53 protein-coding genes and 1 pseudogene (1 of these 54 only partly in view) are annotated in these 54,551 nt (G+C 74.2%); 32 read left to right on the forward strand and 22 right to left on the reverse strand.

Features of this window, described 5'->3' with window-relative positions:
- Positions 1–54: 54 nt before the first annotated feature.
- From ectA to thpD, 4 genes are all read left to right on the forward strand, one after another.
- Positions 55–573, forward strand: coding sequence for a diaminobutyrate acetyltransferase (ectA, locus tag ABTZ91_RS22515; RefSeq protein ID WP_352078987.1), 519 nt, complete (start codon positions 55–57; stop codon positions 571–573).
- A gap of 96 nt (positions 574–669) precedes the next feature.
- Positions 670–1,956 (forward strand): diaminobutyrate--2-oxoglutarate transaminase, encoded by a 1,287-nt coding sequence (gene ectB, locus ABTZ91_RS22520; RefSeq protein ID WP_352078988.1) that lies wholly within the window; start codon positions 670–672, stop codon positions 1,954–1,956.
- A 75-nt stretch (positions 1,957–2,031) separates the two neighbouring features.
- Complete coding sequence (locus tag ABTZ91_RS22525) at positions 2,032–2,436, forward strand: ectoine synthase (protein ID WP_352078989.1); 405 nt, start codon at positions 2,032–2,034, stop codon at positions 2,434–2,436.
- A gap of 75 nt (positions 2,437–2,511) precedes the next feature.
- Positions 2,512–3,411 carry an ectoine hydroxylase gene (thpD, locus tag ABTZ91_RS22530; RefSeq protein ID WP_352078990.1) on the forward strand — a complete coding sequence of 300 codons (900 nt, stop codon included), beginning with the start codon at positions 2,512–2,514 and terminating at the stop codon, positions 3,409–3,411.
- A 294-nt stretch (positions 3,412–3,705) separates the two neighbouring features.
- On the opposite strand, the gene ABTZ91_RS22535 is transcribed toward thpD, so the two are convergent.
- Positions 3,706–4,557: an RNA polymerase sigma factor SigF gene (locus ABTZ91_RS22535; RefSeq protein ID WP_352079114.1), complete on the reverse strand. Its 852-nt coding sequence runs from the start codon at positions 4,555–4,557 to the stop codon at positions 3,706–3,708.
- A gap of 248 nt (positions 4,558–4,805) precedes the next feature.
- Here ABTZ91_RS22535 and ABTZ91_RS22540 point away from each other — a divergent pair, with 248 nt between their 5' ends.
- Positions 4,806–5,237, forward strand: coding sequence for an ATP-binding protein (locus ABTZ91_RS22540; RefSeq protein ID WP_352079115.1), 432 nt, complete (start codon positions 4,806–4,808; stop codon positions 5,235–5,237).
- 158 nt (positions 5,238–5,395) lie between these two features.
- Here the strand turns inward: ABTZ91_RS22540 and ABTZ91_RS22545 are convergent, their stop codons facing one another.
- Positions 5,396–5,620 (reverse strand): DUF6458 family protein, encoded by a 225-nt coding sequence (locus tag ABTZ91_RS22545; RefSeq protein ID WP_352078991.1) that lies wholly within the window; start codon positions 5,618–5,620, stop codon positions 5,396–5,398.
- A 161-nt stretch (positions 5,621–5,781) separates the two neighbouring features.
- Here ABTZ91_RS22545 and ABTZ91_RS22550 point away from each other — a divergent pair, with 161 nt between their 5' ends.
- On the forward strand, positions 5,782–6,885 hold the full coding sequence (locus ABTZ91_RS22550) for a mechanosensitive ion channel domain-containing protein (RefSeq protein WP_352079116.1): 1,104 nt from the start codon (positions 5,782–5,784) through the stop codon (positions 6,883–6,885).
- Positions 6,886–6,958: 73 nt separating this feature from the next.
- Entirely contained in the window at positions 6,959–7,633 is a 675-nt protein-coding gene (locus ABTZ91_RS22555) for a beta-glucanase (protein WP_352078992.1), read from the forward strand.
- Between the two features lie 167 nt (positions 7,634–7,800).
- On the opposite strand, the gene ABTZ91_RS22560 is transcribed toward ABTZ91_RS22555, so the two are convergent.
- A complete protein-coding gene (locus ABTZ91_RS22560; protein WP_352078993.1) occupies positions 7,801–8,331 on the reverse strand; it encodes an HPP family protein in 531 nt (176 codons plus the stop codon).
- 325 nt (positions 8,332–8,656) lie between these two features.
- Here ABTZ91_RS22560 and ABTZ91_RS22565 point away from each other — a divergent pair, with 325 nt between their 5' ends.
- From ABTZ91_RS22565 to ABTZ91_RS22590, 6 genes are all read left to right on the forward strand, one after another.
- Complete coding sequence (locus ABTZ91_RS22565) at positions 8,657–9,577, forward strand: aldo/keto reductase family oxidoreductase (protein ID WP_407078011.1); 921 nt, start codon at positions 8,657–8,659, stop codon at positions 9,575–9,577.
- Positions 9,578–9,796: 219 nt separating this feature from the next.
- Positions 9,797–10,621 carry an N-formylglutamate amidohydrolase gene (locus ABTZ91_RS22570; protein ID WP_352078995.1) on the forward strand — a complete coding sequence of 275 codons (825 nt, stop codon included), beginning with the start codon at positions 9,797–9,799 and terminating at the stop codon, positions 10,619–10,621.
- A 10-nt stretch (positions 10,622–10,631) separates the two neighbouring features.
- A complete protein-coding gene (locus ABTZ91_RS22575) occupies positions 10,632–11,012 on the forward strand; it encodes a DUF6296 family protein (protein WP_352078996.1) in 381 nt (126 codons plus the stop codon).
- Positions 11,013–11,021: 9 nt separating this feature from the next.
- Positions 11,022–11,351, forward strand: a complete 330-nt coding sequence (locus ABTZ91_RS22580) for a hypothetical protein (RefSeq protein ID WP_352078997.1) — start codon at positions 11,022–11,024, stop codon at positions 11,349–11,351.
- A 164-nt stretch (positions 11,352–11,515) separates the two neighbouring features.
- Entirely contained in the window at positions 11,516–13,747 is a 2,232-nt protein-coding gene (locus ABTZ91_RS22585) for a protein kinase domain-containing protein (protein ID WP_352078998.1), read from the forward strand.
- 415 nt (positions 13,748–14,162) lie between these two features.
- A complete protein-coding gene (locus ABTZ91_RS22590) occupies positions 14,163–14,990 on the forward strand; it encodes a hypothetical protein (protein ID WP_352078999.1) in 828 nt (275 codons plus the stop codon).
- A gap of 174 nt (positions 14,991–15,164) precedes the next feature.
- On the opposite strand, the gene ABTZ91_RS22595 is transcribed toward ABTZ91_RS22590, so the two are convergent.
- Both ABTZ91_RS22595 and ABTZ91_RS22600 read right to left on the reverse strand, forming a co-directional pair.
- Positions 15,165–16,541: a carbohydrate-binding protein gene (locus tag ABTZ91_RS22595; protein ID WP_352079000.1), complete on the reverse strand. Its 1,377-nt coding sequence runs from the start codon at positions 16,539–16,541 to the stop codon at positions 15,165–15,167.
- 450 nt (positions 16,542–16,991) lie between these two features.
- Positions 16,992–17,927, reverse strand: a complete 936-nt coding sequence (locus ABTZ91_RS22600; RefSeq protein WP_352079001.1) for a LysR family transcriptional regulator — start codon at positions 17,925–17,927, stop codon at positions 16,992–16,994.
- Between the two features lie 116 nt (positions 17,928–18,043).
- Between ABTZ91_RS22600 and ABTZ91_RS22605 the strand changes: the two genes are divergently transcribed.
- Positions 18,044–18,949 carry an arginase family protein gene (locus tag ABTZ91_RS22605; protein WP_352079002.1) on the forward strand — a complete coding sequence of 302 codons (906 nt, stop codon included), beginning with the start codon at positions 18,044–18,046 and terminating at the stop codon, positions 18,947–18,949.
- A 105-nt stretch (positions 18,950–19,054) separates the two neighbouring features.
- Here ABTZ91_RS22605 and ABTZ91_RS22610 read toward each other — a convergent pair.
- Positions 19,055–19,738 (reverse strand): annotated as a pseudogene (locus tag ABTZ91_RS22610) (aminoglycoside adenylyltransferase family protein); the annotation flags it as partial.
- A 129-nt stretch (positions 19,739–19,867) separates the two neighbouring features.
- Complete coding sequence (gene rpmG, locus ABTZ91_RS22615) at positions 19,868–20,032, reverse strand: 50S ribosomal protein L33 (protein ID WP_352079003.1); 165 nt, start codon at positions 20,030–20,032, stop codon at positions 19,868–19,870.
- Positions 20,033–20,292: 260 nt separating this feature from the next.
- Between rpmG and ABTZ91_RS22620 the strand changes: the two genes are divergently transcribed.
- The 3 genes from ABTZ91_RS22620 (at position 20,293) to ABTZ91_RS22630 (ending at position 23,243) form a co-directional block, all read left to right on the forward strand.
- Complete coding sequence (locus tag ABTZ91_RS22620; protein ID WP_352079004.1) at positions 20,293–20,682, forward strand: hypothetical protein; 390 nt, start codon at positions 20,293–20,295, stop codon at positions 20,680–20,682.
- A 70-nt stretch (positions 20,683–20,752) separates the two neighbouring features.
- Positions 20,753–22,654, forward strand: a complete 1,902-nt coding sequence (locus ABTZ91_RS22625) for a serine/threonine-protein kinase (protein ID WP_352079005.1) — start codon at positions 20,753–20,755, stop codon at positions 22,652–22,654.
- A 220-nt stretch (positions 22,655–22,874) separates the two neighbouring features.
- On the forward strand, positions 22,875–23,243 hold the full coding sequence (locus ABTZ91_RS22630) for a DUF4180 domain-containing protein (protein ID WP_352079006.1): 369 nt from the start codon (positions 22,875–22,877) through the stop codon (positions 23,241–23,243).
- Positions 23,244–23,355: 112 nt separating this feature from the next.
- On the opposite strand, the gene ABTZ91_RS22635 is transcribed toward ABTZ91_RS22630, so the two are convergent.
- Positions 23,356–23,799: a DUF4440 domain-containing protein gene (locus tag ABTZ91_RS22635; RefSeq protein WP_352079007.1), complete on the reverse strand. Its 444-nt coding sequence runs from the start codon at positions 23,797–23,799 to the stop codon at positions 23,356–23,358.
- Between the two features lie 157 nt (positions 23,800–23,956).
- Between ABTZ91_RS22635 and ABTZ91_RS22640 the strand changes: the two genes are divergently transcribed.
- The 4 genes from ABTZ91_RS22640 to ABTZ91_RS22655 all read left to right on the forward strand — a co-directional run bounded on the left by ABTZ91_RS22640 (position 23,957) and on the right by ABTZ91_RS22655 (position 28,310).
- Positions 23,957–24,871, forward strand: a complete 915-nt coding sequence (locus ABTZ91_RS22640; RefSeq protein WP_352079008.1) for a diiron oxygenase — start codon at positions 23,957–23,959, stop codon at positions 24,869–24,871.
- A gap of 54 nt (positions 24,872–24,925) precedes the next feature.
- Positions 24,926–26,572: an FAD-dependent oxidoreductase gene (locus tag ABTZ91_RS22645; RefSeq protein WP_352079009.1), complete on the forward strand. Its 1,647-nt coding sequence runs from the start codon at positions 24,926–24,928 to the stop codon at positions 26,570–26,572.
- A 190-nt stretch (positions 26,573–26,762) separates the two neighbouring features.
- Entirely contained in the window at positions 26,763–27,725 is a 963-nt protein-coding gene (locus tag ABTZ91_RS22650; RefSeq protein WP_352079010.1) for a universal stress protein, read from the forward strand.
- 177 nt (positions 27,726–27,902) lie between these two features.
- A complete protein-coding gene (locus ABTZ91_RS22655; protein ID WP_352079011.1) occupies positions 27,903–28,310 on the forward strand; it encodes an STAS domain-containing protein in 408 nt (135 codons plus the stop codon).
- A gap of 38 nt (positions 28,311–28,348) precedes the next feature.
- Here ABTZ91_RS22655 and ABTZ91_RS22660 read toward each other — a convergent pair whose 3' ends face one another.
- From ABTZ91_RS22660 to ABTZ91_RS22685, 6 genes are all read right to left on the reverse strand, one after another.
- Entirely contained in the window at positions 28,349–29,098 is a 750-nt protein-coding gene (locus ABTZ91_RS22660) for a GNAT family N-acetyltransferase (protein WP_352079012.1), read from the reverse strand.
- A 257-nt stretch (positions 29,099–29,355) separates the two neighbouring features.
- Positions 29,356–30,057 (reverse strand): ribonuclease H, encoded by a 702-nt coding sequence (locus ABTZ91_RS22665; RefSeq protein WP_352079013.1) that lies wholly within the window; start codon positions 30,055–30,057, stop codon positions 29,356–29,358.
- A complete protein-coding gene (locus ABTZ91_RS22670; RefSeq protein WP_352079014.1) occupies positions 30,054–31,094 on the reverse strand; it encodes a PfkB family carbohydrate kinase in 1,041 nt (346 codons plus the stop codon). Before ABTZ91_RS22670 ends, ABTZ91_RS22665 begins: the two co-directional genes overlap by 4 nt.
- A gap of 77 nt (positions 31,095–31,171) precedes the next feature.
- Positions 31,172–32,518: a radical SAM protein gene (locus ABTZ91_RS22675; protein ID WP_352079015.1), complete on the reverse strand. Its 1,347-nt coding sequence runs from the start codon at positions 32,516–32,518 to the stop codon at positions 31,172–31,174.
- Between the two features lie 216 nt (positions 32,519–32,734).
- Complete coding sequence (locus ABTZ91_RS22680) at positions 32,735–33,646, reverse strand: AAA family ATPase (RefSeq protein WP_352079016.1); 912 nt, start codon at positions 33,644–33,646, stop codon at positions 32,735–32,737.
- Between the two features lie 2 nt (positions 33,647–33,648).
- Positions 33,649–34,866, reverse strand: a complete 1,218-nt coding sequence (locus ABTZ91_RS22685; protein ID WP_352079017.1) for an RNA ligase — start codon at positions 34,864–34,866, stop codon at positions 33,649–33,651.
- A gap of 311 nt (positions 34,867–35,177) precedes the next feature.
- Between ABTZ91_RS22685 and ABTZ91_RS22690 the strand changes: the two genes are divergently transcribed.
- Together ABTZ91_RS22690 and ABTZ91_RS22695 are read left to right on the forward strand one after the other, a co-directional pair.
- Entirely contained in the window at positions 35,178–35,345 is a 168-nt protein-coding gene (locus ABTZ91_RS22690; protein ID WP_345483793.1) for a hypothetical protein, read from the forward strand.
- Between the two features lie 16 nt (positions 35,346–35,361).
- Positions 35,362–36,012, forward strand: a complete 651-nt coding sequence (locus ABTZ91_RS22695) for a class I SAM-dependent methyltransferase (protein ID WP_352079018.1) — start codon at positions 35,362–35,364, stop codon at positions 36,010–36,012.
- Between the two features lie 99 nt (positions 36,013–36,111).
- Here the strand turns inward: ABTZ91_RS22695 and ABTZ91_RS22700 are convergent, their stop codons facing one another.
- Entirely contained in the window at positions 36,112–38,184 is a 2,073-nt protein-coding gene (locus ABTZ91_RS22700) for a prolyl oligopeptidase family serine peptidase (protein ID WP_352079019.1), read from the reverse strand.
- A gap of 155 nt (positions 38,185–38,339) precedes the next feature.
- On the opposite strand from ABTZ91_RS22700, the gene ABTZ91_RS22705 reads away from it, so the two are divergent.
- The 3 genes from ABTZ91_RS22705 (at position 38,340) to ABTZ91_RS22715 (ending at position 42,052) form a co-directional block, all read left to right on the forward strand.
- Positions 38,340–39,227, forward strand: a complete 888-nt coding sequence (locus tag ABTZ91_RS22705) for a PRC and DUF2382 domain-containing protein (protein WP_352079020.1) — start codon at positions 38,340–38,342, stop codon at positions 39,225–39,227.
- Positions 39,228–39,491: 264 nt separating this feature from the next.
- Positions 39,492–40,499 carry an SGNH/GDSL hydrolase family protein gene (locus ABTZ91_RS22710; RefSeq protein WP_352079021.1) on the forward strand — a complete coding sequence of 336 codons (1,008 nt, stop codon included), beginning with the start codon at positions 39,492–39,494 and terminating at the stop codon, positions 40,497–40,499.
- Between the two features lie 185 nt (positions 40,500–40,684).
- On the forward strand, positions 40,685–42,052 hold the full coding sequence (locus ABTZ91_RS22715; protein ID WP_352079022.1) for an NAD(P)/FAD-dependent oxidoreductase: 1,368 nt from the start codon (positions 40,685–40,687) through the stop codon (positions 42,050–42,052).
- Here ABTZ91_RS22715 and ABTZ91_RS22720 read toward each other — a convergent pair.
- Positions 42,029–43,333, reverse strand: coding sequence for an MFS transporter (locus ABTZ91_RS22720; protein WP_352079023.1), 1,305 nt, complete (start codon positions 43,331–43,333; stop codon positions 42,029–42,031). The genes ABTZ91_RS22715 and ABTZ91_RS22720 overlap by 24 nt on opposite strands.
- Before the next feature lie 56 nt (positions 43,334–43,389).
- Here ABTZ91_RS22720 and ABTZ91_RS22725 point away from each other — a divergent pair, with 56 nt between their 5' ends.
- Positions 43,390–43,986 (forward strand): CGNR zinc finger domain-containing protein, encoded by a 597-nt coding sequence (locus ABTZ91_RS22725; protein WP_352079024.1) that lies wholly within the window; start codon positions 43,390–43,392, stop codon positions 43,984–43,986.
- Here ABTZ91_RS22725 and ABTZ91_RS22730 read toward each other — a convergent pair.
- From ABTZ91_RS22730 to ABTZ91_RS22740, 3 genes are all read right to left on the reverse strand, one after another.
- Positions 43,965–44,435, reverse strand: a complete 471-nt coding sequence (locus tag ABTZ91_RS22730; protein ID WP_352079025.1) for a hypothetical protein — start codon at positions 44,433–44,435, stop codon at positions 43,965–43,967. The two genes, ABTZ91_RS22725 and ABTZ91_RS22730, sit on opposite strands and share 22 nt — an antisense overlap.
- Before the next feature lie 168 nt (positions 44,436–44,603).
- On the reverse strand, positions 44,604–45,281 hold the full coding sequence (locus ABTZ91_RS22735; RefSeq protein WP_352079026.1) for a helix-turn-helix domain-containing protein: 678 nt from the start codon (positions 45,279–45,281) through the stop codon (positions 44,604–44,606).
- A 187-nt stretch (positions 45,282–45,468) separates the two neighbouring features.
- A complete protein-coding gene (locus ABTZ91_RS22740) occupies positions 45,469–46,239 on the reverse strand; it encodes a hypothetical protein (protein WP_352079117.1) in 771 nt (256 codons plus the stop codon).
- 251 nt (positions 46,240–46,490) lie between these two features.
- On the opposite strand from ABTZ91_RS22740, the gene ABTZ91_RS22745 reads away from it, so the two are divergent.
- The 4 genes from ABTZ91_RS22745 (at position 46,491) to ABTZ91_RS22760 (ending at position 50,550) form a co-directional block, all read left to right on the forward strand.
- Positions 46,491–46,967 carry a GNAT family N-acetyltransferase gene (locus ABTZ91_RS22745; protein ID WP_352079118.1) on the forward strand — a complete coding sequence of 159 codons (477 nt, stop codon included), beginning with the start codon at positions 46,491–46,493 and terminating at the stop codon, positions 46,965–46,967.
- Positions 46,968–47,047: 80 nt separating this feature from the next.
- The gene (locus tag ABTZ91_RS22750; RefSeq protein ID WP_352079027.1) at positions 47,048–48,859 is read left to right on the forward strand and encodes a hypothetical protein; all 1,812 of its coding nucleotides are present in this window, start codon (positions 47,048–47,050) and stop codon (positions 48,857–48,859) included.
- A 135-nt stretch (positions 48,860–48,994) separates the two neighbouring features.
- The gene (locus tag ABTZ91_RS22755) at positions 48,995–50,074 is read left to right on the forward strand and encodes a dihydrodipicolinate reductase (RefSeq protein ID WP_352079028.1); all 1,080 of its coding nucleotides are present in this window, start codon (positions 48,995–48,997) and stop codon (positions 50,072–50,074) included.
- Entirely contained in the window at positions 50,071–50,550 is a 480-nt protein-coding gene (locus ABTZ91_RS22760; protein WP_352079029.1) for a carboxymuconolactone decarboxylase family protein, read from the forward strand. Before ABTZ91_RS22755 ends, ABTZ91_RS22760 begins: the two co-directional genes overlap by 4 nt.
- Before the next feature lie 115 nt (positions 50,551–50,665).
- On the opposite strand, the gene ABTZ91_RS22765 is transcribed toward ABTZ91_RS22760, so the two are convergent.
- From ABTZ91_RS22765 to ABTZ91_RS22775, 3 genes are all read right to left on the reverse strand, one after another.
- Positions 50,666–52,327, reverse strand: a complete 1,662-nt coding sequence (locus ABTZ91_RS22765; RefSeq protein WP_352079030.1) for a GMC oxidoreductase — start codon at positions 52,325–52,327, stop codon at positions 50,666–50,668.
- A 177-nt stretch (positions 52,328–52,504) separates the two neighbouring features.
- Positions 52,505–52,753, reverse strand: coding sequence for a hypothetical protein (locus ABTZ91_RS22770; RefSeq protein WP_352079031.1), 249 nt, complete (start codon positions 52,751–52,753; stop codon positions 52,505–52,507).
- Between the two features lie 169 nt (positions 52,754–52,922).
- Positions 52,923–53,687, reverse strand: coding sequence for an alpha/beta hydrolase (locus ABTZ91_RS22775; RefSeq protein WP_352079032.1), 765 nt, complete (start codon positions 53,685–53,687; stop codon positions 52,923–52,925).
- 173 nt (positions 53,688–53,860) lie between these two features.
- On the opposite strand from ABTZ91_RS22775, the gene ABTZ91_RS22780 reads away from it, so the two are divergent.
- A protein-coding gene (locus tag ABTZ91_RS22780) for a SpoIIE family protein phosphatase (protein ID WP_407078008.1) crosses the window boundary here: on the forward strand, positions 53,861–54,551 show its beginning. Its footprint extends 1,850 nt past the window's final position; the window shows 691 of its 2,541 coding nt (coding positions 1–691); it begins with the start codon at positions 53,861–53,863; its stop codon lies off the right edge, out of view.

Consider the following 54,551-nt stretch of genomic DNA (forward strand, 5'->3'; position numbering starts at 1 on the left):
TCACCGGATCGCTCGGTAGCTTCGGCGCCCATGACCACAGCGCACGTTGCACAAGTGACAACCCGCGGTGCCGGTGTCGAGATCGGACCCGCCGAGCTGACCGACGGCGCCGACCTCTGGCGGCTCGCCCGCGACGCGGGAGATCTGGACGTCAACTCGCCCTACAGCTACCTGCTGTGGTGCCGCGACTTCGCCGGCACGACCGCCGTCGCCCGGGACGCGTCCGGGCGGGCGGTCGGCTTCGTCACCGGCTATCTGCGGCCCGACGCACCGGGGACGCTCTTCGTCTGGCAGGTGGCCGTCGACGGTTCGCACCGCGGAACCGGGGTAGCGGGAGCACTGCTCGACGCTCTGTCCGCCCGAGTGGCGGCCGAGCACGGGCCGGTCCGGCTCGAGGCGACCGTCACTCCGGGGAACGTGGCGTCCGACCGGCTGTTCCGCTCCTACGCGCGTCGACACGGCGCCACCGTCACCCGGGAGGTGCTGTTCCCGTCCGCCGCGTTCCCCGACACGCCCGACGCGGGAGGCGGTCACGAGCCCGAAGTGCTCTACCGGATCGCCCCCGCGGCGTAGCGCACGCCGACCGCTCAGCCCGGCCGCGCACCGCGACCGCGCACCGCGACCGCCCAGTCCGACCGAGAAACACCGAAACCGAGAACCGGGAGAACCGTGACCACCCTCACCGACACCGCCCCCTCCGTCTTCGAGACCGTCGAATCCGAGGTGCGCAGCTACTGCCGTGCCTGGCCCGTGGTCTTCGAGCAGGCCCGCGGGAGCCGGCTGTACGACGAGCACGGACGCCCCTTCCTCGACTTCTTCGCCGGAGCGGGCTCCCTCAACTACGGCCACAACAACCCGGTGCTCAAGCGTCCGCTCCTCGACTACCTGGCGGGTGACGGCGTCACCCACGGGCTCGACATGTCGACGACCGCCAAACGCGACTTCCTGGAGACCTTCCGCTCCACGGTCCTGGAGCCGCGCGCGCTGCCGTACAAGGTGATGTTCCCCGGCCCGACCGGCACCAACGCCGTGGAGGCCGCGCTGAAGCTGGCCCGCAAGGTCACCGGACGCAAGACCGTCGTCTCCTTCACCAACGCCTTCCACGGCATGTCGCTCGGCTCGCTCGCCGTCACCGGCAACGCCGCCAAGCGGGCCGGGGCGGGCGTCCCGCTCACCCACACCACGCAGATGCCCTTCGACCACTACCTGGACGACCAGGTGCCGGACTTCCTGTGGTTCGAGCGGCTCCTGTCCGACTCCGGCTCCGGCCTCGACCACCCGGCGGCCGTGATCGTCGAGACCGTCCAGGGCGAGGGCGGCGTCAACGTCGCCCGGGCCGAGTGGCTGCGCGGGCTCGCGGACCTGTGCCGGCGCCACGACATGCTGCTGATCGTCGACGACGTCCAGATGGGCTGCGGCCGCACCGGCGACTTCTTCTCCTTCGAGGAGGCGGGCATCACGCCCGACATCGTCACCCTGTCCAAGTCCATCAGCGGTTACGGCCTCCCCATGGCGCTGTGCCTCTTCCGCCCCGAGCTGGACCTGTGGCAGCCGGGCGAGCACAACGGCACCTTCCGCGGCAACAACCCGGCGTTCGTCACCGCCACCGCCGCGCTCGACGCGTACTGGCGCGACGGCGCCCTGCGCGAGCGCACCCTCACCCGGGCCGGCCGCGTCGAGCGCGCCCTCGGCGACCTGTGCGGCGACGACGGCCGCACGGCCGTCTCGTACCGGGGCCGCGGACTCGTCTGGGGCCTGGAGTTCACCGACGGCGAGCGGGCCGACGCCGTGTGCCGGCGGGCCTTCGAGCTGGGGCTGCTCCTGGAGACCTCGGGGCCGCGCGGCGAGGTCGTGAAGCTGCTGCCGCCGCTGACCGCGACGGACGACGAACTCGACGAGGGGCTCGGGATCCTGGCCCGTTCCGTCCGCCACGCGGCCGACCGCGTCACCGTCTGACCGGAAGCCGCGCCGCCCGTCCCACCCCGCCGGCCGCGCCGCCGTCCGACCCACGAAACGAGAGAACCCAGCACCATGATCGTCCGTACCTTCGCCGAGATCGAGAACACCGACCGGCACGTCCGCGCCGCCTCCGGCACCTGGGAGAGCAAGCGCATCGTCCTGGCCCGCGAGCGGGTCGGCTTCTCCCTGCACGAGACCGTCCTGTACGCCGGGACCGAGACGTCCATGTGGTACGCGAACCACGTCGAGGCCGTCGTCTGCACCGCCGGCGAGGCCGAGCTCACCGACCACGAGACGGGCCGCACGTACACGATCGTGCCCGGGACGATGTACCTGCTCGACGGGCACGAGCGGCACACCCTCAAGGTCAAGGAGGACTTCCGCTGCCTGTGCGTCTTCAACCCGCCGGTCACCGGCCGCGAGGACCACGACGAGAACGGCGTGTACCCGCTCCTCACCGAGCCCGACCCGGCCTGAGTCCACCGGCGCGGGCCCCGGTCCGTACCACCCGCACCACCGCAGTCCGTACGAGAAAGGAAGGCACCGTCCCTCATGACCTCCGCCCCCACCCGTCCCGTCGACCTCTACCCGACCCGCGGCACCGACGAGGTGCTCATCGGCCGCAAGGACCCCGTCGTCTGGTCCGCCCCCGGCACGCCCGGCCCCTTCTGGGCGCGTGAGCTGGAGGAGTACGAGCGTGACGGCTTCCTCACGGTCGACGAGCTGGTCACGCCGGACGAGGTCGTGGAGCTGCGGGCCGAGCTGGACCGGCTCGTCGCCGACCCGGAGGTGCGCGCCGACGAGCGCGCGATCGTCGAGCCGAAGTCCCAGGAGATCCGCTCCGTCTTCGAGGTGCACCGGATCAGCGAGGTCTTCGCCCGGCTGGCCGCCGACCCCAGGGTCGTCGGGCGCGCCCGGCAGATCCTCGGCTCGGACGTGTACGTCCACCAGTCGCGGGTCAACGTCAAGCCCGGCTTCGGCGCGAGCGGCTTCTACTGGCACTCCGACTTCGAGACCTGGCACGCCGAGGACGGCCTGCCGCGGATGCGGACCGTCTCGGTGTCGATCGCGCTCACCGCGAACCACACCACCAACGGCAGCCTCATGATCATGCCGGGTTCGCACCGGACCTTCCTCGGCTGCGCCGGCGCCACCCCGAAGGACAACTACAAGAAGTCGCTGCAGATGCAGGACGCCGGCACGCCGTCGGACGAGGCGCTGACCACGTTCGCCGAGGCCTGCGGGATCCGCCAGTTCACCGGTGCGCCGGGCTCGGCGACCTGGTTCGACTGCAACGCGCTGCACGGCTCGGGCGACAACATCACCCCGTACCCGCGCAGCAACGTGTTCCTGGTCTTCAACAGCGTCGAGAACGCACCGGAGATGCCGTTCGCCGCGCCCGTCCGGCGGCCCTCGTTCATCGCCGCCCGTGACCTCACACCGGTCGGCTGAGCCGTGACGGTGCCCGGAGCCGCACCGGCCCTGGCGCCGTCGTACGCGCGCGGCCTGATGTCCCGCCCCGCACGGCTGCCGTGCGGGGCGGGCACGGCGCGTCGTGGCGTTCCGTGGCGGCCGACCCGGTGGGCGGCGCGCAGGTCCACGCGCGGGTGCAGGTGCGGGCGACCGCGAAAAGCCCCGGTGCCGGTCCAGGGGCCGTATCCGTTCAGCGGATACGAGCCCGGGACCGGCACCGGGGCCGGTGCCGTCGTGGCCTGCTCGGCCACGCTGCGCGCCTCGGGTGGCCGCTCACCCGGCGGCCGGGGCGTCCTCGGCCAGCATGCCCTCGCGGAGCCGGCCGAGGGCGCGGGCGAGCAGTCGGGAGACGTGCATCTGCGACACCCCGAGCCGGGCGCCTATCTCCGACTGGGTCAGCTCTTCCACGAAGCGCAGATGGAGCAGCAGCCGGTCCCGCTCGTCGAGGCGTTCCACGAGCGGGGCGAGGGTGTGGAAGTCCTCGAACAGCTCGATCGCCGGGTCCTCCTCGCCGATGAAGTCGGCGAGGGAAGCGTCGGCGTCCTCCTCGTCACCGCCGAGAGCGGCATCCAGGGACGTGGAGTGGTAGCCGTTCGCGGCGATCTGCGCCTCGACGACCTCTTCCTCGGAGATGTTCATCGCCTCGGCGAGTTCGGCGACGCGCGGCGCCCTGCCGAGCCGCGAGCCGAGGTCCTCGTTCGCCTTCGCCAGCTCCACGCGCGCCTCCTGGAGACGGCGCGGCACGTGGACCGCCCAGGTCGTGTCCCGGAAGAACCGCTTGATCTCCCCCACGATGTACGGCACGGCGAAGGTCGCGAACTCCACCTCCCGGGAGAGGTCGAAGCGGTCGATCGCCTTGATGAGGCCGACGATCCCGACCTGGACGATGTCCTCCATCTCGTCGCCACGCGCACGGAAGCGGCCCGCCGCGTACCGGACGAGCGACATGTTCATCTCGATCAGGGTGTTGCGGACGTACTGGTACTCCGCCGTTCCCTCCTCCCTGACCGCGAGTTCCCGGAAGAACACCTTCGACAGGGCGCGCGCGTCCTGGGGCGCGATCTCGTGGGGAGCCTCGAGCACGGGCAGGTCGTTGCACGCACCGCCTTCCACGGTCGTCGTCATCGCCTTGACCATCTCGGTCCGCACGGGGACAACCTCCTGTTTCTCGCCGAACGTTCGCGTGTAGCGCTTCGCCTACCCGGAGTTCGCATGCCCACGCTTCCTTTCTCGCCGACTCCCACCGGCTTCCACCGGCTCTCACCGGCGTGCGTCCGTCGGGGGTGCCGGGCGTGGGGCGGCGCATCGCCCGGCGATACGCGGGCAGACGGAAACGGTCGGAAGTTCACCAACCGGGAAGAAAGGGACCCGTGATGAAGACTCGGGGCGACGCCCGGCCCAGCTCGTCGACGCCCGCGGCTGCGTCCCCCGGCGCCGCGGGGTACGACGAGACCCTCGTACGCACGTCGGCGCAGGCGCGACGAGCCGTCCACCGGGCCCTGGCCTCCTGCTCGCCGATCAGTCCCTCGCAGGTGGACGACCTGATACTCGTCGCCTCCGAGCTGGTGACCAACGCGCTGCGGCACGCGGGCGGGGTCACCGCCTTCGCGATCGGCGTCGGGCGCGACAGCGTCACCGTCTCGGTCAGCGACGCCAGTCCACAGACGCCGCGGTACGCGCGCCACCGGGATCTGCGACCGGGCGGCTTCGGCTGGCCGATCGTGCTGCGTCTGTGCCGCCAGGTCACGCTGGACGTCCGTCCGGACGGCAAGACCGTCCACGCGGTGGTGCCGCTCGACCGCTGACCCTTCGTCAGCCCCGGCGGAGGGCCGGCGGGCCGGCGGAGGTCCACGACGACGCCCGGCCCACTCCCCCGTGCGGGGTGTGGGCCGGGCGTCTGCTGTCGGACGGAAGTGACGGACGGATGGGCGGATGGATGTGTCGAGCGGCGATCGGACGGACGTCAGCGCAGGTCCCTGTGCTCGTCGTCGGTCACGGTCGGGGCGACGGGCGGGACGACCATCCTGCGCCGGCGCAGGATGCTGGTGTACACCGCCGTGCCGATGATGCCCACCGCCATCAGGATCAGTCCCACGAGGTCGAGGTTCACCCCCTCGAGTTCCCAGTCCGAGGCGAAGGTGAAGATGGCGCCGACGGCGATCAGGATGATGCAGGCTCCCAGTCCCATGTTTCCTCCCTTGTCCGGGTCGGACGGGACTCGCGTACCCCGGTGCGCGGTCCTCATCCCCGTCCGGCCCGTGCCCGCCGGCCGGCGGTGGCGGGTGTTTGGCGGGCGCCACCGGGGTGAGGCGAGTGGACGACCGTCTTCGACTCGTCTACTGGGGAGCCATGGAGAGCGTCCTTCGACTGGTGATCGTCCTCGGCGGCTCGGCGCTGGTGGCGCTGGCCGCCGTCCGCGCGGCCGACCTTCTGGCACGGCAGGCCGACGCGCGCCGTCCGGAGACCCCGCTCTGGGGACTGCTGCGCCGCTGCCGTACGCCGCTGTTCGTCGTGCTGTTCACCACCCTGCTCGGGTGGACCTTCCGCGCGACGGCCTGGCAGTCGCTGGACGATCACGCCGACACGGTGTCCCACCTCCTCGTGCTGTGTCTGATCGGCGGCGGCGCGTGGCTGGCCGTACGCGTCGCCTCGGCCGTCGTCGAGTCGTCGTACGCGCGCTACGCGGGGCGCTCGCGCGATGTGGCCCGGGTGCGCCGGGTGCGGACCCAGGTGACGCTGATCATGCGGGTGGTGTCGGTCGCCGTCGGAGTGATCGCGGCGGCCGTCGCCCTCGTCACCTTCCCGTCGTTCCGCACCGTCGGGACGTCCCTGCTCGCCTCGGCGGGGATCATCGGCATCGTGGCCGGAGTGGCGGCGCAGTCGACGCTCGGCAATCTCTTCGCCGGTTTCCAGATCGCGTTCGGCGACATGGTCCGCATCGGCGACACGGTGGTCGTCAACGGGGAGTGGGGGACGGTGGAGGAGATAACCCTGACCTTCCTGACCGTGCGGACCTGGGACGAGCGCCGGGTCACGCTGCCCGTCTCGTACTTCACGTCCCGCCCGTTCGAGAACTGGTCGCGGGGTGGCGCGGAGATGACGGGCTCGGTCTTCGTCTACTGCGACCACTCCGTGCCGGTGGCGCTGATGCGGGCGCGGCTGCGGGAGTTCCTCGAGACGTGCCCGACGTGGGACCGCCGGGCCTGGGACCTGGCCGTCACGGACACCTCGCCCAGCTGCGTGACCGTCCGGGCGATCGTCACCGCGAAGGACGCCGACGACCTGTGGACCACGCGCGTCGCGGTACGGGAGGAGCTCATCGGGTGGCTCGTACGGGAGCACCCCGAAGCGCTCCCGCGGATCGCGACCGCGCCGGCGCCCGCGCCGGAACCCGCCGTGACGGACGACACTTCCGGGCATCACGGGACGTGGCGACTTCCTGACAAGGAGTAAGGGCTTCCGCATCCCGGCGGACGCGGTGGGCAGAACAGCGAAGGGAGGACCACCACCGACGCGAGGAGCAACCATGTCCACCTGGCCACCGGCCGAAGAGCCGGTCTTCACCGCGGACTTCGCGTCCACGGAACAGTGGGTCGCGGGCCGCAGCTGGGCCTATCCCGACGGAGGACCGGTCAACCCGGGAGACAACAAGCTGGACCACCTGGTGGAGGACCCCGACTACAGCCGCTCCGGGGTCTTCCGCGCCACGCGCCGCCCCGACGGGCTGTGGGACACGGGGCTGCTGACGACGGAGGGCAGCGCCGAGGGATTCGAGGTGCGCTCCGGGGACGTGCTGGAGGCGCGGGTGCGCCTGCCCGAGGAGACCGGGGCCTGGCCGGCGATCTGGACGTGGCGGGACGGCGGCCAGGAGATCGACGTCTTCGAGTACCACCCGAACAACCCGGATCTGCTCGAACTCTCCAACCGGGTGCGCGGCGCGCACCGCTACCACCGCGATCCGTCGGTGCGTCCCGGCGGCTGGATACGCCTGCGGACCGAGTTCGGCCCCCGCTCGGTCGTCTGGTGGCTGGACGACGTCGAGGTCTTCGCCGACGGTCGCGGCGTCGGCCTGCGCTGGCACGCCTATCTGATCGTCAACCTCTCGGTGTGCGCGGGGCGCTACCACCCGCCGCCTGACGACCACACGACCCGGATGTCGTACGAGGTACGTGACCTGCGGGTGTTCCGGCCGGAGCGGTGAGCGCTGCGGGGACGATCAGCCGGCGGGACGGTCAGGGGGCCGGTGAAGGGGGCCACAGCGACGAAACGGTCAGCCGAGGTGCAGGGCGACGCCGCACAGCTGATGCCCCAGGCGCTCGTGAATCCCATGCGCGGGACGCTAGCGCCCGCCACCGACAAGGGCCCCGGTCACCACCAGTACGTCGGGTACTTCGTCGCGCCCCTGCGGATGCGGGAGAACGCGTACTCCATCGTCACCAGGAGCAGCGTGGCGCCGAAAAGCAGCGGGACGAAGCGGGTCGGGGTCGGGGACTGGAGGACGATCACGACGGCGGTCGCGCAGGCGGGTGAGTGCGGGGTGCGCGCGAGGGTGGTCAGGGCCAGGGTGAGGCCGGCGGCCACGGCGGCGGCCCAGGCGCTGGTGCCCGCCACCGCGAGGGTCGCGTAGCCCGCGGCGGCGGCGAGGAGGTGGCTGAGGACGACGCTGCGCGGCTGGGAGAGGGGGAGTGTCGGGGCGCTGTGCACCAGCGCGGCGCTGGCGGCCAGCGGCGGTATGAGGACGGGCTCGTGGATGACCGCGCCGATCGCGACCAGGCCGAGCAGGACGACCGTCACGGCGCTGACGCTGTGGAGAGCCGCCGCGGGCGCCGGGCGGGCCGGGGCACGGCCGGTGATGCGGGGCTTCGCGGGCGTCTCGGGGGCGGCGGTGTCGGTGCTCATGCGGGGTCTGTTCCGGTAGGGGCGGCCTCGGGCCGGAGGGGGCGGGATGGAGAAGGGCCGGCGTACGGACCCCGTGATCGACAGTCGGCCCGCCCTTGCGCCCATGCCGGCGCCGCCCGGATGGGGGCGACGCGACCACATGCGATTGTATACAAAATGTCGAAGGCGCCACCGGGCGGGTGCGCACCGGCCCGCCGTCCCAGCCGCTCTCCCCCGCAGCCCCTCCCGGCCGCCGCCCGCCCTGTGGCAGGGTGAGCCCGTGACCTCCACCCATGTGACCTCCAGCGATGCCCCCGTACCCGCGGCCCCCGGCACCGGCCGTGTCCTGCTCGGCTGCATGGGGCTCGGCGGGAGCTGGGACACCGCCCCGTACACGCCCGCCGACATCGACGCCGCCGAAGCGGCGGTCGAGGCGGCCCTGGAGAGCGGCATCACCACCTTCGACCACGCCGACATCTACCGGCACGGCAAGGCGGAGGCCGTCTTCGGCGAGGTGCTCTCCCGCGCCCCGGGACTGCGCGACCGGATCACCCTCCAGTCCAAGTGCGGCATCCGGCTCGCGGACGGCGACCGGCCCGGCCTGTACGACCTGCGCGGGGCCACCATCGTGCGGAAGGTGGAGCAGAGCCTCGCGCGGCTGCGCACGGACGTCCTCGACGTGCTGTTGCTGCACCGGCCCGATCCGCTGGCCGACCCGTCCGAGGTCGCCGCGGCCCTGGAGTCGCTCCACCGGCAGGGTCTCGTCCGCCGGTTCGGCGTCTCCAACATGAACGCGCACCAGATCGCCCGGCTCCAGGCCCACCTTCAACTGCCGCTGGTCGCCGACCAGCTGGAGATGAGCCTGCTGCGCCGGGACTGGCTGGAGGAGGGTGTGCTCGTCAACACGCCCGCGTCGGCCTCCGTCGGATTCACCGCGGGCACGGTCGAGCACTGCGTGGACCACAAGATCGCCCTCCAGGCGTGGGGCCCGCTGGCCCAGGGCCGCTACACCGGACGGCAGGAGACCCCGCAGGAGCACGCCACGGCCGCGCTCGTCGCCGAGCTCGCCGAGGCCAAGGGCACCACACCGGAGACGGTCCTGCTGTGGTGGCTCCAGCGGCACCCCGCGCGGATCTCCCCGGTCATCGGCACCACCAACCCGGCCCGGATCCGCGCCTGCCGGGACGCCGCCGTGGCCGCGCCCGACCTCACCCACGAGGAGTGGTACCGCCTGTGGATCACCGCCCGCGGCGCCGCCCTGCCGTAGCCGCCCCGCTCCCGGACCGGGGCGCACCGGGCACGGGACCACCGGCGCAGGACTCCCAGGCAACAGACAGCAGGAAACAGACAGCGGGCAGCAGCCCCCAGCCGCAAGGCCCGGGCAACAGACCCCAGGCAGCGGGGCCCGGCGCAGGCAGCCCGCCCCGACGCCGCCCTACTCGGCCCACGGACACCCGGCACCCCACGACCGCGAGGACCCCGCACCATGACCGACGCCCCCGCCCCCTTCGAACTGCTCGCGGGGGCACCGGACTCCCCCGTCCTGCTCCATGTGCCGCACTCCTCCCGGGCCGTACCGCCGGAGGTGCGGGCCGGCATCGTCCTCGGCGACGCCGAGCTGGAGCGCGAGCTCGACCACATCACCGACTCCCACACCGACGCCATCGCCGCCGTGGCCGCGGCGTCGGCGGGCGCCGCTCCCTGGCGGTTCGTCAACCGGCTCTCCCGGCTGGTCGTCGACCCGGAGCGGTTCCCCGACGAGCGCGAGGAGATGCTCGCGGTCGGGATGGGCGCGGTGTACACGCGCACCACGCACCGGGCCGAGCTGCGGCCGGCCGGATTCGACCCGGCGCCACTCGTCGACCGCTACTTCACCCCGTACGCGGAGGCCATGACCCGGGCCGTGGAGGCGCGCCTCGAGGCGACGGGCCGCGCGGTGATCGTCGACGTGCACTCGTACCCGACGGCGGCGCTCCCCTACGAGCTGCACGGCGACGGCCCCCGGCCGCCCGTCTGCCTCGGCACGGACGCCTTCCACACCCCGCCCGCGCTCCTGGCCGCCGCGCGGCGGGCCTTCGCCGGATTCGGCGGGGTGGGCACGGACAGCCCCTTCGCCGGGACGTACGTGCCGCTGGCGCACTACGGCCGGGACACCCGGGTCAGCGCGCTGATGGTGGAGATCCGCCGCGATCTGTACATGAGCGAGCCCGGCGGCCCGGCCGGCCCGGGGGAACGGGCGCTCGGCGTGGCGCTCGCCGCCCTGGTCGACGCCGTGACCGACGAGATGCTCCGCTCGGGTCCCGCCACGTAAAATGGAGCACGTGAGCGCACCCAGGTACGAGCTGGTGTTCTCCGACCCGGTGGGCGCGGCCCGCGACGTCGTGGTCGTCGAGCGTACGTCCGCCACGGGGCCGGGTGGCCATCCCGTGTACGCCGATCCGACCGGCATCATCCGGGCGGAGATCAGCGACCGCGACGAGGTGCGCGTCCTCGCCTCCGGCGGACATCAGGAACCCGCGCAGGCCGTGGTGGCCCACCGGCTGCGGGAGGCTCCGGACGACGAGGCTCCGGACGACGAGGCTCCGGACGACGAGGCTCCGGACGACGGGGCTCCGGACGACGGGGCTCCGGACGACGGGGCTGCGGACGACGGGGCTCCGGGCGACGGGGGCCGGGGCGACGGGTCGCGGGACGTCGCCTAAGCTTCGCGGATGACCACCATCGACCCCTCATCCGAGCAGCCCGACCCGCGCTACGTGCGCCTCACCATCGAGCTCGTGGCCGAGATCACCGACGAGCAGGCGCTGAAGGCCGCCGCCCTCGCCGAGGTCCAGGACGACGAGTACCTGGACGACGCCGAACGCGCCCAGTCCATCGAGGCGATCGAGCTGGACCCGGCCGGTTCTCTTGCCCACTTCATCGACCCGGTCGCCCTCCTCGGCGACATCCCCGGCGTGGAGCTGACCTCCGCCACCTGGGAGTCCGCCCACACCGAGTACGACCCGGACGACGAGACCTGGGAGGAGCACCCGGTCGACTGACCGGGGCCCCGAGACCGGGCCTCACCCCGGGCTCGTCCCGTCCGCGAGGCCCGGTCCCGCCCCCCGTATCCGGTGCCTTCCCGGCGTTCGCGCCGCGCCGAACTCGACCGGGGCACCGCCCTGCTGGTAGGAGATCCCTGCACGCACGATTGCGAGGGGGCACCATGAAGCCGCTGGAGGCGGGGGATCCGGAATCCGTCGGCGACGGCAGATACCGGCTGGTCGGACGGCTCGGCCAGGGAGGCATGGGCGTCGTCTACCTCGGCCGCTCCCGCTCCGGCCGGGCCGTGGCCGTCAAGGTCGTCCGGCCCGATCTGAGCACCGACCCCGAGTTCGTACGCCGGTTCGCCCGCGAGGTCGCGGCGGCGCGCCAGGTCGGCGGCTTCCACACGGCTCCCGTGGTCGACGCGGACCCCGACGGACACCCCGCCTGGCTGGTCACGGCGTACGTCCCCGGCCCCACGCTGCGGGTGGTCCTCGACCACGTGGGCGCGCTGCCCGCGGACAGCCTGACCGTGCTGGCCGCCGGACTCGCCGAGGCTCTGGAGGCGATCCACCGGGCCGGGGTGATCCACCGGGACCTCAAGCCGGCCAACATCATCGTCGCCGAGGACGGGCCGCGCGTCATCGACTTCGGCATCGCGCGGGCCCTGGACGGCACGGCCGCGCTGACCCGGACCGGCCTCCAGGTCGGTACGCCGGGCTATCTCGCGCCCGAGCAGCTCACGGGCGGCGCCGTCACACCGGCCGTGGACATGTTCGCCCTGGGCATCGTGCTGTGCCAGGCGGCGGGCGGCGCGCCCTTCGGCGACGGCACCTCGGCGGCCTGGCTCTACCGGGTCGTCCACGAGGAGCCGAAACTCGCCGCCGTTCCCGAGCCGCTGCGCGAGCTGGTCGCGGCCTGCCTGGCCAAGGACCCGGCGCGGCGGCCCACCCCCGCGGCCTTTCTGGACCGGCTGACGGTCCGTCACCGCGAGGACGGCGGCTGGCTTCCCGACGAGGCCACGACGCTGCTGTCCACGGTGGCGCGGCACCCGGAGACCGTCGTCGTACGGGAGGAGCGGCAAGCGGCCGATCCCGGTGCCGATGCCGGTCCGGGTGCCAGTGCCGGTCCCGGTGCCGGTGCCGGTGCCGATCCCGGTGCCGGTGCCGGTCCCGGTGCCGGTGCCGGTGCCGGTGCCGTACGGGAGGACACACAGCCGTCCGGCCGGCCGGACCGGGCCGCACCGGCAGAGCCGCCGCCCGGGTGGGGCGCCGGGCCCGGGACCGGGGGCGAGCCGCCGACCGCCGCGGCGCCGCCTCCAGGACCGGCGCCCGTACCGCCACGGCCGGAGCCCGCTCCCGTACGACCGACGTCCGTACCGGAGGACGCCCCGGCGCGGCCGGCGGGCCGGCAGCCGGGATCGCGCGGACGGCGGATGACCGTGGCGGCGGCGCTGGTGGCGTGCGCGGCCGTCGCCGCGGGCCTGCTGGTGTGGCAGCCGTGGAACCGTGACGCCGGGAAGCGGGCCGAGCCCGGCGGCGGCACGTCCTCCCCCGCCGTCGCCTCGCCCGCCGCGTTCCCCGACACGACGCTGCTGGTCCGCCAGGACACCGCGCCCGGCTGGCCGTCCGACTGCCACGGGGTCATCGCGGTCCGTCCGGCGGGTGAGGACCGGCCGCGGCGGCTCGTGCCGGACGGCACCTGCGACTACCTGCCGCAATGGGCGCCGGACCGCGCGTCGTTCGCGTTCACGCGGGTGACGTCCGAGGAGACGGCGGTGTGGACCGCGAAGGCCGACGGTTCCGGCGCGCGGCGGATCGCGGCGATCTCCGGCGGACGGGTGTCCTGGTCGCCGGACGGGACCCGGCTCGCCGTGCTGCGGGTGAAGGACGGTGTGCAGCAGCTGTTCGAGGTGCGGGTGTCGGACGGCTCCGCCCGGCAGCTCACCGACGGGCCGGGGAGGATCGAGGATCCGGCGTGGTCCCCGGACGGCACGCGGATCGCCGTCTGCCGGGAGGCGGGCAAGGGCAAGGGCAAGGGCAACTGGCAGATCCACACCGTCGACCCGTCGGCTCCCGAACGGGCGCCGCGTCAGGTGACGCGGCTGCCGCACCCGGCGCTCGACCCGGTGTGGTCGCCCGACGGCCGCGCCTTCGCCTACACCGCCGGGTCCTACCAGGGCCCGAACAAGGGTGACATCCGCCTGGTCGGCACCGACGGGACCGGGGACCGGCCGCTGGTGGTGACGGCGGAGCACGAGATGGACCCGGCGTGGTCACCGGACGGCGGCTGGCTGGCCTTCGTCCGCGGCCCGTACCAGAAGCCGGTCATCTGGGCGGTGCGCGCGGACGGCACGGGCGAGCGCCGCCTCACCACGGGGGACGTCCCGGAGGGGCACCCCGCCTGGCGGTGACGGGGAGATGGCCCCGTGCGGCCGCGTCCGACCGGCGTCGTGGTCGGTGCGTGCGGGCGGGGCGCACCCGGGCGCGGCGGCAGGGGGCCTGTCGGGCCCGCACCGCCGCCTCGCCCGTGCGGGGGCGGGGGCTGTCGGAGCCGCACCGCCGCCGCGGCCGCGGCCGTCGGAGGGAGCCGCCCTGACGTCGGCGGTCTCCCTGGTGAGGACGACCCGTCCGACAGGAGTGCCATGGGAGGGGCACCGCACCCCCGGACGGGGCAAGGGAGCGGGTGCCCGACGGAGTTGACACGACGTCGGCCGATTCGCCCGCAACGGGCTCGCCCGAAGCTTCCGGAACCACCTTGACCTGGGAAAAGACGGCGTCGCACACTTACGCAGCCCCAGGGGAGGGGCACCAGAGAAGGGGAACCGCGTGAGCACGTCGGACGCCTGTCAGGACCGCTGTGAGCAGTTGTTCGTCGCCGGTGGGTACGCCGCCGTGCGGCGGGCGGCGCAGGAGGGCCTCGACGTGTTCGGGCCGCAGGCCGATCTGTACTGCTGGCTGGCGCTCGGCCATGTCGCCGAGGACGACGACGACCATGACGACCGTGCGGAGGAGGCCTTCCGGGCCGGTCTCGCGATCGACGCGGACCATCTCGGGCTGCTCGCCGGATACGCCGAACTCTGTCTGCGGGCCGACGGCTTCGAGCACCCCGCCCGCGCCACCCGCGCCGTCACCCTGTCCCGCCGCCTCAAGGAGCTCGCGCCCGACTCCCCCGAGGCCGGGCGGCTCGCCGACGCCGAACGCTGGGCACGGCGCGGTTACTGGGACGAGGTCAGGATGAGGACGGCGGTCAGGACGGTCGAACGCCGGGAGAAGGCGCTCGCCACCGAGGCGCAGGCCCGCGCCCTCGCCGATGACCTGGCGCAGGGCGGTGCGGCGGCGACGCGGGCCGTGGACCCCACCGACCGCGACGCCGTCGTGCGCGCCGCGACCGTCGAGGCGCTCGCCGGCCCGTGGAACGCTCCGGTGCGGCTGCTCGGCCGCCACCGCACGGCCGCCTGGACGGTCGCCCTGGTTCTGAGCCTCGTCACGAACGCGGTGCTCCGCCAGACCGGTGCCGTGGACGGGTTCGCCTCCTGGGGTCTGCTCTGGCTGCTGCCCGTCCTGCTCGTCGACCGTCGTTTCGCCTCCGTGCGGAAGGAAGCCGACGCCCGCCACCTCGCTGCCCTCGAAGCGGCGCTCGCCGAACGTCGCTGACCGCCCCCGCGGAAGACGGCCCGGAGGCGAGGAAGCCGGAGGGGCGCGCGGAGCGGTTGCTGATCGGCCGCGGGCAGCGGCTGCGAGCGAGCCGGCCGGCCCACGCGAGATCACGTGGGCCGGCCGGCCCCGAGCCCCCAGGGGGAGGAGGACACGGGCCCCTGAGGCCGTCCGTCAGGCGCGCTGCCAGAGCGCCGGGACGTTCGGCGGCTCCCAACCGGACTGTGCCTGGTGGCCCTGGAGGCAGCGGTAGGTCGCGCCACCGTACGTGACGACGTCACCGGCCTTGTACACCGTGCCCGCCTTCCAGGTGCCGCCCGGCTCCGGCTCGCCGGGGCCGGGGCCGGGGCCCGGGTCGGAGCCGGTGGTGCGCAGCGTCAGCCCGTAGTTCTGGAGGATCGGGTTGAGCGGCTGGAAGAAGGTCGTACCGCCGCTGGAGCAGTTCCCGGAGCCGCCCGAGGTGACGCCCTGCGCCTGGCTGCCCGAGATGTACGAGCCACCGGAGTCGCCCGGTTCGGCGCACACCGTCGTACGGGTCACGCCCGAGATGGTGCCCTCGGGGTAGGTGACGCTCGTGTTGTGCTGCTGGATGGTGCCGCAGTGCCAGCCGGTGGTGGAGCCGGAGCGGCACACGGAGGCACCGACGGGCTGCAGGACGGAGCCGGTCACCTGCGTGTTGGCGCCGCCGGCACCCTTCACGTACGGGGTGGCGGTCCAGTTGGTGTTGGTGGCCACCCAGGCCATGTCGTTGCCGGGGAAGACGGAGGCCTGGAAGCTGCCCTGCGCGACCTGGTTGTAGCCGCTGGTGGCCGTGCCCGCGCGGCCGCAGTGGCCGGCGGTGGCGAAGCCCTGGGTGGTGCCGCGGGTGACCGCGAAGCCGACCGAACAGCGGCCGCCGCCGCCCATGTAGTAGGCGTCGCCGCCCCGGATGTCGTAGAGCGGGCGGGGTGCCTCGGCGGTGCGGACCACGTGCACCAGGTCGCGGGACACCCCTGTGGTGGCGAGCAGCCGGGCCCCGGCGCCCGGGCGGGTCTCCTCGACGACGATCCGGTTGGCACGGACGTCGACGTAGCGGACCGGCGTCTCGGCGCCGGCGGTGCGGTCCAGGGTGTTCTTGGCCTGTTCCAGCGCGGTCAGACCGTGCGTCACGAGCACGGCGCGGGCGCCGGTGGCCCGTATCGCGGCCGTGTCGGCGGCGCGGGTGGTGGCCACGGTGAGCGTGGCCGACTCGGGCCCGTCGACCCAGGCGCCGGCGAACGTGCCGCCGAGCGCCTGGCGGACGCGGGCGGCGGTCGCGCCGGCCTCGGCCTCGTGGGCGAGGCGGGTGAGGGCCTGGGTACGGGTCAGGCCCAGGTCCCGTTCCATGGCCCGGAGCAGCTCGGGCGGGGCGGCGTCCGTCCGGAGCGCCGCGGCGGCGGACGCGGGCCCGGTCGACGCGGCCGGAGGGGCCGACTGGGATGCCGCGGTGGCGGAACCGGCCTGAAGGCAGGTCAGCGCCAGTCCGGCGGCGGCCAACGCGGTCCAGGCCGCGCGGGCGGGTCGTCGGAGCATGGGAGGTCTCCTCGGTGTGGTGGGGGAACTGACGGAACCGTAGGAACGGAGGTGCGTCCGGCGGGAGTTGTCAGTCGGCCCCCTGTCCCGCGTTATGGGCGGTGCCAGGCGTGGCGGGGAGACACGTGGCCGGGCGACACGTGGCGGTGTCACAGGTGGCGGGGCGCCACGTATCCGGGAGACACGTGGCGGGGCCACACGTAGCGGAACGACACCTGACGGGGGCGGCGGCCGCAGGGGCGGCCGGGCCACGCGAGCGGCCGGGGACTGCTCGCCGACCGTGCGGGCCCCGCCTCCCGGGCCCCTGCCACGGACGGCGCGGCACGGCATCCGTCTCGCGCAGGCGCCACCGCTCCCCAGGGCCCTGCCACACACGGCGCGGCGCGACACCCGTCACGGGCCGACGCCGCCCCACAGGCCCCTGCCACCCACGGCGCGAAACGGCACCCGTCACGGGCCGGCGAGCGGTGCCGGGGCGTGGGCAGCGCTGCGGGACAGGGCTTCGGTGTGGGCGGCACGGGCGTGGGCGAGGACGGCGGGAGCGCGGTTCGCCGCGCGGCCCTCCGGGTGCCAGCCGAGGAGGTGGCGCCAGATCAGCGGGGCGCCGGCCAGGGGGCGGGTGACGAGGCCCGGCGTCGCGGGGAAGGTGGCCCGGCACAGGCCGACCGCCCGGCCCACCTGGACCAGATGGACACAGGAGGCGGTGTCCGTCTCGTACACGCAGGCCGGGGTGAACCCGGCGCGGACGCAGGCGGCGGCGAAGCAGTCGCCGAAGCAGCCGTCGCCGGGCACGTCGGTCCACGCCTCCGTGGCGAGTTCGGCGAGCTCGATCTCGGTCCGGTGTGCGAGCGGATGGCCGGCGGCGAGCATCACGTACACGGGGTCGCGGGCGACCTCGGTCCAGGCGAGCCGTCCCGCTTCCGGCGGGCTGCTCTCGCCGCAGACCCCGACCAGCGCGAAGTCCAGCCGGCCGGCGACGACCCCGCCGGCGATCTCCCGCTCGGACCAGGAGGTGTACGTGGTGACGGGCGCGCCGTCGCCGGTGCGGGCGAGCCGGTCGACGAGGCCGCCGAGCAGCGGTCCGTGGGTGCCGCCGAGGCGGTGTCCCCGCGCGCCCTCGCGGGCGAAGCGCACCGCCTCCTCCTGGAGCTCGCAGACGGCGGGCAGCACGACCCGGGCGCGGTCCAGGACGAGGTCGCCGAGCGGGGTGGCCCGTACCCCGTCCCGGCCGCGCTCGAAGAGCGCTCCGCCCAGGGCCCGTTCGATGCGTTTGAGCTGGGCGCTGAGGGCCGGCTGGGCCAGGCCGAGGGCGGTGGCGGCCCGGGTGAGGCTGCCGGCGTCGGCGATGGCCCGGATCGTCTTCAGGTGCCGCAACTCCAAGTCCATGCGCAGAGCTTGACGCCCCGGACCGGGAAGGTCCAGACCAACAACCGGGACCGGTGGCCACCAGGGCGTGGGCCGGTGCGTTGCGACCGGCTCACGGGGCGGCCAGGATGGCCCGCATGCGGAACATCGTGGTCGTCGACGCCCCGTCCAACCTCGGTCTGCGGCCGCCCGCCCCCGGTACCGTGCCCGGCTGCCACAAACTGGCCGGGGCGCTGCGCGAGAACGGGATCGTGCGGAGGCTCGGGGCGTCGGAGGGCGGTGTCGTGGTGCCGCCCCGCTACGACCGGGGCGACTGGCGGGAGGGCGACGGGGTCTTCCACGCGGCGCCCCTCGCCTCGTACACCGTCCGGCTCGCCGACCGCGTCGAACGGCACGTGGTGGCCGGGGACTTCACGCTCGTCCTCGGCGGTGACTGTTCCGTGCAGCTGGGCGCCGCCCTCGCGCTGCGCCGGCTCGGCCGGTACGGTCTGGCCTCCGTCGACGCGTCCCCCGACTTCCGCCACCCGGGCAACTCGGACCGGGTCGGTGCGGCCGCGGGCGAGGAGCTCGCCCTGTCGACCGGCCGGGGCCAGGCGGACCTGACCGATCTGGAGGGCAGGCGGCCCTACCTGCGGGACGAGGACGTACGGGTCCTCGGCACGCGTGACGCGTTCGTGGCGGAGGCCGAGCTGGTCGAACTGCGTGCGCTGAAGGTGCCCGTCGCCACCGTGTCCGAGCTGCGGGAGCGGGGCCCGGGCGAGCTGGGGGCCGCGACCGCCGTCAGTCTGGAGACACCGGCCCTGGACGGTTTCTGGGTGCATCTGGACGCGGACGTCCTCGACCCGACGGTGATGCCGGCCGTGGACAGCCCCGATCCGGACGGGCTGCTGCCGGACGAACTGACCGCGCTGCTACGGCCGTTGGTGCGCTCCCCGCGCTGTGCCGGGCTGAACGTCACCATCTACGATCCCGATCTCGATCCCGACGGCACCGCCGGCGTCCTCCTCACCGATCTCGTCGTGGCGGCCCTCACCGGGGCCTGAGCCTTCACCGGGGCCTGAGCCTTCCCCGTCCCGGTACGCCCGGTGGATCCGCTCCAGCAGGTGGGCGGCGTGCGGGCGCAGGGCGGGACGGAGCGGCGCCCAGTCCTCCTCGGCCTGCCCGGTGTACACGGCGCGGGCATGGGCGAGGGGAGGCCGATGCTCGGCGGGCAGCCGGGCGAGGGCCCAGTCGGCGGCCTCGTCCTTGGCCCGGATCCGTCCGGTCGCCAGGGTGGTCCAGATCCGGGCGAGGGTGAGCAGCACGTTGCGGGTGTCGTTGTCGAGTTCGGCCATGAGGTCCGGGATCCCGACGACGATCGCGCTCCTGAGGTCCGCGGCCGGCACCGGGTCGAGGAGGGTGGCGGGCGGCGGGCCGAACAGCGGGGTGTCGCCCGCGCGGGCCATGGTGAGCAGCGGGGCGAGGTCGGGGCTGGGTTCCGGGCGGGGCAGTCGGCCCTGCTCGTACTCCTCGCGCAGCCACTCCCCGTAGAGGTAGTCGCAGACGGCCGGGTGGCGCCACGGCCGGATCTGTCCGGCGACCACGACGACGAGTTCGACGGGGCGGGCCGGGCCTCCGGTGGCGCGGGGGCCGGAGAGCGCGAGCAGTCCGTCCGTGAGTGCCCGGCGTTCGTCGGTGGTCAGGCCGCGGCGGGCGACGACGAGAAGGTCGACGTCGCTGTGGGGCCGCAGGCCGCCGAGGACGGCGGAGCCGTGGGCGTACGCGCCGAGCGTCTCGTCGCCGAGGACGGTGCGGACCAGCCGGACGACGGCCTCGGCCTGGGGCGTGGTCATGGGCTGCTCTCCTGCGGTGGCGGCGGGGCCGGGCAGCCTACCGCCGCGGGGCGCCGGTCCGCGTGCGGATTTCGGCGCCCCGAGCGCACCGGGCACCCCCGAGTGTGCCGGGCGGACCGGACCTGCCGGTCAGCGTGCCTCGCGGAACTCCACGTGGGCGCCGACGACGGGGTCGTACTTGCGCAGGACCAGGCGGTCGGGGTCGTTCTGGCGGTTCTTGCGGGTCACATAGGTGACGCCGGTGCCGGCCGTGGACCGGAGGGTGATCACGGGGCGGTGGGTGGTGCGTGGCATGGTGCTCCTTCCGGCTGCGCCCGCCGTCGAGTCGGTTGACTCAGGCATGTCAGCCTCGTCCGGTGCAACAGCCGCTCCGGCCGGCACATTCCCGCCCGCGGCACCGGCTGGGGGAACCGGCCGTGGCACCGCCCGGGGGCATTCCCGGCGCCCCGGCTGGGGGCACCGCCCGAGGCACCGGCCGTGGTGCCCCCGTGGCATCGCCGTGGACGTGCTGCCCCGCGCCCGAGCGCGGGGACGTGGCCCTCTACCGTGACGGGATGGACGATTCCCTGCCTCCGGACGTGCTCGCCGCCCTCGACGTCCTCCTCGGCGACGGGGACGACCCCGTCCACGCGGCGCTGCGCCGTCAGGTGCCGCATCTGAGGACGGCCGGGCGGTGCGACTGCGGGTGCGGCACCACCGACTTCTCGATCGACACCGCGGCCGTCCCCGCCGCCGCCCCGACGGGCTCCGGCACGGGGTCGGTGGCGTCGCGGATCTTCCAGGCGGAGGACGGGACGCTCCTCGGCGATCTCGTCCTCTTCGCCCAGGGCGGTCATCTGTCCTGGCTGGAGGTCTGCGATCTGACCGACGTGCACAGCGAGCTCAAGGTGACCCTCGATCTCGCCCTGCGCTGCTTCGCCCGCCCCGCGCCGCCGTCCCGCTGACCTCCCGCAGCAGATAGGGTGCCGGGCGAGCGACGGGATCGTCGAGTTCCGCACGGGGAGAAAAGAATTGATGAGTGGTCAGCAGCCGGGTCGGGCCGGTGCCTCCGCGGTGTTCCAGCCGCTCGCCGCCGACGATCCCCGGACGGTCGCCGGTTACCGGCTGGCCGCCCGGCTCGGGGCCGGCGGCATGGGCAAGGTGTACCTGTCGTACACGCCGGGCGGCCGCCCGGTCGCGGTCAAGGTGATCCGGCCCGAGTTCGGCGAGGACGCCGAGTTCCGGCGCCGGTTCGCCCAGGAGGTGCGCTCGGCGCAGCGCGTGCAGGGGCTGTACACCGCGCCCGTCATCGACGCCGACGCGGAGGGTACGCAGCCGTGGCTGGCCACCGCCTATGTGCCGGGGCCCTCGCTCGCCGACGCCGTCGTGACGCACGGGGCACTGCCCGTCGAGACGGTGCTGCTGCTGGTCGCGGGGATGGCCGAGGCCCTGCACGTCATCCACGGGGCGGGGCTCGTGCACCGCGACCTCAAGCCGTCGAACGTGCTGCTCGCCGCGGACGGCCCCCGCGTGATCGACTTCGGCATCGCGCACGCCGCCGACGCGACCTCGCTCACGGGCAGCGGCGTCACCATCGGCACGCCCTCCTTCATGGCTCCCGAGCAGGCGGCGGGGCGGCGGGTGACACCCGCCACGGACATCTTCGCGCTCGGTCAGGTCGCGGTGTACGCGGCGACGGGACTGCCCGCGTTCGGCGAGGGCACGTCGCACGGCGTGCTGTACCGGATCGTGCACGAGGAGCCCGACCTCAGCGGGGTCCCGGAGCGGCTCACGGAGCTGGTCACGCGCTGCCTGGCGAAGGATCCCGAGGCGCGGCCGTCCGTCCCCGAGGTCATCCGGCTCTGCCAGGAGGCCAACGCGGCGACGGTGCTGCGGCGGCCCGAGGACTGGCTGCCGGGGGCGGTCTCCGCCGACATCACGGCACGGGCGGCGACGCCCGCCCCGGCGCAGACGCCGCCGCCTCCCGCGACGGCCCCGTCGGTCGGCTACACCCCGACCGCCCCCGCCTCGCCCGCGCCGTCTCCCGCCACCCCTCCCGTCACCCCTCCCCCGACGGCTCCGTCCGACCCGGCGCCCGCGCCGCCGCGGGCCCCGCACGCCCCGCACGCGTACGGCCACGGCCAGGCGCCCGCCCATCCACAGGCCCACAGTCCCGCCCACCCGCAGGCACACAGCCACGCCTACGCGCCGACGCAGGGCCCGGTCCCTGCACCCGGCTCGGCCCCCGGACCGGCGCACCAGCCTCCGTACGGGGTCCCGGGGCCGTACCCCCGGACGGCGTTCCCGGCGACGGCATCCGGCCGGGGAGCGCCGTCCGCCGGCTCGGCCAAGCGGACCCTGCTCGTCGCGCTGGCCGCCGCCCTGGTCTTCGGACTCGGCGGCGCCGGCACCGCGTACGTCCTGCTGAAGGACGAGGGCCGGCAGACCACGGCGGGCGGCGACGGCAAGCCGGACGGACAGAAGGAGTCGGGCGGATCCTCGGCCGGTTCCTCGGGCGCGACGCCGGCCGGGAAGCCGTCCGCCCGCACCGAGCCGAAGCCCGCCGTGTTCGAGGACATCGACCTGACGGCCGGCTATCACCTGACCCTGGGCGACGAGGTCGTACGGCCCCAGGACGGCGAGGACGGCGGTTACGAACTGTCCTACGACACCGGCGGCTACCTGGACGCGGAGACCACCGGCGGCAACCTGGTGCTTCTGGACCCCGGCCAGGAGGGCTCGCTCGCCACCTGCCGCGCGGAGACCAGGTTCACCAAGGAGGTCTACGTGAACAAGCTCGCCAAGGGGCGGCAGGTCTGCGTGACCACGGGGTCGGGCCACATGGGTCTCGTCACCGTCAAGGGCTTCTCGCCCGAGGGCTCCCCCAGCACGTACATGACGCTGGACCTGACGGTCTGGAGGAACGGGGCGGCCTGACCGGCCCCACTCCCCCACCTTCCCCGACTCCAGCCCGTGGGTGTACCACCGCGCTCGGGCGGCACGGACGCGCGGGCGACACGGAGGCGGGGCGGAGCGGGCTGCGGGTCGAGACGGTCTTCGACGAGGAGCGGGAGTCCCTCAAGTTCATCGTCCTCGGGGACCTGGACACCACGGCCGGCCTGCTCAAGGTGATCGACTCACTGATCGGAGACGTACGGTGAACACCCTGCGGGACATCCACGGCACGACCGTCCTGGTCTGCCCGCCGGACGGCCCCCCGCTGCTCAGTGAGCGGGACGCGACCGACCTGATCGGCGAGGGCTCGTACAGCGGGGCCGCCTGGGTGGCGGTGCCGGTAGAGCGGTTCACCGAGGACTTCTTCCGGCTGAGCACGCGGGTGGCCGGGGGGATCGTCCAGAAGTTCGCCCAGTACCGGATGGGACTCGTCGTCCTGGGTGACATCTCCGCCCGCCTGGAGGGGAGTTCGGCTCTCCGGGACTTCGTCCGCGAGTGCAACCGGGGCACCCAGATCTGGTTCGTCCCCGATGCCGAGGCCCTCGCCGGACGGCTCGCTCCGGCCGCCTGAGCGCCGTCGCGCCGCACGCCGACGCGCCGAACGCCGAAACTTCGAACGCCGGTACTCCGACGCCGGCGCGCCGAGCTCTCCCCCTGCCGAACGCCCCAGGGGGCACGGCCGTTCAGCCCTCCGGGACCGGTGTCCCCTGGTGGTAGTAGAGGCGCCAGCCGGCCTCCCCCTCTCCCTTGCGCCAGATCGAGCTGCGGCGCGCCCGGCGGCCGTCGAAGACGGTCTCGAACGTCAGATGGACGAGGCCGGGGGCGAGGAGCACACCGCGCATGCCGGACACCTCGAAGCGCGGGCCGTCCGCCGCGCTGCCGAGCCCGGGGAGCGCGGCGAGCATCTCCTCGTACGTCCAGCGCCGTCCGGAGGCGCCGACCTCGACGAAATCGGGGTCGTGGAGGCGGCGGGCCTCGGTGGCGTCGGTCCGGGTGGCGGGGTCGAGGAGCCGCAGTTCGCCGTCGATGGCGGCGGCGATCGCGGCGCTCTCCTCGTCCGGCTCCACGGCGCCGCCCGTGGTGCCCTCCGGCGCGCTCTTCGCGGCGCTCTGGCTGCTGTCGATCATGGAGGCATCCTCTCCCGACCGGGAATCCGTGGCAAGGAATTTGGTACCGACGGGTAGGCGGGCGGCCGCTCTTGCTATACCTTCCGTCCAACAGCTTGCTAGACACCGCGTCTAACAAGCCTCCGTTCCCGCCCCGAGGTCACCGAGGAGCCGCACCATGGCAAGCAGCACCGTCCGGCCGGCGGACCAGGCCCGGCAGCCCGAGCGCGACGCGGCCCGCCGGCTGCTCGAATCGTCCGCCAAGCTCTCCTACGACCCCGCCACCGAAGTGGACTGGGACACCCCGCTCGACGAGGACTTCCACGGGATGAGCCCCGAGTGGAGCACCCTCTACGGCACGCGCTACTGGCAGGAGATGACCGAGGCGCAGCGCAAGGAACTGACCCGGCAGGAGTCGGCGTCGGTGGCCAGCACCGGCATCTGGTTCGAGATGATCCTGCAGCAGATGGTGCTCCGGGACATGTACGCCAAGGACCCGACCGACCCGCGCTTCCAGTGGGCCCTGACCGAGATCGCCGACGAGTGCCGGCACTCGATCATGTTCGGCCGCGGCGCGGCCAAGCTCGGCGCCCCCGCCTACCGCCCGCCGCGGTTCGTCCTCGAGCTGGGCCGCGCCTTCAAGACGCTGGCGGTCGGCGAGGCCGCGTACGCCTCCATCCTCGTCGCCGAGGAGGTCCTCGACGTCATGCAGCGCGACTGGATGCGCGACGAGCGGGTCGTCCCGTTCGTCCGGACCATCAACAACATCCATGTCGTCGAGGAGTCGCGGCACATGAAGTTCGCGCGCGAGGAGACCCGCGCCCGGCTGCGCAAGGCGGGTCCGCTGCGCCGCCATCTCCAGGCGCTGGTGGTCTCCATCGCCTCGTACTTCATCGTCACCAGCATGGTCAACCGCGAGGTGTACGCGAACGCCGGGCTCGACGTGGAGCGGGCGCTCGCCGAGGCCAGGGCCAACGAGCACCACAAGGCCCTGATGCGGTCGAGCTGTTCCGGCCTGATGGAGTTCCTGGCCTCGGCCCGGCTGCTCACCCGCCCCGCCGTCGCCGTCTACCGGCGCGCCCACCTCATCTGACCCGCCGTTCCCGCCCGAACCGCCCGCCCCGGAGCCCCGCGAGCTGACGACGACATGACCTACGCCATCACCCAGACCTGCTGCAACGACGCCACCTGCGTCGCCGTCTGCCCGGTCAACTGCATCCACCCGACGCCCGACGAGCCGGACTTCGGCCGCACCGAGATGCTGTACATCGACCCGAAGGCGTGCATCGACTGCGGCGCCTGCGCCGACGCCTGCCCGGTCGACGCGATCTTCCCGGCGGACGCGCTGTCGGCCGGACAGCAGGAGTACGCCGCACTGAACGCCGCCTTCTACGAGCAGCGCGCGCCCCGGCCCGCGCCGGAGGGCGGACCCGTCTTCCACGCCTGGGGGGCGCCCTCGTTCCCGCGCACCCTGCCCGCCGACTTCGCGCCGCTCCGGGTCGCCGTCGTCGGCACCGGCCCCGCCGGCATGTACGCGGCCGAGGACCTGCTGCTGCACACCAACGCCGAGGTGACCCTGGTCGACCGGCTGCCGGTGGCCGGCGGCCTGGTCCGGTACGGGGTGGCGCCGGACCATCCCGCGACGAAGCGGATCGGCGACACCTTCGCCCGCTTCCACACCCATCCACGGGTACGGATGTACCTCGGCGTCGACGTCGGTACGGACGTCACGGCCGAGGAACTGGCCGCGCACCACGACGCCGTCGTGTACGCGGTGGGCGCGGCGGCCGACCGGCGGCTCGGCATCCCGGGCGAGGACCTGCCCGGAAGCGTCTCGGCGACCCGGTTCGTCGCCTGGTACAACGCCCACCCGGAGGTCGCGCCCGACGCGATCGACCTGTCGGGGACGGAGCGGGTCGTGGTGGTCGGCAGCGGCAACGTCGCCCTGGACGTCGCGCGCATCCTGGTCGGTGACCCCGAGGCGCTGGCCGCCACGGACATCGCGGACCACGCGCTCGCCGCCCTGCGGGCCTCCGCCGTACGCGAGGTGGTGCTGCTCGCGCGGCGGGGCCCCGAGGACCTCTCCTGCACCGCTCCGGAACTCCTCGCCCTCGGGCGGCTGCCGGGCGTGCGCCTGGTCGTCGACGACCACGACCCCCGGATCCGGGCGGCCGTGGAGGGTGCGGCGGAACACGAGAAGGCGGCTCTCCTGCGGGACGCGGTGTACGAGCGCGTGGACTGGGCCGCGCCCGTGCCGCAGGGGCCGGAGCGGCGGATCGTCTTCCGTTTCCACTCCGCGCCCGAGGAGGTTCTCGGGGGCGCGGTGCGCGTGACGGGCGGCGACGGTCCGGTCGAGCTCCCGGCGGGAGTGGTGCTGCGGGCGGTCGGCTACCGCGGACTCCCGGTCGCGGGGCTGCCGTTCGACGAGGAGACCGGCACGGTGCCGCACCGCGGCGGGCGGGTCGAGGGCCGGCCCGGCAGTTATGTCGTCGGCTGGATCAAGCGCGGCCCCTCGGGCGGCATCGGCGCCAACCGCACCTGCGCCGCCGAGACCGTCGGCACGCTCCTGGCGGACGCCGTCGACGGTGCCCTGCCGGTGCCGAAGGGCACCGCGCGCGCCTTCGACCGGCTCGCCCGCGGCCGCGCCCGGCACGTGGTCGACGCGCGGGGCCTCGCGGCCATCGAGCGGGCGGAGCGGGCCCGGGGCGAGGAGGCGGGCCGGCCCCGCGTGAAGCTGGGGACGGTGCCGGAGCTGGTCGCCGCCGCCCGCGCGCGACGCCGGCTGCTGCGCTGATCAGGGGGCGCGGGGGTCGCCGCCCCCGCGCCCCCGGGCATCGCGCCCCTGCCCCGCGCCCCTGACCGCTTCCGGTGGCGAACTCGGGGCGCGCGCTCCCGGCGCACTCGCGCCCCCTCCCGGCTCACTCGCACGCACCCTCGGCGTGGCATCCGAAAAGGACCGGATGATCCCGATATGAGTGCCAAGCATGAGCGAGAAGGCACACGGGGAAGCACGCGAGAAGGCAAAGGCACCCGAGAGATCAGGCGTGGTGGTCGGCGTCGACGGTTCCGAGCACAGTCTGCGGGCCCTGGAGTGGGCGATGCGCGCGGCGCGGAGCCTCCGGGCGCCGCTCACCGTCGCCCATGTGCGCTCCGAGGCGCTCCAGCTCGGCAGTGCCCGGATCGCCTCCCTGGGGCCGGCGCCCGAACTGCCCGACACCGTCGTGGTCGCCGTCGCCGCGGAGCTCGGTCCGCGTGCCGAGGGCCTGGAGGTGCGCTACGCCTCGCTCGACGGCTCGGTGGTGGACGCGCTGGCCGAGGCGGCCCGTGACGCGCGGCTCCTCGTGGTCGGCTCGCGCGGGCGGGGCGGCTTCGCGAGCCTGCTGCTCGGCTCGACCAGCCGCACGCTGGCCGCTTCGGCGCCCTGCCCGGTGGTCGTCGTGCCGCACGAGGCGCGGGCCGCGTCCCTGGAGAGCGGGGCCGGGGCGGGCCGGGTGCTGCTCGGGCTGCATTCCGAGGAGACCCCTGACGAGGTCGTCGACTTCGCCTTCCGGGCGGCGCGGCGGCGCGGGGTGCCTCTGGAGGTGGTGACCGCCTATCCGGTGCCGCCCTCGCCCGCCCTGCTGATCGGAGCGCCCGCGCCGGCCCTCCAGGTGCCGCCGCCGCTGCCGGACGAGACGCCGGAGCTGGTGGCGGCGACGACCCGCCGCCAGGAGGAGCGGCTGCGCCCCTTCACCGAGCGCTTTCCGCAGGTCCGGGTGATCCCGGTCGTCACACCCGCCGACGCGGCCGGACGTCTGGTGGAGGACTCCCGGGACGCCGGCCTGCTGGTCGTGGGCCGGCACCGCAGGCACCGGGTCGAGAGCCTGCTCGTCGGCTCCGTCGCGCACGCGGTGCTGCACCACGCGGCCTGCCCCGTCGCCGTGGTGCCGCCCGAGCGGACGTCCTGAGCGGGGGGAGCGGGCCGGGGGTGCGCCCTCGTACGAGCCGGGACTGCGCCCGGGCACGAGCGGGCAAAAACGCGCCCGCTTCACCTCTTCGGGTGATGGCGGATGTGGAGAAACGTGTCTTCCTTCTCGTCGGCCGCGAACCTCGATGCACGGGGACCGATCCAGTGGAGCGTGTCCATGCATCTGATCCGACGCGGCGATCCGCACCTTGCCGTCCGGTCGAGCGAGGGCCTGACCACGGTCGAGCTGTACGGCGAGCTCGACCTGGTGCTGGTGCAGCGCGTCCGGCCCGAAATCGACGTGCTGGCCCGCGAGGCGGCCGCACTCGCCGTCGACCTGCGCCACGTCACGTTCTGCGACGCGTCGGGGCTCGGGCTCCTGGTGCGCTGCGCGCAGCGCGTGCGGGAGCGGGGCGCGGTCTGGTGCCTGGTGTGCGACCAGCCGATGATCCTGCGCCTGGTGCGGCTCGCCGGGCTCGACGACGTACTGCGGCCGTCGCCGCCCGGCCCGCCGCCGGGGGGCGGCGGGCCGGGTGGCGGGCCGGGCGCGCCGCGCGCGGGCCTGCCGGGGCGGCTGCCGGTGTGACCGGCACGGCCGCCCCGCCCGCGCGCCGGCGCGCGGCCTCAGGCGGGAAGCAGCTCCCCCGCGCCCCCGTGCTCGCGCGTCTCGCCGGGGAAGGCGGACGGGAGCGTGGACGGCAGCGGGGAGGAGAGCCCGGCCGGCGGGCGCAGGCCCGGCAGTCGCAGCTCGATGATGCCGCGGACGGCCGACCACTCCTCGTCGAGGATGGAGTAGAACGCGGTGTCGCGGACCACTCCGTCCAGGCCGCGCGAGTGGGCCCGGCGGACGCCTTCGCAGGTGGCGCCGAGCCGTTCGATCGCGACCCGGGAGCGGGTGTTGCGGGCGTCGGCGCGCAGGGAGATCCGGCGTACGCCCCAGGTCTCGAAGGCGTGCCGCAGCATGAGGTACTTGGCCTCGGTGTTGACGCCGGTGCCGCGCGCCTCGGCCGAGATCCAGGTGTTCCCGATCTCGGCCGCGTCGGGCACGGCGCTGAGCGGGTCGCCGTGCGGCACGCCGGTGGTCGGCGGCCACACCAGCGGCCCGCGCCAGTAGTCGAGTTCCAGGAAGCGGGTGGACCCGAGGACCCGGTCGGTCAGCGGGTTCACCAGGGCGAAGGGCAGCGCCTTGCCCGCCGCCTGTTCGGCGAGGGCACGGGCGATGTAGTCGCAGGAGGCGTCAAGGCCGTGGGGCACGGCGGTGTAGGCGTAGGACGCACGATCCAGTGCGCCCGCCCAGGCGATGCCCTCGGCGTGGCGCATGGCCAGCGGCTCCAGGCGCACGGTGCGCCCGGCAAGGACTACGGGTACTGGCACGGAACCTCGGGTCTTTCACGGGCAGGGGTCATCGCACGCCGGATCGCGGCGGGATGAAGGGGTGAGGTTCGCGCCCGATGCCGACCACTTCGCCGAAGGGCAGGCGACTGAAACGGTTCGTCACCGGTGCGAGGAGGAACAGTATGCAGCCCCGAGCGCTCGGAGAACAGAACCCCACACGAACCCGCGCGCACAGCCGGGTGAATGTCCGGTTCACCCCGATCCCGCGTTCGACCGGACGAGGTCCCGCGGGCGCCCTAGGAAGCGGTGTCCGCGCAGGTCGGATGGCCCCAGCCGTCCGGATTCTTCATGATCGTCTCGCCCTTGCCGTACGACTGTCCGCAGCGGCACCTGCCGGGGAACCGGGCCTTGAGGGTGGGACCCGAGGAGCCCGAGCCCGCGCGCCGGGGCCGGGCGGTGCCGGCCGGCGTTCTGGGGGCGCGCCCCGCGGCCGGGCGGGCGGAGGCCGGCTCGGGCGGCGGCAGCGGTGAGCCGGCGGCGGATCCGGCGGGCTCCTGGGTGCGGGCGGTGTGGCTGGCGGCGCGGTCGGCGGCGTCGTTGAGCGGGTCGCCGTCGATCTGGTGGGCGGGCGTGTAGACGAACTCCACGCGCCGGTCGGCGAGCAGTTCGTCGATGGCCACCACCAGTTCCTTGTTGGCGACCGGGGTGCCGGCCGAGGTCTTCCAGCCCTTGCGGCGCCAGCCGGGGAGCCAGGTGGTGACGGCCTTCATCGCGTACTGCGAGTCCATCCGCACCTCGGCGGGGACGGCGGGGTCGAGGCGCTCCAGGAGCCGGAGGAGCGCGGTGAGTTCGGCCACGTTGTTGGTCGCCGTGCCGAGCGGTCCGGCCTCCCAGTGGGCGATCTCGCCGCCCTCGGTCCCGATGACCCAGGCCCAGGCCGCGGGCCCGGGGTTCCCCTTGGAGGCGCCGTCACACGCCGCGATGATCTTCTCTGTCATCCCTCGATCCTGACATGCCCCGGAGCCGGCCGGGGACCACCGTCCGCAGAGCCCAGCCGTGCCACCCCGGCGTGGAGGGCGTCGCGGCCGATGGCCTCGGCACGGGTGGCGGGCACGGTGCAGGCGAAGGCACCGGCCACCGTGCCGTGCAGGGCGCAGGTGGCGGGGTCCTCTCCCGTGAGCCAGGCGTGCAGGAAGGCCGCGGCGAAGGCGTCGCCGGCGCCGTTGCTGTCGACGACGGGGGCGGGCGGGGTGGCGGCGGGGACGTGCAGCAGCTCCTCGTCCGGGCCCGTGAGCAGGAGCGCGCCGGCGGCTCCCGCGGTGCCGACGACCACGGAGGCGCGGCCCCGGGCGGCGATGTCCCGCAGGGTGCGCTCGGGGTCGTCGAGGGCGGTGGTGGACAGGAACACGACGTCGGCGGCGAGGGCGAAGGGCTGGTGATAGGCGGCGCTGCCGTCCCAGTCGTGCAGGTCGGTCGAGATCGTGAGGCCGGCCTCGCGCAGCAGGGGGAGGGTGTGGGCGCAGGGCTGGGTGAGGGAGACGTGGGCGTGCCGGCTGCGGGCGGCGAGCGCCTTGACGGTGCGGGGCGGCAGCCGGTCGTCGTCGCGGGCGCGGGTGGCGTCGTAGAGGGAGAGCCGGCGCCCGTCGGGGCCGACGAGGTTGACGGCCCGCTTGGTGCCGGCGGGCTGGAGCACCTCGGTGAGCGGGATGCCGTGGTCACGGTGGAAGGCGCGCACGAGGTCGCCCTCGGGGTCGGCGCCGATCAGGTCGAGGTGATGGGTGCGCAGCCCCAGGCGGTGCAGGCCGAGCGCGACGAAGTCCCCGGTCTGCCCGGCCCGCGTCTCGATGCCGGGCTGGATCATGTGGCTGTCGGCGTAGGGCAGCGGCAGTTCGGAGACGTACACGATGGTGTCGACTCCGGCGCCGCCGAGGACGAGGACGTCGATGTCGGGCCCGGGGCCGGAGACCGGCCCGAGACCGGAATCGGGCCCGGGGCCGGAATCGGGCGCGGGGCCGCTGTCAGAGGGGCTGCTCATGCGGGCAGTCAAACAGCGGCCACCGAGGGCCTGCAAGATCCTTCACTTGTTTTCCGCAAGAAGCGGTCGCCCGGCCGTCAGCCGCCGGAGGGGGCGGAGGCGTCGGAGGCGTCGGAGGCCGGGAGGCTGTCCATGAAGGAACTGACGGAGAAGACCGCGCGGCCGGGGCCGGCCGGCCCGTAGCCGGGGGGCGAGCTCAGGCCGTGGGACTCCATCGTCGCCCGGTAGGCGTCGAGGAGCCGGATGTGGTACTCGAGCGGCGCGCCCGCCGGGTTGGCCTTGCCGAGCGGGGTGGTGGGCTCGGGGCACCAGGTGGTGAAGCGGGGCGTGATGCCACGGGACATGAAGTACTCCAGCCCCTCGGTGGTCGAGGCGATCGCCTCGTCGACCGTGGTGAAGCCGAAGGGCTCGGCCATCTCCACGCCCGCCACGAAGTTGGGGATGACGTTGCGGGGGCCGAAGACCTCCGCGGAGTCGAGGATGCGCCGGTGCCATTCGTCACGGCCCACGTAGCGCTCCTTGCCGGGGCAGTACAGCTCGAACAGCCGGCGGTCCCACACCTCGTAGTTGGGGTGGTAGATCTGGATGCCGTAGTCCTTGAAGCGCTGCACGTCGGCCTTGGGCAGGGCCTGGGCGACGACCTTGCCGATCCAGCGGCCGGGGAAGCGCTCCTCGATGGCCTGGGCGTACTGGCCGTAGAAGTCGGCCTCGTCCTTCCCGGCGACCCGGGAGGTGACGGCGCCTCCGGTGAGGGTGTACGCGGTCGAGGCGCCGGCCGTGTCGTACTTGTCGATGATCTCCAGCGCCTCCAGGACCTCCTCCACCGGCTTCACCCCGGTGTAGGGGCGGCCGGCGGCCTTGTGCTGGCGCCAGTTGTGGTTGATGTCGCAGTACTGGCACTCCTCCTTGGCGCCGAAGTACTGACAGACGCGGAAGACCGTCAGGTAGATGAGATAGCCCCACTGGATGGTGGGGGCGACCTCCATCACGGACTTGCCGTTGGCGAGGGTGTGCCGGTAGTACTCCGGCATCGGCGGCAGGCCGACGTCGGCGATGCGGCGGCCGTCGAGGTACAGCCCGAGCAGACCGCCGTCGCCCGCCGCCACCCGGTACGGCGAGGCGGGGTTCACGCGGACGGACACCACGGTGCGGCGCAGCTCGTACGGGCCGCCGGTGAGGACGATCTCCTCCGGCGGCCGGCGCAGCGCGGCCTGGCCGAGTTCCGGCAGGGTGCGGTGGTCGAAGGAGAAGATGAAGTACGACTTCGGCTTGACCTCGCCGGAGGCCTCGTCGCCGGACTCGGTGAGCGCCGAGTCGTCGAAGGCGATGCCGCCCCGCAGAAGGTCCTCCTTGATCACCGCCTCCTTCGGGACGTGCGGGAAGCGGTGCATGAGGTCTTCGACCTCGTCGGTGCGGCGGATCATGCGCGAGTACATCTCCTCGGTCGTGCGGTCGCGAGCCGTGCTGGGCCACCGACCACCCTAGGACGGTGCCGCCGGGCCCGGCATCCGACCCCGGTCGCGGCCGCGCTCCGTCGATGGGCTGAGCCACGGCCGGGACGGGTGCCGCCCGTGCCGGGGACGGCGCCGCCTTCGGGTCGACGGCGGCGCGCGGCCCCACGGCGCGGTGGTCCCAGCGGTCTAGAAGTTGCCGTAGTTGACCTGCCAGGTGGGCAGGCCCATCCGGCGCCAGACGGCGACGACCCGGTCGCGGTCGTCGAGGGAGACGCGGACCGCGTAGCGGTGGCGGACGTGCGCGTCGAAGAGCTCGGCCTTGACGAGGTCGTCGGAGCGGCCGTCGTCGGAGGCCCGCATCCACAGTTCGTCGTACGGCACCGCGTGCCGCTCCAGCCAGGCCTCCGTCATCTCCCGGTGGTCCTCGCTGCGGCCGGAGAGCAGCACGATCCGGTCCTGGTGGGAGCCGCGGAAGGCCCGCAGGGCGTCGCGGACGGGGACGTTGAGGAGGTCCCGGTCACAGCGGGTGAAGTCGTACGGTCCCCGGTCGCCGCGCAGCGCGAGGGTGCCGTCGATGTCGCAGAGCACGGCGGAGGGCAGCGCGGTGTCGGGGACGTACGGGGTGGCGGCGGGGCGGTCGTTGAGCCAGTCGTCGGTGAGGCGCCAGCCGCCGCGGGTGGCCTTGGCGTGCTTGTCGGCGAGGACACGGATGATCTCCTCGCCCACGGGCCTCGCGCGGGCGGCGTCGCGGCGGACGCACTCGTCGACGGGCACGTCGGTGAAGTCGTGCACGACGAAGGTGGCCTCGCGGCCGGCGACGGCGGCCTTGAGGCGCCGCGGGATGTGCGGGGTGAGGTGGGTGTTGTCGACGACGACGTCGAAGCCGTCGTCGACGGCGGCGCGCACGGCGGCGTCCTGGATGCCGAGGACGGTCTGCTCGTGGGCGTGCGAGCGGTCGCCTCGGGGCAGGTCGAGCATGGTGCGCAGGTCGTCGAGGTTGACGCGGCGCATCCGGCCCTCGGACCGCTCCTGCAGGGCGCGGGCGGCGGTCGTCTTGCCGGAGGCCGGCAGTCCGGTCATGACATGGACCAGGGGCACGGTCAGTTCTCCTCGTCGGTGGTGAAGGGGTCGGCGGCCTCGGGGCGCAGTGCGCGCCAGACGAGGAGGTCGGTGGGGCGCCCGTCGAGGCGCAGGAAGAGGGCGGAGCGCAGCCGGCTGTCCGGCAGCTCCTTGACGGCCCGCGCGAACGCGCCGCGGTCGCCGGCGAGAGGGGCGAGCGAGGCCCAGGCCTCGTCGATGACGCGGGTGCGGGCGGCGAACTCCTCCTCCAGGCGGGTGATCACGGACCGCACCCAGGCGTCGAACTCGTCGGGCACCTGCTCCAGGAGCGCGTCGAGGGGGCGCCCGCCCTGGGAGCGGATGCCGCCGAGTTCCGCCTGGGACAGGCCGAGGCCCTGGGCGAGGACCTTGGCGGAGGTGCCGGCGAAGCGCTGGATGCCGTGGCCGCGCCAGATGTCGCGTGCGGTGACGCCGGTGAGGACCTTGTGGAGCCGTACGTACTCGGCGATCTTGGCCTTGGCGCGGACGCCCGAGGCGAAGCGGAGGACGAAGCCCTCGGCGTCGGTGCCGGTGGCGGGGCTGCCGTCGGGCAGCGTGTTCGTCTCCGTCAGCTTCAGCAGGGCGTCGAGCGGCATCGGCGGGTGGACGGTGACGACGGATCCGACGCCCTGCCAGGCGGTCGCGGCCTCGGCGAGCGGTGTCTCGGTGCCGTCCGGGCCGAACGCGGCGAGCAGGACGAGGTCCCGGCGGTCGCCGTAGTCGACGACGATACGGTTCTGCGGGTAGACGATCTCGGCGAGGTACGTCGTCCCGGGTACGAGCGCCGAGGTGTCGGCCGCGTCGAGGCGGCGCTGTGCCCAGGTGGCCTGCGTGCTGATGAAGGAGCCCTTGGAGGCGACCCGCCACCGGCCCTCGTAGTGGAAGACCACGCCGAGGCTGCCGTCCACCTTCTCGTACACCTCGAAGGGCTCGTCGGGGAGCGCGGGCGCGTAGGGGCGGCCGGTCTCGTGCTCGGAGACGTTGAAGAACTTGGGCAGTGGCAGGGCGACGATCCGTCCGGTGCGGTCGTCGGCGACGAGGCCCCGGCAGCGGGTGGTGACCTGGTTCCAGACGCCTTCGTACTGACAGGTCCGCGTGTACGTGTAGATCGACAGCGGCAGCTCGGGGTGTGACTTGCGGGTCACGTGCCCGGCTTCGACGGCTGCCGCCAGCTCGTGCGGCGGCAGCAGCGCGTCGAGAGTCAGGTGCGCCTGGCTCATGGGGTTTCCCTCCCGGTTTCGAGGAGGCTCATTCTTCTGTCCGGTGGCGGTCCTGACCAGCGAATTAGCGCGTCGCCCGGTGGAGTTGGCCGGTGCGCCGCGGGGTAGGTGTCCGGCGCCCCGGCAGAGGGAGGCCGCACGGGGCGGCGCCGCCGCGGCGTCCTTATCACAGGGCCTGTCCCGTGGCGAGGGAGGGCCGGGCGTGGCCGTCCGGGAACGGGTCCGGGATCCGGGCCGGTGCCCGGGGGTGTCCGAGGGGCCCCGTAGACTCGCCGCCCGAAGACCGTCCGGAAGCCGAGGAAGCGAGCGCAATGAACTACGCGGACACCACCGCCCCCATCTACTCCGAGCTCATACGTGAGCAGGGGGACGTTCCCGGGGACGTGCGCCGGACCGCCGAGGAGGTGCTGCGCGACCTCAGCCGTGTGATCCAGATGCCGCCGGCCGGGCTCGGCCCGACCGGTGCGCCGATGCAGTAGTACGGAGGTCTGGGGCATGACGGGTTCGGACGGCGCGGGCCACGAGCGCGTGCGCCGCAGTTATGACGCCGTGGCCGAGGAGTACCTGGCCCGGATCGGCGGGGAGCTCGACGGCAAGCCGCTCGACCGGGCGCTGCTCGCCGCGCTGTGCGAGGAGGCCGGCGCCGGGGCGGTGCTGGCCGATCTGGGCTGCGGGCCCGGACATGTCGCCGCGTGGCTCGCCGAGCGGGGACCCGCGGTGGTCGGGGTGGACCTGTCCCCCGCCATGGTCGCGATCGGACGCGAGCGGTGTCCCGGGGTCGAGTTCCGCGAGGGCGACCTGCTGCGGCTTCCGGCCCGGGACGGGGAGTTCGACGGGGCCGTCGCGCTCTACTCCCTCATCCACCTCTCCCCCGACGAGCTCGGCCCCGCCCTCGCCGAGATCCACCGGGTGCTGCGGCCCGGCGGTCCGCTGCTCGTGTCCTTCCACGTCGGCAGCGAGGTGAGAAACCTCACCGAGTGGTGGGGACATGACGTGGACGTCGACTTCCACCACCTTCAGCCCGCGGCCGTCGCCGCGGCCCTGCGCGAGGCCGGATTCCGGATCGAGGCCGACCTGCGGCGGGCGCCGTATCCGCACGAGGCGCCGACCCGGCGCTGCTCGCTGCTGGCCCGCCGCGAGGACTGACACCAGGGCACGGGCGACGCCCGGGAGCCGGCGGTGGCCGGTCCTGGCGGCCCGGGGAGCCGGCGGGGTCGGCCCAGGCGACCCGGGGGCCGGGCGGGGTCAGTCCTGGCCGGCACCGAGCGTGCGCCAGAGGAAGGTGTGCTCCAAGGCGCTGTTGTAGGCGGTCTGTTCGTGGTCGGTGGCCCCGGCATGGCCGCCGGACAGGGTCTCGTGGAGCAGCACCCGGTGGCCGAGCTCGCGCAGTCGCGCGGCGGCCTTGCGGGCGTGCCCGGGGTGGACGCGGTCGTCACGGGTCGAGGTGGTGAGCAGCACCGGCGGGTAGGGCCGGCCGGCGGCGAGCCGGTGGTACGGCGACAGCTCGGCGAGGTGCGGCCGGTCGGCCGGGTCGTCGGGGTCCCCGTACTCGGCGATCCAGCTGGCTCCCGCGAGCAGCGTGTGGAAGCGCAGCATGTCGAGCAGCGGGACGTGCGCCACGATCGCGCCGAAGAGTTCGGGGCTGCGGACCAGCATCGCGCCCATGAGCAGGCCGCCGTTGCTGGCGCCGGTGATGCCGAGGCGTCCGGGGGTGGTGATGCCCCGGTCGACGAGGTCGCGGGCGACGGCCTCGAAGTCCTCGTAGGCGCGGGGCCGGTCGGCCTTGAGGGCGCTGCGGTGCCAGCGGGGGCCGTACTCGCCGCCGCCGCGGATGCCGGCCACCACGTACGTACCGCCGCGGGCGAGCCAGGCGCGGCCGCGCACACTGTCGTACGAGGGCGTGAGGGAGACCTCGAAGCCGCCGTACCCGGTGAGCAGGGTGGGGCCCGGGAGGTCGCTGCCGCCCACGACGGTGTACGGGACGCGGGTGCCGTCGGCGGAGCGGGCGAAGTACTGGCGCGCCGTCAGGCCCGTGGCGTCGAAGCGCTCGGGCGCCTGCTTGATGCGTTCACCGGGCTTCCCGATCTCGCCGCGGTGCAGGGTGGGCGGCTGGAGGTGTCCGGTGAGCGAGAGGAAGTACTCGTCGCCGGTGTCCGGGTCGGTGTCGGTGAGGGCGGCGGAGGTGAGCGGCGGGACGTCGGCGAGCTCGCCGCGCTCCCAGCGGCCGGTGGAAGGGTCGGGCGTGAGGACGTACATCCGGCTGGCGACGTCCTGGAGCGTCTCGACGACCAGGTGGTTGCGGGTCCAGGCGTGGCCCCCGAGGGCGGTGCGCTCGTCGGGGGTGAACAGGACGTCGGGCTCGCGGTGTCCGGCGAGGAAGTCGTCGAACCGGAAGGCGAGCAGGGAGCCGGCGGGCTGCCCGAGCCACGGCGCCTTGGGGGTGACGAGGAGCCAGGAGCGGTGGACGGAGCTGTCGGCGTCGTCGGGGACGTCGATCCGGCGCAGTTCGCCGCCAGGGGTGAGCAGATGGGTGTCGTGGTGCCAGAAGTCGCGGTAGCGGACGACGAAGTCGCGCTCGAAGCCCTCGGTCGGGTCGTGCCAGGCGGAGACGGCGAGGTCGGTCTCGGCGCCCTCGTACACGAGTTCCGCCTCGGCGAGCGGGGTGCCGCGGCGCCAGCGGCGGACGGTGCGCGGATAGCCGGAGGCGGTCAGGGAGCCGGGGCCCTCGTCGGTACCGACGAAGACGTGGTCCTCGTCGATCCAGCCGATGTCGGTCTTCGCCTCGGACAGCCGGAAGCCGTCCGCGACGAAGTCCCGGTCCTCCAGGTCGTATTCCCGCACGACGACGGCGTCGCCGCCGCCCCGCGCGAGGCTGACCAGGGCCCGCCGGAAGGCGGGCCGCAGCACCTGCGCCCCGGCCCAGGTCCAGTCCTCGCCCTCCGCCTCGGCCAGTGCGTCGAGGTCGAGCAGCACGTCCCAGGAGGGTTCGTCGGTGCGGTACTCCTCCAGGGTGGTGCGCCGCCAGACGCCGCGGACGTGCTCGGCGCTCTGCCAGAAGTTGTAGAGGTACGGGCCGCGGCGGGTGGTGTACGGGATCCGGTCGGGCGCGTCGAGCACCTCGCGCAGCTCGGCCACCAGCCCGGTGAACTCCTCGCCGCGCGCGAGTTCGGCCTCTGTCTCGGCGTTGCGCTCCCGCACCCAGGCGAGCGCCCGCTCGCTGTCGACGTCTTCCAGCCACCCATAGGGGTCGGTGTCGCTCACGCCCGGTACTCCTCCTGCTCGCCGTGGTGCCGCGTCGGGTGGTCCACAGGATTCCATCCGGTCCCGTCGCGTCAGCGGCCGGCCTGGTCATGAGCGCATTCCTTCAACGCTCAACAGGTCATGAGTCAACCAAATCGACCAGTCTTTGCACGTTTTCACCCCTTTTGTTCGGTTAGCCGCAGGGGGACCATGACAACGCCAGGAGGGTAAACATGATCGCCCAGGAACAGATCCCGACTGTGCTGGACCATCCCGTCTACGACCCCGAGGGCAAGAAGATCGGCGACGCCAAGCACGTGTTCGTCGACGACGCCACCGGCCGCCCCGAATGGGTCACCGTCAAGACCGGCATGTTCGGCACCAGCGAGTCCTTCGTGCCGATCAAGGACGCGTCCCTGGTCGACGGCCACCTGGAGGTCCCCTACCCCAAGGACCGCGTCAAGGACGCCCCGCACGTGGACGTCGACGGCGGCGGCCACCTCGACGCGAGCGAGGAACAGCGCCTCTACGAGTACTACGGCATCAAGTGGGACGAGGCCTGGCAGCAGGCCAACCAGCCCGGTGAGGGCGGCTGGGCGCACGGCACCGCCGGAGCGGCCGGCACCGCGGGAGCCGCGGGCATGGCCGACCGGGACCGGGGTGGCCTCGCGGGCGAGGACATGGGCATGGAGGCCACGGGCCGCGCGACGGGCGACGACGCGATGACACGCTCCGAGGAGGAGATGCACGTCGGCACCGAACGCGTCGAGACCGGGCACGTCCGACTGCGCAAGTACGTCGTCACCGAAGAGGTGCAGCAGACCGTTCCGGTGCGCCACGAGGAGGTCCGCCTGGAGCGCGAGCCGATCACGGACGCCAACCGCGGAGAGGCCCTTTCCGGGCCCGAGATCTCCGAGGCCGAGCACGAGGTCACCCTGCACGAGGAGCGCCCCGTCGTCGAGACCAGGGCCGTCCCCAAGGAGCGGGTGCGCCTGCGGACGGACGAGGTCACCGACGAGGAGACGGTCACCGGCCAGGTCCGCAAGGAACGCATCGACGTGGAGACCGACGAGACCGGCATGACCCGGGACCGGGACGCGGACGAGGGTCGCGGTATGTGACACCGCCCCGCACCGGGAGCCCCTCACCGGACCCCCACCGGACCCCCACCGGATCGGCCGCGACCGGGAAGGCCACCTCCGCACGAGGTGCCGCCGGTCCGGCCGGTCCGGCCGGGTCAGGCGGTCCGGCCGGTCCAGGCGCCGGACCCGGCGCCCCGCTCCCCAAACGCCGCGCGCCTCCGTGCGCCGGTGGATTCGCTCTCCCAGGTGGATTCGGGTGCCGCGCGCCGCGCCGGCCCTGTCGGCGGCCGTTGAATGTCCCTCATGAGGCTGACGAGGACGCTCTGCGCGGCGGCGGCGCTGCTGGCGGTGACGGCCACGGGACCCGGTGCCCCCGTCGTTCGCGCGAACCCCCCGAAGATTCCCACCGTCTTCCTCGGCGACGCCTCCGTCGCCGGGTGGGGCATCGCGCCCGTCGACCCGGGCGCGCTGCTCTGCGTGCGGGCCCAGGAGAACCTGCCGGACGTCATCGAGGACCAACTGGCCGACCAGGCCATCCTCCTGGACATCACCGCCGACGCGTCCTGCGCGGGCGCCGCCCTCCACCACGTGTGGGAGGAGCAGGACCTGGGCGGCGGCGCGAGCGCCGTACCGCAGAAGCGGGCGCTGACGAAGCAGACGCAGCTGGTCGTGGCCGGGCTCGGGGCCGGGACCGCCGGGCTCGGACAGGTGCTCAAGCAGTGCTCGCAGCGCCTGCGCGGCACCGAGGGCTCCCATCTGCCGGACCTGCCCGTGGACCCCGCCTCACCGGCCGCGAAGTGCGACACGTACTTCGCCTCGGGTGCGGGCGCGGGCTGGCTGGAACGGCGGTTCGAACAGACCGGCAAGGACCTCGACAAGCTGTTCTCCGAGATCGGCAGCGAGTCGCCCTCGGCCAAGGCGGTCCTCGTCGGCTATCCGCGTCTCGTCCCCAAGGACCGCAAGCGGTGCCGCACGGCCCTTCCCGACGGCGCCGGACGGCCGCTCGCCGACGTGCCGGAGTCCGCGTGGGGCTTCCTCGACACCAAGGTGCAGGCCCGGCTCAACTCCCTGATGGCCACCAAGGCCAAGGAGCACAAGGCCCACTTCGTCGACCTCTACGCGACGACCGGCGCGGCCACCGCCTGCGACGGTACGGACCGGGCCGTCGGCGGACTGCTGGAACCCTCCGGAGTGACGCTGCTCCACCAGAAGCTGCCCTGGCTGCTCGCCGCCAACGAGACCGGCCGTGACGGCAACGGCGACACCGTCGCCCAGTCGATCGCGGCGATGTACGGGCGCGGCCCCGCCTGATCCGGGAGATCTCCCTTGAGTGCTTAGTCCTCCGCCGGGTAGCCGGAGTCGTGGGCCCCTCTCGCCGATTCGCGCCCTTTTGCCGGATATCGATGATTTCCGGATGATGGGATCGACCAGTCAGGCCGGGAGGGCCGCCCATGGCCCGTACCGCAGGACAAGGCGTGGAAAGGCGGTCTTTCACCGTGTCTCGACCGAGAATCCTCGTGGTGGGCGCCGGTTTCGCCGGGGTCGCGTGCGTGCGGCGCCTCGAACGGCGGCTGACCGGGCGAGAGGCCGCGATCTCGCTGCTTTCGCCCTTCTCCTACCAGCTCTATCTCCCCCTGCTCCCCCAGGTGGCCTCTGGGGTGCTCACCCCGCAGTCCGTCGCGCTGTCGCTGCGGCGCAGCGAGCGGCACCGGACGCGGATCATCCCCGGCGGCGCGGTCGGCATCGACACGGACGCCAAGGTCTGCGTGGTGCGGTCCATCACCGGGGAGCTGCAGACCGAGCCGTACGACCATCTGGTCCTCGCCCCCGGCAGCGTCACGCGCACCTTCGACATCCCCGGCCTCGCCGAGCACGCCCGCGGCATGAAGACCCTCGCCGAGGCGGTGTACATCCGCGACCACGTGATCGCCCAGCTGGACCTCGCCGACGCGAGCCAGGACGAGGCGGAGCGGGCCGCGCGGCTGCAGTTCGTGGTGGTGGGCGGCGGCTACGCGGGGACCGAGACGGCCGCCTGCCTGCAGATGCTCACCCACAACGCGGTCAAGAGGTATCCGCGCCTCGACCCCCGGCTCATCAAGTGGCACCTGGTGGACATCGCGCCCACGCTGATGCCCGAGCTCGGGCCGAAGCTGGGCTCGGCGGCGCTCGACATCCTGCGGCGGCGCGGGATCGAGGTGTCCCTCGGGGTGTCGGTGGCCTCCGTGGACGAGAAGACGGTGACGCTCACCGACGGCCGGGTGCTGCCCAGCCGGACCCTGATCTGGACGGCCGGGGTCGCGGCCAGTCCGCTGATCGGGACCCTCGGCGCCGAGACGCACCGGGGCCGGCTCGTGGTCGGGCCGGACATGGCGGTGCCGAACCTGCCGGGTGTGTACGCGCTGGGCGACGCGGCCGCGGTGCCGGACCTCGCCAAGGGCGAGGAGGGCGCGGTCTGCCCGCCGACCGCCCAGCACGCCATGCGCCAGGGCAAGGTGATCGCCGACAACCTGGTCGCTACGCTGCGGGGCGAGAAGACCCGTCCTTACGTCCACAAGGACCTCGGGCTGGTGGTGGACCTCGGCGGCCTGGACGGCGTCTCGAAGCCGCTGGGCGTCGAACTCCACGGCATGCCCGCCCAGGCGGTCGCCCGCGCCTACCACTGGGCGGCGCTGCGCACCAACGTGGCGAAGACCCGGGTGATGACGAACTGGCTGCTCAACGCGGTGGCCGGCGACGACTTCGTCCGCACCGGGTTCCTGGCCTCGAAGTCCGGCACGCTGCGGGACTTCGAGTACACGGACGCCTATCTCACCCCGGATCAGGTCCGCACCCACACCGCCTCACTGCGCGCGGCCGCGTCCTGAGGGCCGCCCGGGCCTCGGCGCGCCCACCAGCGGGTACGCCGCCGCGGCGGACAGCTGCACCGCCGCGGCGGCGAGGAGCGCGCCCGGCAGCGAGCGTTCGGCGACAGACCCGCCCACGGCGGCCCCCAGCGCGAACGCGGTGATCTTGACGCTGGCGCCGGTGGTGAACACCTGGGCGCGCAGCCGTTCCGGCGCCTCCCGGTGCCGCATCGCGAACAGGGCGGTGAGCTGGGGCCCTTCGGCGGCGCCGACGAGGAGCGCGGCGGCCACAAGGACGTCGGCCCGGCCGGTCGCGGCCGCGGCGCAGGCCGCCGCGAAGGCCGCCGCCAGCACCAGGGGCGCCACCCACAGGACCGTGTCGGGATCCGGCGCGCGGCGGCGCCGGGCGAGCACCGCTCCCGCGGCGAGGGCCGCGAGGGCGACGCAGCCGAGGAGCAGGACGCCGTCACCGGGCGTCCCGAGGACTCCTGCCCCGAGCAGGGGCACACAGGCGACGAACAGGCCCTGGCCCAGGCTGGACAGTGTGGAGGTGACGGCCGCCCGGGCCAGCGGCACGCAGCGGGTCAAGCAGGCGAAGCCCCGTACGAGATCCGCCGTCACCGCCCGTGGGGTCGGCCGGGCTCCGTCACCCGGACGGCGGGGCAGGCCGCGGGTGGCGGGCACGGCGAGCAGGATCAGCGCGGCGGAGGCCGCGACGGCGGCGGGGGCGCCGAGGTGGCGGCCGAGGAGTCCGGCGAGGGCCGGTCCGAGCAGGCTCGCGGCGCTGAAGGTCATGGCGTCGAGCGCATGGGCCCGGTGCAGCGCTTCCGCGGGTACCGCCGTGGAGAGTTGCGCGGTCCAGCCGCCCGCGAGGGCCGGTGCGAGCGTGCCCGCGGCCAGAGCGAGCAGCAGGGTGAGCGGGAAGGGGACGCGTCCGAGACTCAGCAGCACGGCCGTGAGTCCGGCGGCGTACAGGACGAGCGAGCCGCCGAGCAGCCGGCCGGGGCGTGCCGTGCGGTCCAGGAGCGCGCCGAGGACCGGTCCGCCGACCGCGGCGGCGGCCGTGATGCCGGCGAGCAGGGCGGCGGCCGTCGTCACCGACCCGCCGGCCCCGTAGCCGAGCAGCAGGAGCGCGGGCCCGGACATCTCGTCCCCGGTGCGCGCCGCCGTGGCCCCGGCGAGGAGCCGCCGCGCCCCCGGGACTCCCCGGTCGCGTGGGCCGCGGTGGATGCGCCGGGCTCGCCCGGTTCGCCGGTCGCGCTGCTCTCGTCGGCTTCCCTTGTTCTCCTGGTCGTTCCGCATCGGCGGGACGCTACGCAGGTAACTCAAAGGTCCACAACATGCGTTACATTCGCCGCATGCCCCTCGCCTCGGACGACGGCACCGCACGCCACTCCGTCCTCGCCAACGCCCGGCGCGCCGCCGATCTGGTCAATGTGCTGAGCCGTCCCGACCCGTACCCCTCGCGGCTCGCCGATGTCGCGGCGGTGCTGCGCGCGTACGGCGAGGGCGAGCCGCTCGGTCTGGCCGACGCCGACCTTCCCCACCTGCGGGAGGCGGCCGGCGCGCTGCGTCCCGTGTTCGCCGCGGACGGCACCGACACGGCGGCGCGGACGCTCAACGCGCTGCTCGCCGAACGGACCGGTCCCCTGCGGCTCACCGCCCACGGCGGCCGGGACCCCTGGCACCCCCATGTGGACCGGGACGACGACGCTCCGTGGGCCGAGTGGTTCCTCGCCTCGTCCTGCCTGTCCCTCGCCGTGCTGCTGTGGGACCGGGGCCGCGCTCCCGGCGGGGTGTGCGCGTCGGCCACGTGCGAGGACGTCTTCGTGCCCCAGGGCGGCGGCAAGGACCGCCGTCGTTACTGCTCGCGCCGGTGCGCCACCCGCGAGCGGGTCGCGGCGCACCGGCGGGCCAGGGCGGCCGGGTCGGCTCAGATGTCGATCACGCGGTAGGCGATCGTGTAGACGCCGCCCGAGCCCTCCAGGGAGCGGTACTGGACCTCGGCGCCGACCTCGCTGCCGGTGACGAGGGTCGCGCCGAGCTTGTCGGCGCCGAAGGTGTCCTTGTCCCACAGGGTGAGGGTGCGGGCCTGCTCGCGGCCGAGGATCAGCGCGTTGTTGCCGTTGCCGTCGGTCATCGAGCGGACGTAGCCGGCGCCCATCGTCTGGTACGTGATGCCGTTGCCGGGCCACACCTTCACCTGGTTGCCGTTGGCGTCGGTGATGTTGAGGTAGGCCTCGTCGTGGTTGCCTTCGCTGTTCTTGTGGCAGGTCAGCTCCAGGAGCTCGATCTTCACGTAGTCGATCGGCTCGGCCTGGGCGGTGCCGGCGAAGACGCCGAGGCTGCCGAGTCCGAGCAGCGCGGCGGCGGCCGTACGGACGGCGGTGCGGCTCTTGCTCATGGTGAATCCCCCATGTTCATGACGTCACGTCAGGCGACGTCCGGTGTGGTGTCCCCGCCGTTCCGGCGGGGCCTTCGGTGCCGTTCCCCTCGGCACGTCCCTTACTGTGCCCGCCCCGCCGGGGCCCGTTCTACGCGCGTTCCGCTGGACGGAACAGCGTGCCGCGGGTCACACGGGAAGGCCCCGGGCGAGTCCGCGGGCCAGCGCTCCGGCGGCCTCGGCGACCGCGTCGGCCAGCGGTTCGAGGCGCCGCCCCGCGCGGACCATCGCGGCGAGCGCGGCCACCGTCCGGCCGTCCGGCGACCGTACGGGCAGGGCCGCGCAGCACACTCCCGCCCTCACGTCCTCCCGGTCCAGCACCGCGCCCGCGCCCCGCGGCCCGCGCAGCGCCAGGCCCGCCGCCGTGTCGAGGCGGAAGGCGGTCCCGTCGCGCAGCGGCAGCACGGACTCCAGCTCGCCGGGCACCGAGCTCACCGTCAGCGCCTGGTCCTCCCGCATCACCACGAGCAGCACGCTCGCCCCGGTCGCGGCCCGCAGCCGGTGCAGCGGCAGCCGGGCGGCGGCGCGCAGTCCCGGGTACGGCTCCCAGGCGAGGCCCAGCCGGTAGAGCTGCGGGCCCACCCGGTAGCGCCGGTCGCGGCGCTCGACGGCGCCGACGGCCACGAGCTGGTCGAGGAGCCGGTGCGCGGTGCCCTTGGGCACCCCGCAGGCCTGGGCGAGTTCGGTGACGCCCGCCGCGTCGTCGCCGTGTCTTCGCAAGGCCTCCAGGAGCGCGAAGGCGCCTTCGAGGACGCCCCTGCCCCGGCTCGCCGCGCACGTGTCTCCCGCCGTCTTCGTCGTCGGCATGTCCCGTATCCCCCTGGACTCCTCCCGCCCGGCCGTCGTCCCCCGATGGCGCGGCCCTGGACGCAGGGGACACCTTGCGGCAGAACGGACGTACCGGCCAAGCCTTTCGCACGGCGTGGCGCCGTCCCGGGGCGGCGTCACCGGCGCCGTCCCGGAGCGGCATCACCGGCGCCGCCCCGCCCGCCGTTCAGCCGGCGAGGACCTCGGCCGGCCCCATGACGACGACGGGCTCGCGGGCCGGGTCCAGGGCGCGCAGCAGTTCCGTCATGTTCTCGCGCGGCAGGGAGACACAGGCCTGGGTGGGGCCGCCGTGGTCGACGTGGATCCAGACGCCGCCGCCCCTCTCCGGGCCGAGCGGGCGCTCCTTGTTGAGCGGGGTGGTGCCCGGGACGCGGTTGTAGTCGATGGCGACGACGTAGTCGAAGGAACCCTCCAGGGGTTCGCCGAGGAATCCCGTGCCGGAGAGGGCGAACTCCTCGTCCTGGTCGTACGGGACGCGCGCCCCGGGGTCGGGGAGCCGTCCGCCCGCGTCGCCGATGCGGAAGACGCCAATGGGCGAGCGCAGGTCGCCGGCCACGTGGTTCTCGGTCCAGCCGCGCAGGGCGTTGTGGCCGGTCCAGGGCCCGGCCGTGCGCCGCCACCGGCCGGCCGGGTCCCGTTCGTACAGCGCGGCGACGGCCACGTCCGCGTCGACGCCCTCGCCGCTCACGACGAGGGCCTGGGTGGTGCCGCCGGGGATGCGGGCCTGGGTGCGGGGGCCGACGCCGGGGATGCGCGCGGGGGCGCGGTGGGGGCCGGCGCGTCCCTCCTGCGGTCGTGCCGCCGGCGTGGCGGACGCCTTCGCGGGTGCCTTGGCGGGTGCCGTGGCCGGCGGCGGGGCCGGGCTGCATCCGGCAAGCACCAGGACCGCGGCCAAGGCGCAGGTCAGCACCGTTGCGGTGCCCTCGCGGACGGGCATGCGGACGGGCATGGGGTGGGCCACCTCCGAGGTTCGCGGCAATGCGGCCATCCGTACCCGGTCCGCGCGCGTGCCTGTCGCCCCGGCCGGGTCCCCTCACCCGTCCGGGCCCATGACGACGGTCGGGGACGGGGGCGCGGGGGCTCGGGGGCTCGGTGGCGCGGTGGCGCGGTGGCGCAAAGAAGTTGACGGGCCGTGGGGTGCGGCGATCTCCTGCTCGGGTGAACGACTCGCCCCCACGGCCCCTTCGCATCGAACGGATCGACCCCGCCGACCCGGTCGCCGCCCCCGCGCTCCTCGCGGACTGGCGGCTGGTCCACAACGCGGTGATCCCCACGGCCCCGCTCTCCGCCGACGAGGTGCGCGAGCGCGCGGGCCGCAACCGGCTCGACGTGGCCTACGCGGACGGCACCGTCGTCGGCTGCTCCACCGTCCGCCCGCCGGACGAGGAGACTCCCGCCGCCACGGTCATCTCCCGTGTCCTGCCCGGGTGTCGCGGCCGTGGCTACGGGACGGCGTTGTACGAGCGCGCTCTGGCGCACGCCAGGTCGCTGAGCGCCGCGGGCGTGGAGACCGTGGTCCTGGCGAGCAACACGGAGGGGCTGCGGTTCGCGCAGGCCCGCGGCTTCGTCGAGGTCGAGCGGTATGTGCTGCCGGGCGACACCGTGCCGTTCGTGGCGCTGCGCCTCGACGAGGGAGCGGCGGCGGGCGCCACGGCGACTCCATAACGGAAATCCGTTGGACAGGGCACCGCCGGGGTGGAGGACGATCGCGGCATGATCGACAGAATCGAGCACACCTCCGCCCGGTGAGCGCCCCGCACGAGCGCGTCGCGCTCACCTCTCGGCCCTCCCTGTACGCCTTCGTCCTCGACCGGCTCGCCGCCGAAGGGGAGGGCAGACCGCCTTCCGACGGGTATCCGCCTCCTGAGGAGCCGTCACTGCCCCGGGAAGGACCCGTTCTGCGCGGCAGGAAGGCCGCCGCTGCCGTGCGGACGGCCCTCGGTCCGCTCCTGACCGGTCCCGACACCCCGGTCACGGCCGAGGCGATCGACCGCTGCGTCGCCGGACTCCCGGTCCGTACGGGCCCCCTGGTCGGCATCGCCCTGTCCCTCCCGCTCGACGACGCGACCGCGGCCCGTGCGTCGGCCCTCCGACTGGTCCGCACGGGCACGACGGTCCGTACCGTGAGCGTCGGCCTGGCGCTCCTGCGGCGGCTCGGTGAGCCCGAGGACGTGCCGACCCTGAAAGCGCTGTCGCGTGTACGGGGCCTGACGGGGCTCGCGGTGACGGCCCTGGAGCGGCTCGACCCGCAGGTCGCCGCGCTGCGCTGGCTGGACGACCGGTCCGTCCGGCCCGCCCTGCGTCCGCTGGTGGACGCCCTGCTGTACGGCACGGCGCGGGACGCCCGAGGTCTGCTGCTCCGGCAGCCGCTGGACGCGCGTACCGTCGGCCCGTCGACGGCACGGCGGCTCGCCGAGGCCGTCGGACTCGGCGCACTGCTGCGCCGCCGGCCAATCGATCCCCGGCTGCTCGCGCAGGCGGGGCGGTTGCTGGTGCGGATGGCGACTCCACGCGACCACCAGGCGGAGATCCTCTGCTACGGCGAGGCGGTGGAGGTCTGCGAGCTCGTCGTCCGGCGTGCCTGCGCGCTGCGGCCGACCCTGGACCACGCCGCCGTGCTCCTCTCGCTCGCCGTCGACCTGCACAGCGGACCGACGCGTCTGCTGCCCTGGCGGGAGGGACAGCGCGAGCAACTGCTCGACGCGCTCGGCGCGCTGCTCTCCTCGCCCGCGTGGGAGGAGGTGTACGCGGAGGGGGGCGCGGCACCCGGTGCGGACGCTCCGCCCGCCGTGCGGCGCAGGGCGGCATGGCTGCGGTACGCCTCCGCGCGCGTCCTCCGGGCGCCCGAGCCGCCGGGCCGGCTGCGGATCGAGCCCCTCTCGCGGGACCCCGCCGAAGGAGAGCAGGTGGAGGCCCGCATCCTCCTCGACGGGCGGCCGCTCGTGCCCGAGGTCTTCGGGCGCGGCGCCGGCAACGCGCCCGAGTATCTGCTGGACGGCGGCCTGCTCGTCGCGGCCGAGGAGCCCCGCGAGGTCCAGCTCGCCTCGGCGTGGTGCCACGAGGAATGCTGCGGCGCCCTGCGGGTGACCGTGGTCCGCGAGGGTGACGAGGTCGTGTGGCGCGACTGGCGGCTGCCGCCCCGGCTTCCCTCCGGCGAACCGGCCCCCGACCTGCCCGCGTACCGCTTCGATGCCGCCGCCTACGACGCGGAGCTCGCCCGGGCGACCGGCGACGACGGCTGGTCGTGGCCGGCCCGGACGACCGGGCGGCTGATCCAAGCGGGCCTGCTCGCCCGCCCGGAGCTCCTGGCCCGCTGGGACTGCGTGCTCGTGAAGGCCAGTGCGGACCACCGAGAGCCGGACACGACGGTGGTGTGGTTCCACTACCGGCCCGGGACCTTCGAGGGCGAGGTGGCGGAGCGGGGGCCGTGGCTCTCCTTCGTCTGGCGCCTGCCCGACGACGGCACTCCCCCGGCCCTGCGGGCGGCGGCCGCACTGCGCCGGATCGAGCAGGAGGATCCGCGGGCGTACGCCGAGTGCACGGCGGGCAGTCGCTGAGCCCCCGCACCGGCTCCGTACCGCCGGGGCGCCGGGGTGGTCGAGACGGCCGGGACGGTCACCGTACTGACGATCCGTCAGGTCTACACCGTCCCGGCTCTGGGAACCTCACGGCCCCGGCGCTACCCTCCGCGCATGATTCCGACCGTGGTGTGGGGGACCGGAAATGTCGGGCGCGCGGCCATCCGGGCCGTCAACGCCCACCCGACGCTCGAACTCTCGGCCGTCCTCGTCGCGAACCCGGCCAAGGTCGGCCGGGACGCGGGCGAGCTCGCCGGCCTCGGGCGCCGGCTCGGGGTCGCGGCGCGGGACGATGTGGCGGCGGTGCTCGCGCGGCGGCCGGGCGCCGTGGTGTACGCGGCGTCCGGGGACCTGCGCCCCGCCGAGGCGCTCGCCGACGTGGTGCGGGCGGTACGGGCCGGGGCGGTGGTCGTGACGCCCGCGCTGTACCCGCTGTACGACCAGCGCGGCGCACCGCCGGAGTTCCGGGAGCCGGTCCTGGCGGCGGTGCGGGAGGGCGGCGGCTCCCTCTTCGCCTCGGGGGTCGACCCGGGCTGGGGCAACGACGTGCTGCCGCTGCTCGTGAGCGGGCTCGGCAGCACGGTGGAGGCGATCCGCTGCCAGGAGATCTTCGACTACTCGACGTACGAGCAGGAGGAGTCGGTCCGCGTCCTCGTCGGCATGGGGCAGCCCATGACGTACGAGCCGCCGATGCTGCTGCCGTCGGTGCCGACGGCGGTGTGGGGCGGTCAGCTGCGGCTGATGGCCCGGGCGCTCGGCGTCGAGCTCGACGGGATCCGCGAGACGCTGGTGCGGCGCCCGCTGGAGACGACGGTGCGGACCCGGACGATGGGCGAGTTCGCGGCCGGCACCCAGGGCGCGGTCCGCTTCGAGGTGCAGGGTGTCGTCGACGGCGAGCCGCTGCTGGTGATCGAGCACGTGACCCGCATCCATCCGGACTGCGCCCCGGACTGGCCGGTGCCGCCGAACGGCTCGGGGGCGCACCGGGTGATCGTGGAGGGCCGGCCGCGGATCGAGGTCACGGTCGAGGCGACGGACGAGGGCGAGAACCGCTCCGCGGGCGGCAACGCGACCGCCGTGGGCCGTCTCGTGGGAGCGATCGACTGGCTCGTGGCGGCGGAGCCGGGACTCTACGACGCGCTGGACGTGCCGTTGCGTCCGGCGGTGGGGAAGCTGGGAAGGAGACCGCGGTGATCATCGACATTCCCGAGGGCCAGGAGCCGATCGGTTACGTGTGGGGCGACATGGTGCCCGGGATCGGCAGGGCGGCGGCGGACTTCTCGCTGTCGGTGTACTCCCACACGACGCTCGGGCTGCGCGAGTTCGAGGCGGCGCGGCTGCGGATCGCCCAGGTCAACGGGTGCCGGTTCTGTCTGGACTGGCGGACGGACCGGGACGGGGAGAAGGTCGAGGAAGGGTTCGCGGACGCGGTGCTCGCCTGGCGGACGACGGAGTCCTTCGACGAGCGGACCCGGCTCGCGGCGGAGTACGCGGAGCGGTACGCGCTGGACCACCACAACCTGGACGAGGAGTTCTGGGCGCGGATGACGGCGGCGTACAGCCAGGTGGAGATCGTGGAGCTGACGATGAGCCTGGGTTCGTGGCTGGCGTTCGGGCGGCTCAACCGGGTGCTGGGGCTCGACACGGTGTGCGCGCTGCCGACGCACTGAGGCGACGCCCGGGAGCGACGCACCGAGGCGACGCACGGGATCGACGCACCGAGGCGGTCGTGACGGGGCCGCCGGGATGTCCGGCCGGCCCCGTCGGCCCGTACCGCCGCCGCCGTCACAGGTCGGTGGCGATGATGTGCTCGATGTTGCGTTCGGCGAGGGCCGTGATGGTGACGAACGGGTTCACGGTGGTGTTGCCCGGGATGAGGGCGCCGTCGATGACGTAGAGGCCGTCGTAGCCGTGCAGCCGGCCGTGGTTGTCGGTCGCGCGGCCGAGGACCGCGCCGCCGAGCGGGTGGTACGTGAGATGGTCGCCCCAGATCCTGTGACCGCCGAAGAGGTCGGTGCGGTAGATCGTGCCCTCCTTGGCGTTGATCCTGTCGAAGATGGTCCTCGCCGCGTCGATGGAGGCCTGTTTCCAGGCGCGGTCCCAGGTGAGGTCGACGTTTCCGGTGGCGGGGTTCCAACGGAACTCGGCCCGGTGCGGGGTCTTGGTGATGGAGAGGTAGAAGGAGGCGTAGGTCTCGATGCCGGTGGGCAGCGGGGCGACCTCGGCGAAGGCGCCGCCCGCGTCCCAGTTGTCGATGCCGGCGGTGGGCATGGCCGACTGGAGTTTTCCGGTCGCGTCCCACATGTGGTTGGCGCGGCCGCACATGACGTTGCCGTTGTCGCCCCAGCCCTTGCCGATCTGGTCGCTGAGAGCGGGGAGCGCGCCGGTGGCCTTGAGGCGGGTGAGGAGCTTGCTGGTGCCGACACTGCCGGCGGCGAAGAAGACCCGGTCGGCCGTGACGGTCTTGGTCTCGGCGGTGACGCCGGTGGTGTCGAGCCGCTCCATGGTGACGGTGTAGCCGCCGCCCGGGGCCGGGTGGACGGCGGTGACCTTGTGGAGCGGGGAGACGGCGAGGCGGCCGGTCGCGGCGGCACGGGCGAGATAGGTCTTCGGGAGGGTCTTCTTGCCGTGGTTGTTGCCGTAGATGACCTCGCCCTCCAGGGCGGACCTGGGCACGCTGCCGGCGGCCTCCCGCTTCATGTAGTCCCAGTCGTAGACGTTGGGGACGAAGACGAAGGGGAAACCGGACCGTTCGGCGTGCCTGCGGCCGACCCGGGCGTACTGATAGCAGTCGGCGGCCTCCCACCAGGCCGGGTCGACGGAGGTGACGCCGAGTCCCGCGTGGGCGCGCGGGTAGTAGGTGCCGTACATCTCGGCGGGGTCGACGGTCGGGAGGATGGCGGGGAAGAGCTCGCGGCGGGGCGTGACGGCCATGCCGCCGTTGACGAGGGAACCGCCGCCGACGCCCCGGCCCTGGTAGACGGTGATGCCGGCGAAGTCCTCGGCGTCCAGGATGCCGGTGTAGCGGGGGACGTCCTTGTCGAGCGGGAAGCCGAGGAAGTTGCTCAGCGGCTGCCTGGTGCGGGTGCGCAGCCAGAAGGAGCGGTGGTCGGGTCTCGTGGTGTTGGCGAAGACCTTCCCGTCGGATCCGGGGGTGTCCCACGCCATGCCCATCTCGACCATGTGGACGTCGATGCCGGCGAGGGCGAGCCGGCAGGCTGCGACGGAGCCGCCGTATCCGGTGCCGACGACGAGGACGGGGACGTGGGCGCCGGGGGCGATCGGAGCCGTGAGCGCGGCGGTGACGTCGGCGCGGCCGGTGGCGTGAGTTGCGGCAGTGGGGGTTCCGGCGAGCGCGAGACCGCCCAGAAGAGAACCGGTTCCCGTGACGAACCGACGGCGGGTCAGACCGCGGGAAGCCGAGGCCGAAAGGGATCTGTCAGGCATGTGATGTTCCTCACTCCACGAGGGAACGGGAACATGTTCTACTGGCGCGTTCGTGGGAAGTCACGCGAAACCGCCGGGTAACTTACGGCTGGAACCAGCCGATGCGGTCACACCGGAGAAGGTGACCGGAGAGCGCGGTCAGAGCGGTGGCCAGGGGGCGGTCAGAGGGCGCGGGACTCAGCCGGTGGCCGTCAGACCGGCCACCAGGACGGCCGCGAGTGCGGCCCACGCCACGGCTCCGGGACCGGCCGTGCGCCAGCCGACGGCGGCGAGGAGGAGTCCCACGAGGAGACCGGCGGTGAGGGCACGCCGGTCGCGGATGAAGGACAGGGCGCGGCGCGCGGCGCCGGGGGCGCGCCGTTCGCGCAGGGCGAGGCGGCAGACGAGCAGGGCCGCCGCGACGGCCGCCGTCAGGGCCAGGATCATGCCGCACCGCCTCTCCCCACCGCCGTGCCCGGGATCCGTTCGCCGACCTGGCCCGGTCCACCGCGGTCCGGACCCGGGTCCGTGCCCGGGGTCCGTTCCCGGACCGGACCCGATCCACCGCGGTCCGTCCTCTGCGGACAGTGTCCCCGGGTACGGCGGCGGACGCGCGTCAGGCGGCCAGGAACGCCTCGATGGCCTCGGCGAGGTCCTTCGGGGTCTCCTCTGGCGCGTGGTGCCCGGCGTCGGGCAGGACCGTGAGCCGGGCGTTGGGGTACCAGCGCAGCCAGGTCGCCTCCATCGTCTCCGCGCCGAGCGCCGGATCGTGGGCGCCGACGACGAGGAGGACGGGCGCGGGATTGTCGCGGACCCGCTCGTGGAAGTCGGTGCGGGACCAGGAGTCCAGGTAGGCGCGGAAGGCGGTGGCCGAGGAGCGCCGCAGCGAGCGGTCCACGAGGCCGGAGAGCCAGGCGTCGCCGTGGCGTCCGCCGGTGGTGTTGTCGATGATGGCCCGGCGGTTGGCCGGGTTCTCGGCGGCTCCGGCGAAGAGTTCCCAGGTCTCCGCGTCGAGGGGGAAGCCGGCCGCGGACACCGGCGAGATGCCGATGATCGAGCGCACCCGCCCGGGCGCGTCGAGCAGCATCAGCTGGGCCGCCTTGCCGCCCATGGAGTGGCCGACCACACAGAAGTCGTCCCAGCCGAGGTCGTCGGCGACGGCGAGGGCGTCCGCCGCGACCTCCTCCATGGTGTACGCGCCGTCGGCGTCCATCGCCTCGCCGTAACCGCGGCAGTCGAGGAAGGCGTAGGACCCGGTGTCCTTGTCGAGGTGTTCCCGCAGCGCCGCGAAGCTGGTGCGGTCGCCGAACCAGTTGTGCAGTACCAGGGCGCGGTGCGGACCGCTGCCCTCCACGTCGTACGGAAGAACCCGGCCCGTCATCAAGCCCCCTGGTCGCGAGGTGGTGGGTGGACCGCGCACGGGGCGCGGCAGCCGACGACCGAGTCTCGCGAGCGGCGCTGAGCGGGGTCAATGCCTCCGAGGGGTGGTTCACCTGTGCGCACGCGCGCGCATTCGGGATGCGTGGCCCTTCCGGGCGGGAGCATGCTGGCTGTGTGACCTCGTACGGCGCGGCAGGCCCCGCCCCGTCGGCCTCGTCCGGGCGCCGGCGGGGTGCCGGTGCCGACGTGCCGCCGGGGGACGTGCCGACGGCGGACGCGCTGCCGGTGGTGCTCGCGGAGTCCGTGCTGCGGGCGGTCGAGGCGGCCGGCGGTTACGCGGGCGGAATCTACCTGCGCTCCGGTACGCCGGGGCTGCTGCGGCTCGCCGTGCTCGCGGGCCTGCCCTCCTCCCTGTTCCGTCCCTGGTGGCGGATGCACGAGAACCGGCCCTTCCCGGTGGCGGAGGCCCACCGGTCGGGGCAGCCGGTGCACCTCGGGGACGTCGAGGAGGCCATGCGGCTCTTTCCCCAGCTCGTGGCGAGCCTGCCCTTCCCCTTCGCCTCCCTGTACACGCCCGTGGTCCGCGGCCGCGAGCGCTACGGCGTGCTTGTGGTGCTGCGGACGCCGACGCCGGGGATACCGGTCGACGCCCGGGACCGCGGCCGCATGCTGGCGGAGGCCCGCCGGCTGGGCGTCGCCCTCGACGACCTGGCCGCGCACGGGACGAGGGTGGAGTGGCCGGCCGAGCCGGTCGCCGTGCAGCTGCCCGTGCGGACCGGTCCCCCCGTGCGGATCGGCTATTTCGACTGGAACCTGGACACCGGCACCGTCACGGCCGACGCCGGTCTGCGGGCGATCCTCGGGG

Origin of the sequence: Streptomyces sp. NPDC126499, assembly GCF_040302485.1 — a bacterium.
GTDB lineage: Bacteria > Actinomycetota > Actinomycetes > Streptomycetales > Streptomycetaceae > Streptomyces.

Excerpts from the sequence above, each read along its gene's own strand:
- ABTZ91_RS22525 (WP_352078989.1), top strand. The coding sequence starts at position 2,032 with ATGATCGTCCGTACCTTCGCCGAGATCGAGAACACCGACCGGCACGTC.
- thpD (WP_352078990.1), top strand. The coding sequence starts at position 2,512 with ATGACCTCCGCCCCCACCCGTCCCGTCGACCTCTACCCGACCCGCGGC.
- ABTZ91_RS22535 (WP_352079114.1), bottom strand. The coding sequence starts at position 4,557 with ATGACGACGACCGTGGAAGGCGGTGCGTGCAACGACCTGCCCGTGCTC.
- ABTZ91_RS22540 (WP_352079115.1), top strand. The coding sequence starts at position 4,806 with ATGAAGACTCGGGGCGACGCCCGGCCCAGCTCGTCGACGCCCGCGGCT.
- ABTZ91_RS22545 (WP_352078991.1), bottom strand. The coding sequence starts at position 5,620 with ATGGGACTGGGAGCCTGCATCATCCTGATCGCCGTCGGCGCCATCTTC.
- ABTZ91_RS22550 (WP_352079116.1), top strand. The coding sequence starts at position 5,782 with ATGGAGAGCGTCCTTCGACTGGTGATCGTCCTCGGCGGCTCGGCGCTG.
- ABTZ91_RS22555 (WP_352078992.1), top strand. The coding sequence starts at position 6,959 with ATGTCCACCTGGCCACCGGCCGAAGAGCCGGTCTTCACCGCGGACTTC.
- ABTZ91_RS22560 (WP_352078993.1), bottom strand. The coding sequence starts at position 8,331 with ATGAGCACCGACACCGCCGCCCCCGAGACGCCCGCGAAGCCCCGCATC.
- ABTZ91_RS22570 (WP_352078995.1), top strand. The coding sequence starts at position 9,797 with ATGACCGACGCCCCCGCCCCCTTCGAACTGCTCGCGGGGGCACCGGAC.
- ABTZ91_RS22580 (WP_352078997.1), top strand. The coding sequence starts at position 11,022 with ATGACCACCATCGACCCCTCATCCGAGCAGCCCGACCCGCGCTACGTG.
- ABTZ91_RS22585 (WP_352078998.1), top strand. The coding sequence starts at position 11,516 with ATGAAGCCGCTGGAGGCGGGGGATCCGGAATCCGTCGGCGACGGCAGA.
- ABTZ91_RS22595 (WP_352079000.1), bottom strand. The coding sequence starts at position 16,541 with ATGCTCCGACGACCCGCCCGCGCGGCCTGGACCGCGTTGGCCGCCGCC.
- ABTZ91_RS22600 (WP_352079001.1), bottom strand. The coding sequence starts at position 17,927 with ATGGACTTGGAGTTGCGGCACCTGAAGACGATCCGGGCCATCGCCGAC.
- ABTZ91_RS22605 (WP_352079002.1), top strand. The coding sequence starts at position 18,044 with ATGCGGAACATCGTGGTCGTCGACGCCCCGTCCAACCTCGGTCTGCGG.
- rpmG (WP_352079003.1), bottom strand. The coding sequence starts at position 20,032 with ATGCCACGCACCACCCACCGCCCCGTGATCACCCTCCGGTCCACGGCC.
- ABTZ91_RS22620 (WP_352079004.1), top strand. The coding sequence starts at position 20,293 with ATGGACGATTCCCTGCCTCCGGACGTGCTCGCCGCCCTCGACGTCCTC.
- ABTZ91_RS22625 (WP_352079005.1), top strand. The coding sequence starts at position 20,753 with ATGAGTGGTCAGCAGCCGGGTCGGGCCGGTGCCTCCGCGGTGTTCCAG.
- ABTZ91_RS22635 (WP_352079007.1), bottom strand. The coding sequence starts at position 23,799 with ATGATCGACAGCAGCCAGAGCGCCGCGAAGAGCGCGCCGGAGGGCACC.
- ABTZ91_RS22640 (WP_352079008.1), top strand. The coding sequence starts at position 23,957 with ATGGCAAGCAGCACCGTCCGGCCGGCGGACCAGGCCCGGCAGCCCGAG.
- ABTZ91_RS22645 (WP_352079009.1), top strand. The coding sequence starts at position 24,926 with ATGACCTACGCCATCACCCAGACCTGCTGCAACGACGCCACCTGCGTC.
- ABTZ91_RS22650 (WP_352079010.1), top strand. The coding sequence starts at position 26,763 with ATGAGCGAGAAGGCACACGGGGAAGCACGCGAGAAGGCAAAGGCACCC.
- ABTZ91_RS22655 (WP_352079011.1), top strand. The coding sequence starts at position 27,903 with ATGCATCTGATCCGACGCGGCGATCCGCACCTTGCCGTCCGGTCGAGC.
- ABTZ91_RS22665 (WP_352079013.1), bottom strand. The coding sequence starts at position 30,057 with ATGACAGAGAAGATCATCGCGGCGTGTGACGGCGCCTCCAAGGGGAAC.
- ABTZ91_RS22670 (WP_352079014.1), bottom strand. The coding sequence starts at position 31,094 with ATGAGCAGCCCCTCTGACAGCGGCCCCGCGCCCGATTCCGGCCCCGGG.
- ABTZ91_RS22675 (WP_352079015.1), bottom strand. The coding sequence starts at position 32,518 with ATGATCCGCCGCACCGACGAGGTCGAAGACCTCATGCACCGCTTCCCG.
- ABTZ91_RS22685 (WP_352079017.1), bottom strand. The coding sequence starts at position 34,866 with ATGAGCCAGGCGCACCTGACTCTCGACGCGCTGCTGCCGCCGCACGAG.
- ABTZ91_RS22690 (WP_345483793.1), top strand. The coding sequence starts at position 35,178 with ATGAACTACGCGGACACCACCGCCCCCATCTACTCCGAGCTCATACGT.
- ABTZ91_RS22695 (WP_352079018.1), top strand. The coding sequence starts at position 35,362 with ATGACGGGTTCGGACGGCGCGGGCCACGAGCGCGTGCGCCGCAGTTAT.
- ABTZ91_RS22700 (WP_352079019.1), bottom strand. The coding sequence starts at position 38,184 with ATGGAATCCTGTGGACCACCCGACGCGGCACCACGGCGAGCAGGAGGA.
- ABTZ91_RS22705 (WP_352079020.1), top strand. The coding sequence starts at position 38,340 with ATGATCGCCCAGGAACAGATCCCGACTGTGCTGGACCATCCCGTCTAC.
- ABTZ91_RS22710 (WP_352079021.1), top strand. The coding sequence starts at position 39,492 with ATGAGGCTGACGAGGACGCTCTGCGCGGCGGCGGCGCTGCTGGCGGTG.
- ABTZ91_RS22720 (WP_352079023.1), bottom strand. The coding sequence starts at position 43,333 with ATGCGGAACGACCAGGAGAACAAGGGAAGCCGACGAGAGCAGCGCGAC.
- ABTZ91_RS22725 (WP_352079024.1), top strand. The coding sequence starts at position 43,390 with ATGCCCCTCGCCTCGGACGACGGCACCGCACGCCACTCCGTCCTCGCC.
- ABTZ91_RS22730 (WP_352079025.1), bottom strand. The coding sequence starts at position 44,435 with ATGAGCAAGAGCCGCACCGCCGTCCGTACGGCCGCCGCCGCGCTGCTC.
- ABTZ91_RS22735 (WP_352079026.1), bottom strand. The coding sequence starts at position 45,281 with ATGCCGACGACGAAGACGGCGGGAGACACGTGCGCGGCGAGCCGGGGC.
- ABTZ91_RS22740 (WP_352079117.1), bottom strand. The coding sequence starts at position 46,239 with ATGCCCGTCCGCGAGGGCACCGCAACGGTGCTGACCTGCGCCTTGGCC.
- ABTZ91_RS22755 (WP_352079028.1), top strand. The coding sequence starts at position 48,995 with ATGATTCCGACCGTGGTGTGGGGGACCGGAAATGTCGGGCGCGCGGCC.
- ABTZ91_RS22765 (WP_352079030.1), bottom strand. The coding sequence starts at position 52,327 with ATGCCTGACAGATCCCTTTCGGCCTCGGCTTCCCGCGGTCTGACCCGC.
- ABTZ91_RS22770 (WP_352079031.1), bottom strand. The coding sequence starts at position 52,753 with ATGATCCTGGCCCTGACGGCGGCCGTCGCGGCGGCCCTGCTCGTCTGC.
- ABTZ91_RS22775 (WP_352079032.1), bottom strand. The coding sequence starts at position 53,687 with ATGACGGGCCGGGTTCTTCCGTACGACGTGGAGGGCAGCGGTCCGCAC.